At 60.4% G+C, this 57,671-nt stretch carries 52 protein-coding genes (1 of these 52 cut by a window edge); 17 read left to right on the top strand and 35 right to left on the bottom strand.

Annotation, left to right across the window (positions count from 1 at the left end; all coding sequences use genetic code 11):
- Positions 1-49, bottom strand: partial view of a response regulator gene (locus ACU688_RS09220; RefSeq protein WP_207039773.1) — the 5' end (the start) only. The gene continues 662 nt to the left of window position 1, outside the view; 49 of the gene's 711 nt are visible here — the first part of the coding sequence; its start codon is at positions 47-49; its stop codon lies beyond the left edge, outside the window.
- A 198-nt stretch (positions 50-247) separates the two neighbouring features.
- Between ACU688_RS09220 and ACU688_RS09215 the strand changes: the two genes are divergently transcribed.
- From ACU688_RS09215 to ACU688_RS09200, 4 genes are all read left to right on the top strand, one after another.
- Positions 248-2,629, top strand: coding sequence for a TonB-dependent receptor (locus ACU688_RS09215; protein ID WP_448184458.1), 2,382 nt, complete (start codon positions 248-250; stop codon positions 2,627-2,629).
- A 25-nt stretch (positions 2,630-2,654) separates the two neighbouring features.
- On the top strand, positions 2,655-3,782 hold the full coding sequence (locus ACU688_RS09210) for an ABC transporter substrate-binding protein (RefSeq protein WP_448184457.1): 1,128 nt from the start codon (positions 2,655-2,657) through the stop codon (positions 3,780-3,782).
- 68 nt (positions 3,783-3,850) lie between these two features.
- Positions 3,851-4,909: a FecCD family ABC transporter permease gene (locus ACU688_RS09205; RefSeq protein ID WP_448184456.1), complete on the top strand. Its 1,059-nt coding sequence runs from the start codon at positions 3,851-3,853 to the stop codon at positions 4,907-4,909.
- On the top strand, positions 4,906-5,694 hold the full coding sequence (locus ACU688_RS09200) for an ABC transporter ATP-binding protein (protein WP_448184455.1): 789 nt from the start codon (positions 4,906-4,908) through the stop codon (positions 5,692-5,694). Before ACU688_RS09205 ends, ACU688_RS09200 begins: the two co-directional genes overlap by 4 nt.
- Here the strand turns inward: ACU688_RS09200 and ACU688_RS09195 are convergent.
- Positions 5,691-6,242 carry a cysteine hydrolase family protein gene (locus ACU688_RS09195; RefSeq protein WP_448184454.1) on the bottom strand — a complete coding sequence of 184 codons (552 nt, stop codon included), beginning with the start codon at positions 6,240-6,242 and terminating at the stop codon, positions 5,691-5,693. The genes ACU688_RS09200 and ACU688_RS09195 overlap by 4 nt on opposite strands.
- 84 nt (positions 6,243-6,326) lie before the next feature.
- On the opposite strand from ACU688_RS09195, the gene ACU688_RS09190 reads away from it, so the two are divergent.
- The 9 genes from ACU688_RS09190 (at position 6,327) to pdeM (ending at position 17,428) form a co-directional block, all read left to right on the top strand.
- Positions 6,327-6,971: a glutathione S-transferase N-terminal domain-containing protein gene (locus tag ACU688_RS09190; RefSeq protein ID WP_448184453.1), complete on the top strand. Its 645-nt coding sequence runs from the start codon at positions 6,327-6,329 to the stop codon at positions 6,969-6,971.
- Positions 6,972-7,199: 228 nt separating this feature from the next.
- Positions 7,200-9,641 carry a penicillin acylase family protein gene (locus ACU688_RS09185; protein ID WP_448184452.1) on the top strand — a complete coding sequence of 814 codons (2,442 nt, stop codon included), beginning with the start codon at positions 7,200-7,202 and terminating at the stop codon, positions 9,639-9,641.
- Positions 9,642-9,973: 332 nt separating this feature from the next.
- Positions 9,974-10,753 (top strand): transporter substrate-binding domain-containing protein, encoded by a 780-nt coding sequence (locus ACU688_RS09180; protein ID WP_124526007.1) that lies wholly within the window; start codon positions 9,974-9,976, stop codon positions 10,751-10,753.
- A 58-nt stretch (positions 10,754-10,811) separates the two neighbouring features.
- Complete coding sequence (locus ACU688_RS09175) at positions 10,812-11,540, top strand: ABC transporter permease (protein ID WP_448184451.1); 729 nt, start codon at positions 10,812-10,814, stop codon at positions 11,538-11,540.
- Complete coding sequence (locus ACU688_RS09170) at positions 11,537-12,247, top strand: ABC transporter permease (RefSeq protein ID WP_017739084.1); 711 nt, start codon at positions 11,537-11,539, stop codon at positions 12,245-12,247. The genes ACU688_RS09175 and ACU688_RS09170 overlap by 4 nt, the downstream gene beginning before the upstream one ends.
- 9 nt (positions 12,248-12,256) lie before the next feature.
- Entirely contained in the window at positions 12,257-13,375 is a 1,119-nt protein-coding gene (locus ACU688_RS09165; RefSeq protein WP_448184450.1) for a succinylglutamate desuccinylase/aspartoacylase family protein, read from the top strand.
- Positions 13,376-13,388: 13 nt separating this feature from the next.
- Complete coding sequence (locus ACU688_RS09160) at positions 13,389-14,153, top strand: ABC transporter ATP-binding protein (RefSeq protein ID WP_448184449.1); 765 nt, start codon at positions 13,389-13,391, stop codon at positions 14,151-14,153.
- Between the two features lie 144 nt (positions 14,154-14,297).
- Positions 14,298-16,778 carry a ligase-associated DNA damage response DEXH box helicase gene (locus ACU688_RS09155; protein WP_448184448.1) on the top strand — a complete coding sequence of 827 codons (2,481 nt, stop codon included), beginning with the start codon at positions 14,298-14,300 and terminating at the stop codon, positions 16,776-16,778.
- On the top strand, positions 16,778-17,428 hold the full coding sequence (gene pdeM / locus ACU688_RS09150) for a ligase-associated DNA damage response endonuclease PdeM (protein ID WP_448184447.1): 651 nt from the start codon (positions 16,778-16,780) through the stop codon (positions 17,426-17,428). The genes ACU688_RS09155 and pdeM overlap by 1 nt, the downstream gene beginning before the upstream one ends.
- 15 nt (positions 17,429-17,443) lie before the next feature.
- Here pdeM and ACU688_RS09145 read toward each other — a convergent pair whose 3' ends face one another.
- Positions 17,444-17,644: a hypothetical protein gene (locus ACU688_RS09145; protein ID WP_017739094.1), complete on the bottom strand. Its 201-nt coding sequence runs from the start codon at positions 17,642-17,644 to the stop codon at positions 17,444-17,446.
- Between the two features lie 107 nt (positions 17,645-17,751).
- Entirely contained in the window at positions 17,752-18,318 is a 567-nt protein-coding gene (dcd, locus tag ACU688_RS09140) for a dCTP deaminase (protein ID WP_017739095.1), read from the bottom strand.
- 388 nt (positions 18,319-18,706) lie between these two features.
- Here dcd and ACU688_RS09135 point away from each other — a divergent pair, with 388 nt between their 5' ends.
- Positions 18,707-18,916: a cold-shock protein gene (locus tag ACU688_RS09135; protein WP_002554837.1), complete on the top strand. Its 210-nt coding sequence runs from the start codon at positions 18,707-18,709 to the stop codon at positions 18,914-18,916.
- Between the two features lie 249 nt (positions 18,917-19,165).
- Here the strand turns inward: ACU688_RS09135 and rpoS are convergent, their stop codons facing one another.
- The 8 genes from rpoS to ACU688_RS09095 form a co-directional block, all read right to left on the bottom strand.
- Positions 19,166-20,170, bottom strand: a complete 1,005-nt coding sequence (gene rpoS / locus ACU688_RS09130; RefSeq protein ID WP_017739096.1) for an RNA polymerase sigma factor RpoS — start codon at positions 20,168-20,170, stop codon at positions 19,166-19,168.
- Positions 20,171-20,275: 105 nt separating this feature from the next.
- Positions 20,276-21,112 (bottom strand): peptidoglycan DD-metalloendopeptidase family protein, encoded by an 837-nt coding sequence (locus ACU688_RS09125; RefSeq protein ID WP_448184446.1) that lies wholly within the window; start codon positions 21,110-21,112, stop codon positions 20,276-20,278.
- Positions 21,113-21,321: 209 nt separating this feature from the next.
- Complete coding sequence (locus ACU688_RS09120) at positions 21,322-21,957, bottom strand: protein-L-isoaspartate(D-aspartate) O-methyltransferase (protein WP_177325361.1); 636 nt, start codon at positions 21,955-21,957, stop codon at positions 21,322-21,324.
- Between the two features lie 41 nt (positions 21,958-21,998).
- Positions 21,999-22,748, bottom strand: coding sequence for a 5'/3'-nucleotidase SurE (surE, locus tag ACU688_RS09115; RefSeq protein ID WP_257781111.1), 750 nt, complete (start codon positions 22,746-22,748; stop codon positions 21,999-22,001).
- On the bottom strand, positions 22,736-23,794 hold the full coding sequence (gene truD, locus ACU688_RS09110; protein ID WP_448184445.1) for a tRNA pseudouridine(13) synthase TruD: 1,059 nt from the start codon (positions 23,792-23,794) through the stop codon (positions 22,736-22,738). Before truD ends, surE begins: the two co-directional genes overlap by 13 nt.
- Entirely contained in the window at positions 23,791-24,264 is a 474-nt protein-coding gene (gene ispF / locus ACU688_RS09105) for a 2-C-methyl-D-erythritol 2,4-cyclodiphosphate synthase (RefSeq protein ID WP_012722614.1), read from the bottom strand. The genes truD and ispF overlap by 4 nt, the downstream gene beginning before the upstream one ends.
- Before the next feature lie 54 nt (positions 24,265-24,318).
- Positions 24,319-25,164, bottom strand: coding sequence for an S-formylglutathione hydrolase (fghA, locus tag ACU688_RS09100; protein WP_124526018.1), 846 nt, complete (start codon positions 25,162-25,164; stop codon positions 24,319-24,321).
- 8 nt (positions 25,165-25,172) lie between these two features.
- Positions 25,173-26,285 (bottom strand): S-(hydroxymethyl)glutathione dehydrogenase/class III alcohol dehydrogenase, encoded by a 1,113-nt coding sequence (locus ACU688_RS09095; protein ID WP_017137160.1) that lies wholly within the window; start codon positions 26,283-26,285, stop codon positions 25,173-25,175.
- Positions 26,286-26,394: 109 nt separating this feature from the next.
- Here ACU688_RS09095 and ACU688_RS09090 point away from each other — a divergent pair, with 109 nt between their 5' ends.
- Positions 26,395-27,291: a LysR substrate-binding domain-containing protein gene (locus ACU688_RS09090; RefSeq protein ID WP_448184444.1), complete on the top strand. Its 897-nt coding sequence runs from the start codon at positions 26,395-26,397 to the stop codon at positions 27,289-27,291.
- A gap of 129 nt (positions 27,292-27,420) precedes the next feature.
- On the opposite strand, the gene ispD is transcribed toward ACU688_RS09090, so the two are convergent.
- The 23 genes from ispD to rpsB all read right to left on the bottom strand — a co-directional run bounded on the left by ispD (position 27,421) and on the right by rpsB (position 53,600).
- Positions 27,421-28,128: a 2-C-methyl-D-erythritol 4-phosphate cytidylyltransferase gene (gene ispD / locus ACU688_RS09085; protein ID WP_448184443.1), complete on the bottom strand. Its 708-nt coding sequence runs from the start codon at positions 28,126-28,128 to the stop codon at positions 27,421-27,423.
- Positions 28,125-28,403, bottom strand: a complete 279-nt coding sequence (ftsB, locus tag ACU688_RS09080; protein WP_003172294.1) for a cell division protein FtsB — start codon at positions 28,401-28,403, stop codon at positions 28,125-28,127. The genes ispD and ftsB overlap by 4 nt, the downstream gene beginning before the upstream one ends.
- Positions 28,404-28,574: 171 nt before the next feature.
- Positions 28,575-29,864, bottom strand: coding sequence for a phosphopyruvate hydratase (gene eno, locus ACU688_RS09075; RefSeq protein ID WP_017739105.1), 1,290 nt, complete (start codon positions 29,862-29,864; stop codon positions 28,575-28,577).
- A gap of 157 nt (positions 29,865-30,021) precedes the next feature.
- A complete protein-coding gene (gene kdsA / locus ACU688_RS09070) occupies positions 30,022-30,867 on the bottom strand; it encodes a 3-deoxy-8-phosphooctulonate synthase (RefSeq protein WP_010212442.1) in 846 nt (281 codons plus the stop codon).
- A 5-nt stretch (positions 30,868-30,872) separates the two neighbouring features.
- Positions 30,873-32,504: a CTP synthase gene (gene pyrG, locus ACU688_RS09065; protein WP_448184442.1), complete on the bottom strand. Its 1,632-nt coding sequence runs from the start codon at positions 32,502-32,504 to the stop codon at positions 30,873-30,875.
- A 273-nt stretch (positions 32,505-32,777) separates the two neighbouring features.
- On the bottom strand, positions 32,778-34,088 hold the full coding sequence (gene tilS / locus ACU688_RS09060; RefSeq protein ID WP_448184441.1) for a tRNA lysidine(34) synthetase TilS: 1,311 nt from the start codon (positions 34,086-34,088) through the stop codon (positions 32,778-32,780).
- Positions 34,089-34,279: 191 nt separating this feature from the next.
- Positions 34,280-35,227, bottom strand: coding sequence for an acetyl-CoA carboxylase carboxyltransferase subunit alpha (locus ACU688_RS09055; RefSeq protein WP_017137153.1), 948 nt, complete (start codon positions 35,225-35,227; stop codon positions 34,280-34,282).
- Positions 35,228-35,365: 138 nt separating this feature from the next.
- Entirely contained in the window at positions 35,366-38,887 is a 3,522-nt protein-coding gene (gene dnaE / locus ACU688_RS09050) for a DNA polymerase III subunit alpha (RefSeq protein WP_448184440.1), read from the bottom strand.
- A 77-nt stretch (positions 38,888-38,964) separates the two neighbouring features.
- On the bottom strand, positions 38,965-39,597 hold the full coding sequence (rnhB, locus tag ACU688_RS09045; protein WP_448184439.1) for a ribonuclease HII: 633 nt from the start codon (positions 39,595-39,597) through the stop codon (positions 38,965-38,967).
- The gene (gene lpxB, locus ACU688_RS09040; protein ID WP_448184438.1) at positions 39,594-40,733 is read right to left on the bottom strand and encodes a lipid-A-disaccharide synthase; all 1,140 of its coding nucleotides are present in this window, start codon (positions 40,731-40,733) and stop codon (positions 39,594-39,596) included. The genes rnhB and lpxB overlap by 4 nt, the downstream gene beginning before the upstream one ends.
- Positions 40,734-40,735: 2 nt before the next feature.
- Entirely contained in the window at positions 40,736-41,512 is a 777-nt protein-coding gene (lpxA, locus tag ACU688_RS09035; RefSeq protein ID WP_448184437.1) for an acyl-ACP--UDP-N-acetylglucosamine O-acyltransferase, read from the bottom strand.
- Complete coding sequence (gene fabZ, locus ACU688_RS09030) at positions 41,509-41,949, bottom strand: 3-hydroxyacyl-ACP dehydratase FabZ (RefSeq protein WP_003172281.1); 441 nt, start codon at positions 41,947-41,949, stop codon at positions 41,509-41,511. Before fabZ ends, lpxA begins: the two co-directional genes overlap by 4 nt.
- A gap of 108 nt (positions 41,950-42,057) precedes the next feature.
- Positions 42,058-43,113, bottom strand: coding sequence for a UDP-3-O-(3-hydroxymyristoyl)glucosamine N-acyltransferase (gene lpxD, locus ACU688_RS09025; protein WP_448184436.1), 1,056 nt, complete (start codon positions 43,111-43,113; stop codon positions 42,058-42,060).
- 3 nt (positions 43,114-43,116) lie between these two features.
- Entirely contained in the window at positions 43,117-43,620 is a 504-nt protein-coding gene (locus tag ACU688_RS09020; RefSeq protein WP_003172279.1) for an OmpH/Skp family outer membrane protein, read from the bottom strand.
- A gap of 45 nt (positions 43,621-43,665) precedes the next feature.
- Entirely contained in the window at positions 43,666-46,053 is a 2,388-nt protein-coding gene (gene bamA, locus ACU688_RS09015) for an outer membrane protein assembly factor BamA (RefSeq protein WP_448184435.1), read from the bottom strand.
- A gap of 74 nt (positions 46,054-46,127) precedes the next feature.
- The gene (gene rseP / locus ACU688_RS09010; RefSeq protein ID WP_448184434.1) at positions 46,128-47,480 is read right to left on the bottom strand and encodes a sigma E protease regulator RseP; all 1,353 of its coding nucleotides are present in this window, start codon (positions 47,478-47,480) and stop codon (positions 46,128-46,130) included.
- A 53-nt stretch (positions 47,481-47,533) separates the two neighbouring features.
- Positions 47,534-48,724, bottom strand: a complete 1,191-nt coding sequence (gene ispC / locus ACU688_RS09005) for a 1-deoxy-D-xylulose-5-phosphate reductoisomerase (RefSeq protein WP_448184433.1) — start codon at positions 48,722-48,724, stop codon at positions 47,534-47,536.
- Positions 48,721-49,527: a phosphatidate cytidylyltransferase gene (locus ACU688_RS09000; RefSeq protein WP_448184432.1), complete on the bottom strand. Its 807-nt coding sequence runs from the start codon at positions 49,525-49,527 to the stop codon at positions 48,721-48,723. The genes ispC and ACU688_RS09000 overlap by 4 nt, the downstream gene beginning before the upstream one ends.
- Positions 49,528-50,283 carry a polyprenyl diphosphate synthase gene (uppS, locus tag ACU688_RS08995; protein ID WP_016974405.1) on the bottom strand — a complete coding sequence of 252 codons (756 nt, stop codon included), beginning with the start codon at positions 50,281-50,283 and terminating at the stop codon, positions 49,528-49,530. It lies immediately after the preceding gene.
- Between the two features lie 17 nt (positions 50,284-50,300).
- Entirely contained in the window at positions 50,301-50,858 is a 558-nt protein-coding gene (gene frr, locus ACU688_RS08990) for a ribosome recycling factor (RefSeq protein ID WP_017529696.1), read from the bottom strand.
- Positions 50,855-51,598, bottom strand: coding sequence for a UMP kinase (pyrH, locus tag ACU688_RS08985; RefSeq protein WP_003189161.1), 744 nt, complete (start codon positions 51,596-51,598; stop codon positions 50,855-50,857). Before pyrH ends, frr begins: the two co-directional genes overlap by 4 nt.
- Positions 51,599-51,807: 209 nt before the next feature.
- Positions 51,808-52,671 carry a translation elongation factor Ts gene (gene tsf / locus ACU688_RS08980; protein ID WP_017739118.1) on the bottom strand — a complete coding sequence of 288 codons (864 nt, stop codon included), beginning with the start codon at positions 52,669-52,671 and terminating at the stop codon, positions 51,808-51,810.
- Between the two features lie 191 nt (positions 52,672-52,862).
- The gene (rpsB, locus tag ACU688_RS08975) at positions 52,863-53,600 is read right to left on the bottom strand and encodes a 30S ribosomal protein S2 (protein ID WP_003189158.1); all 738 of its coding nucleotides are present in this window, start codon (positions 53,598-53,600) and stop codon (positions 52,863-52,865) included.
- 387 nt (positions 53,601-53,987) lie between these two features.
- Here rpsB and map point away from each other — a divergent pair, with 387 nt between their 5' ends.
- Together map and ACU688_RS08965 are read left to right on the top strand one after the other, a co-directional pair.
- Positions 53,988-54,770 (top strand): type I methionyl aminopeptidase, encoded by a 783-nt coding sequence (map, locus tag ACU688_RS08970; RefSeq protein ID WP_012722594.1) that lies wholly within the window; start codon positions 53,988-53,990, stop codon positions 54,768-54,770.
- A gap of 65 nt (positions 54,771-54,835) precedes the next feature.
- Positions 54,836-57,538, top strand: coding sequence for a [protein-PII] uridylyltransferase (locus ACU688_RS08965; protein ID WP_448184431.1), 2,703 nt, complete (start codon positions 54,836-54,838; stop codon positions 57,536-57,538).
- The last annotated feature ends 133 nt before the right edge of the window (positions 57,539-57,671 follow it).

The raw sequence follows: 57,671 nt of genomic DNA, 5'->3' as shown, positions 1-57,671 counted from the left end.
GGATTTGCGGGTCGTCGTCAACGATCAGGAGGTGGTCTTGCTTGGCCATGGGCAGTCGATCCGAAAAACTATAAAACGCAGCAAATAGCCGAAAGTTCAGGCAACGGCGTACGCAAATGTAATGGAATGTTGTAGGAAACGATAATCAAGCATCAGCGATACAAACCCAGGGCAATGCAGGAGGAATCGCTCTTTAGACTACCGAACCTAAATGAGAGTAATTGTAATTTAGACTCGGAAGTAGCCCATGTCATTGCCCACCCCTTACCGCAACCCGCTGCACACCACCCTGGCACCGATGTTCGGCTTTCTCGCCGCCGGCAGCGTGGCCCCGACGGCCTGGGCGGATGCGCCCACCGCCAGCACCCAGGACTCAGTGCTGAGCCTGCCGGAAATCAAGGTCGATGGCGAAGCCACGTCCACCTTCAAGGTCGACCGGGTGACCTCGGCAAAAATCAGCCAGCCCCTGCTGGACGCGCCACAAAGCGTGACCATCGTGCCGCAGCAGGTGCTCAAGGAACAGAACGCCCAGACCTTGCAGGAAGTGTTGCGCAACGTGCCGGGCATTACTTTTATGTCCGGCGAAGGCAATCTGGGCTGGGGCGATCTGTTTTCGATCCGTGGGTTTTCCTCCGAACAAAGCCTGACCGTTGACGGCGTGCGCGATGCCGGCATGTCCACGCGCACCGACACCTTCAACCTGCAACAGGCCGAAGTGTTCAAGGGCACCGGTTCCATCGAGTCCGGGGTGTCCGCCGTGGGCGGCAGCGTCAACCTGGTGAGCAAGGAAGCGCACCTGGGTGACGCCAACCGTGTGTCCGCTGGGATCGGCACCGATGCCTACCGACGCCTGACCGCCGACGTCAATAAACAGCTGAACGACACCACCGCCGTACGCGTCAACCTGATGAAGCACTACAACCAAGTGTCCGAACGCGACGACGTGGACTACGACCGCTGGGGCATCGCCACCTCGTTCGGCTTCGGCCTGGGCACCGACACACGCTTTTTCATCGACACCTTCTACCAGAAAGACACCAATACCCCGGACGGCGGCGTACCGATCCAGCGCGGTACGAACGGCGACCGCATGCCCGGGGTAAAACGCTCCAACTGGTACGGCGATTCCAGCCTCTACACCCAAGAGAACAAAACCACCTCGCTGACCGCGCGCTTCGAACACGACTTCGCCTGGAACGACGCCAACCTGCGCAACCAGACGCGTTGGGAGCACAGCGACAACTTCGCCGTGCTGTCCCCGGCGCGCTTCTTCGCCGCCAGCGCCTCAGGCGGAAAAACCTGCACCGGCACCCGCTGTGCGACCTTGGGCTACACCGGTGTAGGTCCGATCAGCCAAGTGCCAGGCAGCACGGTCAATGCCTACACCGACTATGTGAACAACAGCAACACGTCCTACGGCATCCTGCGCGGCAGCGACTTCGGTTTGTCCAAGCGCTACACCATCCTCGATAACCAGACCGATTTCAGCTTCAAGTTCAACACCGGCAGCCTGCAACATGCGGTGGTCTCAGGCCTGGAGTTCTACCACGAGACCTACGGCGGCCTGAAACGCAACGCCGAAGTGCCCGATGGCAACATGCTTTTCGATATGGCCGACCCCAGCCATAGCTTCGCCAGCACCTACGTGACCAAAGGCGTCGGCGAGCCGCGCTCGGTGATCGACAACGCCGGCGTCTACCTGGGCGACACCGTCACCCTCAACGAGCAATGGCAAGTGCTGGGCTCGCTGCGCTACGACCACTGGCAGGCCGAAACCCGCCAGCGCGGCCAAGCCACCACCAGCAGCAGCGCCGGTGCGGTCAGCGGCCGTGTCGGCGTGGTATTCAAGCCGTTGCCCAACGGCAGCATCTACGTTTCCTACAGCGAGGCGGCACAACCGTCGGCACTCGGCGCGTCCACCAACAACCAGATCTACGGCGCGGCCAGCACCAGCAACTACAGCCCGGCCAAATCCAAGACCTACGAGCTGGGCACCAAGTGGGACATTGCCCACGACATGCTCAATGTCACGGCGGCGATCTTCCGCACCGAGCTGGAAAACTCCTGGGAATACCAGGACGGCGAATCCGCCCCGGTGCGCGCCCTGCCCGCCAAACGCGTGGACGGCATCGAACTGGGCCTGCAAGGCAACATCACCCCGCGCTGGACCGCCTACAGCGGTTTCTCGGCGCTCAAGAGCGTGCAGACCAAAGGCATCAACAAAGGCGCCGAAGCCAAGAACGTGCCCGACCTGACCGCCAACCTGTGGACCACCTACGCCGTCACCGACGCGCTGAGCCTGAGCTACGGCGAGCAATACGTGGGCCGGCGCCGCTACACCGACAACAAATACGTCGGTGGTTTGAACAACAACAGCAGCTATGCGAGTGGCGCCTCCGGGGTGTACGCGATCTACACCCGCGACCACGAAAAAGCCCCTGGCTACTGGCTGAGCAACCTGGCGGCGCAATACAAGGTGAACAAGGACACCACGGTCAACCTCAACCTCAACAACGTGTTTAACAAGTTCTATTACAGCCAGGTCGGCGCGTCCCTCGATGGCTTCCAGCTCTACGGCATCCCGGGCGCCGGGCGCACCCTCACCGCCAGTGTTGATTATGAGTTCTAAATCCCCCTTTCCAGGAGCCCTTGCCATGCGCAAACCCCGTCAACTGCTCAAGCTCGGCGTGCTGTGCGCCGCGCTGGTCCTCGGCCACGCCGAAACCGCCGCCGCCCAACAAGTCACCGATGTGCTGGGGCGCACGGTCGAGGTCAGCGATCACGTCAAGCGCGTGGTGCTGGGTGAAGGCCGGCTGATTTCGGCGTTCGCCCTGCTCGACAAGGACGCACCGTTCCAGCGCATTGTCGGCTGGCAGAACGATTTGAAGCTGCTGGACCAGCACACTTACAACGCCTACGTGGCGAAATTTCCGACGGTGAAAGACATCCCGCTGATCGGCCAGGCGTCGGAACAAAGCGTCAGCGCCGAGGAAATTCTCTCGCTCAAACCGGACCTGGCGGTGTTCAGCATTTCCGGCCACGGCCCGACCGAACACAGCGCGGTGGCTGACGTGCTGGCCAAGGCCGGCATCCCGGTGGTGTTTGTCGATTTTCGCGTCAACCCGGTGCAAGGCACCCACACCAGCATGACCGCGCTGGGCCAGGCCCTGGGCCGTGAAGCCCAGGCCAGGGCGTTCCTCGACCTCTATGACGCACACATCAAAGTCATCACCGACGCCGTCGCCACCCTGCCCGCCGGGCCACGCCCAAGCGTGTTCCTCGAACTGCTGGCCGGCGCCTGGCAAGCGCCGGGACACACCACCGGCAAGAGCGGCATGGGTGAAGTGATCAAGTTGGTGGGCGGACGTAATATCGCCGCCGATGTGGTGCCGGGGGCGTTGGGCGACATCAGCGTCGAGTACGCATTGAAGGCCGACCCGGATGTGTACGTCGCCACCGGCAATCACAAACCGGGGCTGATCCTCGGCGCGGGCGTGAGCACCGACGAAGCGCGCGAGGCGTTTGATCGTGTGTTGGCGCGGCCAGAGTTCGCCAACCTTCGTGCGATCCGCGAGGGCAATTCCCACGGCCTGTGGCATGACTTCTACAACTCGCCGTACAACGTGCTGGCGATTGAAGCGTTGGCCAAGTGGGTGCATCCGGAGTTGTTTGCCAAGCTGGACCCGCAGGTGACCATGGAGCAGATCAACCAACAGTTCCTGGGAATGCCGTTGCAGGGCGCCTACTGGATCGACACCAAAGCCCCTGCAAAAACGCAGTAAAAACTGGGAGCTGGCTTGCCTGCTCCCACATTTAGATCTCCATTGCATTTGAAATTGTGTGAGCACCCATGACCACTCAAACCCTCGACCTGGCCAGCGCCACCCACGGCTACCGCCGCCTGCTCGCACGGCGCGCCTGGCTGCTGGCCGCGCTGGGCACGGCGCTGGTCGGCGCCATCCTGGTGGACCTGGCCAGCGGCCCTTCCGGCATGGGCCTGCTGGCCTTGCTCGACGGCATCGTGCACCCCGCCCATCTCAGCGCCACCGACCAGGTAATCATTTGGAACGTACGCCTGCCCTACGCCCTGATGGCAGTGCTGGTGGGCTGCGCGCTGTCGCTGGCCGGGGCCGAGATGCAGGCGATCTTGAACAACCCGCTGGCCAGCCCGTTCACCTTGGGCGTGTCGTCGGCGGCGGCGTTGGGCGCGTCCCTGGTGATTGTGTTTCCGGTGACGACGCTGTGGGTGTCGGCCAACACCGCGATTTCTATCTCGGCGTTTATCTTCGCCGCCGCCTCGGTATTTTTGCTGCAAGCCATGTCGCGCCTGCGCGGCGCGGGGGTGGAAAGCCTGGTGTTGTTTGGCATTGCGCTGGTGTTCAGTTGCAACGCGGTGGTGGCCTTGCTGCAACTGGTCGCCACCGAAGACGTGCTGCAACAACTGGTGTTCTGGACCCTGGGCAGCGTGACCCGCGCCAACTGGGACAAGCTCGGCATCCTGGCCCTGGTGGTCGCGGTGGTGTTGCCGTTCTCGTTTGCCGCCGCGCCGCGCCTGACCCTGCTGCGCATGGGTGAAGACCGCGCGCAGAGCTTTGGCGTGGACGTGAAGCGCCTGCGGTTTTTCTCGTTGCTGCGCATCAGCCTGTTGTCGGCCACCGCCGTGGCTTTTGTAGGCACCATCGGATTTATCGGCCTGGTAGGTCCGCATATCGCGCGGATTCTGGTGGGCGAAGACCAACGCTTCCTGCTGCCCGCCAGCGCCTTGACCGGTGCGCTGCTGCTGGCGCTGTCGTCGATTGCCAGCAAGTTGATCATGCCCGGCGTGATCGTGCCGGTGGGCATCGTCACCGCGTTGGTGGGCGTGCCGATATTCGTGCTGTTGGTGTTCAAGCGTGGGAAACAGTTATGAGCGAAGGGTTGAGCGTACAGCACGCAAATGTCAGCTACGGCCGTCGGCAGATTGTCCACGACCTGAGCCTGCCCACTCTGCCCCACGGCAGCCTGACCGCGCTGATCGGCCCCAACGGCGCGGGCAAATCCACGTTACTGCGTGCCGTGGCCGGGCTGGAAAAGATGCAAGGCGTTGTGCGATTGGGCGACCTCGACTTGTCGGCCATGTCCGTAGCCGAACGTGCGCGGCGCGTCACCTACATGCCGCAGAACCTGCCACCCGGGCTGAGCCTCAGCGTGATGGAAAGTGTGATCGCCGCCTTGCGCGTGACCAATGTGGACGGCATTCCGTTGTCCAGCGATGCCTGCTTGCGTGAAGCCTTCGCGGCGCTGCAACGCATCGGCATCGCGCACCTGGCCGATCAACTGTTAAGCACATTGTCGGGCGGCCAACGCCAACTGGTCAGCCTTGCCCAACTCATCGCCCGGCGCCCCCAGGTGATGCTGCTGGACGAACCCACCAGCGCCCTCGACCTCAATTACCAATTGAAAGTCATGGACTGCGTGCGCGGCCTGGTGCGCGAGCACCAACTGATCGCCGTGGTGGTGCTGCACGACATCAACCTCGCGGCACGCTTCGCCGACCATATCGCCGTGCTGCGCCAGGGCCGTTTGTACGCCTGTGGCGCGGCGGATGAGGTGCTCGAGCCGGCGCTGTTCGCCGAGGTGTATGGCGTACAGGTACGCATCGAGCGGTGTTCGCAGCAGTCGTTGCAGGTGTTGGTGGATGGCGCGGTGGCTTAACGCAGCACGTCGCGGGAATGGATCACCGTGGCGTACTCACCGTGCAGGTTGCCCAGCGACATGGCGTGCACCAATTCGGCGGGGTGCAGTTCACCGAAGAAGTCCGGTTTGTCGAAGGTGTAGCACGCGTCTTCGATTACCCAGGTATCAAACCCAAGGTTACCGCCGGTGCGGGCGGTGGCCTCCACCGAGTTGTGGGTGGCCACGCCCACCAGCACTAATTGCGCAATGCCAGCCGCGCGCAACTGCGCTTCCAGCGGCGTGCCGCTGAATGCATCCGGCACGCGTTTTTGAATCAGTGACTCACCGGCCGCCGGCACGCAGGCGTCCTGGAACTCGACACCGGACTGCCCTGGCCAGAACACCGAATCCGGCAAGTGGGACAGATGCTGCACATGGATCACCGGCCGCCCCGTGTGGCGCCAATGCTGCAACAACGCCTGAATGCGCTCCTCGGCCTGTAGGTTGTTACGCCGCCCGAGCTTGGGGTGATGAATGCCTTTCTGCTGGTCAATCACAATCAGTGCTGCGTCCTGCCGAAATTCCATATCGATAGACCTAAATGTTTCATTGAATTTTCGCACTCCGAACATCACCTCTACCTACAGGCATTCGCGCCTTTGGAGAGCTTCATGATCGATTTGTACTACTGGACGACCCCCAACGGTCACAAAGTATCACTGTTCCTGGAAGAAGCCGGCCTACCTTACGAGGTGCATCCGATCAATATTGGCCAGGGCGATCAGTTCAAGCCCGACTTCCTGAAGATCGCGCCCAACAACCGCATTCCGGCCATCGTCGATCACAACCCTGGCGACGGTGGCGCGCCGATTTCGCTGTTTGAATCCGGCGCAATCCTGCTGTACCTCGCGGAAAAAACCGGCCAATTCATTGCCAAAGACCTGCGCGGCCGCCAGGAAACCCTGCAATGGCTGTTCTGGCAAATGGGCGGGTTGGGACCGATGGCCGGGCAGAATCATCACTTCAGCCAGTTCGCTCCCGAGAAGATCCCCTACGCGATCAAGCGCTATATAGACGAAACCGCACGGCTGTATGGTGTGTTGGACCGGCGCCTGGCGGATCGGGCGTTTGTTGCCGGCGAGGACTACGGCATTGCCGATATGGCCATCTACCCGTGGATTGTTTCCCACAAGTGGCAGAGCCAGCGGCTGGAAGATTTCCCCCATGTGCAGCGTTGGTTCAACAGCATCAAGGAGCGGCCGGCGACGGTGCGGGCGTATGAACTGGTGCAGAAGGTGAATCCGCCTAAGGCCTGATCTCAAGACGATAGAAAACAAAATGTGGGAGCGGGCTTGCCCGCGATAGCAGTGGTTCAGCCAACCTATCAGTGACTGACACACCGCAATCGCGGGCAAGCCCGCTCCCACATTAACCATCACTTGATTCAAGAAGTAATGCTTAACCCCAAACTCCCGCTTGCGTCGTTTCACCGCGCTCACTAACGTAGCGCCTTTACTGACGCTACCCCCTGCAGGAGCTTTGCCATGGCCTCGCCAGCCCTCTCACATTTTCTTCCCCGGTTCGGCGTTGCCGCGGCAGTGGCCAGTGCGTTAAGCCTGGCTGGTTGCCAGCTCCAGAGCACCCAAGACACCCTGCCGCCGGTCGCCGGTGTGCAACCGATCAAAGGCCTGGCACAGAATGTGTCGGTGCGCCGCAATGCCCAGGGCATGCCGCTGATCGAAAGCAACACCTTCCACGATGCGCTGTTCAGCCTCGGTTACGTACACGCCAGCGACCGCATCACCCAGATGGTCACCCTGCGCCTGCTGGCCCAGGGCCGTCTGGCGGAAATGTCCGGCCCTGATGTACTGGATGCCGACCGTTTCATGCGTGCGGTCAACCTGAAAAAAAGCGCCGGCGAGCTGTATAACGCCTCGTCGCCGCGCCTCAAGCGTTTCTTTGAGGTGTATGCCCGTGGCGTCAACGCCTACCTGTTCCGCTACCGCGACAAGCTGCCGCCGGACCTCGCCCAGACCGGCTACAAACCGGAATACTGGAAGCCGGAAGATTCGGCGCTGTTGTTCTGCCTGCTGAACTTCAGCGAGTCGGCCAACCTGCAAGAGGAAATCGCCTCCCTGGTGCTGGCGCAAAAGGTCGGTGTCGACAAACTGGCCTGGCTCACCCCGAGCGCGCCGGACGAAGCGATCCCGCTGGCCGAAGCGGAAAAACTCAAAGGCGTGAACCTGAGCCAGATCAGCGGCCTCGCCGGGCTGGACAGCGTCAGCCAGCAACTCAGTCGCCTCAACTCCCTGGCCGTGACCACGTCGAGCAACTGGGCCATCGGCCCGCAACGCAGCCGCAGCGGTAAAAGCCTGCTGGCCAACGACCTGGCCGCCCAGCCGCAAGCGCCGTCGCCGTGGAGCTACGTGCAGATCCGTGCGCCGAAATACCAGGCGGTCGGCGCCTCGATTGCCGGTTTGCCGACCCTGTTGTCGGGCTTCAACGGCAAAATCGCGTGGAGCATGAGCACGGTCAAGGGCGATACCCAGGACCTGTTCCTGGAGAAGGTCAAACGCCAAGGCAGCGCGTTGTACTACGAGAACAACGGTAAATGGCTACCGGCCGGTGTACGAAACGAAACCTTCTTCGTCAAAGGCCAACGCTCGATTCGCGAAGTCGTATACGAAACCCGCCACGGCGCCCTGCTCAATAGCAGCCAGGCGCTCACCAGCGGTTTTGGCCTGGCCCTGCAAACCGCCGACTTCAAGGACGACAAGAGCCTGGATGCGTTATTCGACCTGTCCCGCGCGCAAAACGCCGGCAAGGCCTCGGACGCCACCCGCGAAATCCGCGCCATCGCGTTGAACATGGTGTTCGCCGACGCCAGCAACATTGGCTGGCAAGTCACCGGGCGTTTCCCCAACCGCCGCGAAGGTGAAGGCCTACTGCCCTCGCCGGGCTGGGACACGCGCTTTGACTGGGACGGTTACGCCGACGCGATGCTGCACCCCTATGACCAGGACCCGGCCCAAGGCTGGATCGGCACCGCCAACCAGCGCACCGCACCACGCGGTTACGGCATGCAACTGTCCAACTCCTGGGACGCACCGGAACGCAGCGAACGCCTGGCGCAACTGGCCAACGCGGGCAAGCATGACAACCGCAGCATGATCGCCATGCAGTACGACCAGACCACCACCTTCGCCGCCAAGCTCAAGACCATGTTCCAGGCGCCGGGCATGGCCCAGCCGCTGAAACAGGCGATCGATGCCTTGCCGGCGGCCGAACAGGCCAAGGCGCGTGAAGCGTTGGGCCGCCTGATGGCGTTCGACGGTCGCCTCGTATCCACCTCTGCCGATGCGGCGATTTACGAGCTGTTCCTGCAGGAAAGCGCCAAACAGATCTTCCTCGACAAGCTCGGCCCGGAAACCAGCGCCAGCTGGAAGGCGTTTGTCAGCACGGCCAGCCTGTCCTACGCCGCCACGGCCGACCACCTGCTGGGCCGCGAAGACAGCCCGTTCTGGGATGACACGCGCACCCCGCAGAAAGAAGACAAACCGGCGATCCTGGCGCGCACCCTCGCCGCCGCGATCAGCGCCGGCGACAGCCAACTGGGCGCCGACCACAAGGCCTGGCAGTGGGGCAAGTTGCACAGCACCACCTGGAAAAACAGCCAGGGCCAGGTGATTCGCGGCCCGCTGGCGTCCGGTGGCGACCACAACACCTTGAACCCGGCGCCGTACAGCTGGGGGCAGGACTTCAACACCACGCAGGTGCCGGCGTTGCGCATGATCGTCGATTTCGGCCAAGTGGAGCCGATGACCGGCCAGGGTGGCATCGGCCAATCCGGCAACCCGGCCAGCCCGAACTATGCCAACGGCATCGACCCGTCGCTCAAGGCGCAATACCTGAGCTTCCCGATGCAGCCGCAGAACTTCGAGAAGGTGTATGGGAAGACGCGGTTGACGCTGACTCCCGGTAAATAAAATCTGAGTGGGGCTTTTGTGGGAGCGGGCTTGCCCGCGATTGCGGTGTGTCAGTCACTGATAGGTTGACTGAAGCACTGCCATCGCGGGCAAGCCCGCTCCCACATTTGCTTTCTTTCACCTCTATTCCTGCGCCAGCCCCGAAATGGTGCGCTGAATATTCCACGCCCATTTTCGGGCATCGCCTACCCGCCAAATCCCTTCGTCCTACCCTTGAAAACGACTATTCGGAACTATGGTTCAGAAATTGCTACCTACGTTGCGTCTGACACCGTTCAGTAACAGTCCTAATCGCGCCACAAGCGCTTATCTTGGTTTCAAGGGATTACATAATGAAAAAAGCATTGCTGACCCTTTCTGCACTGGCTCTGTGCATGGCCGCAGGTTCCGCGTTGGCCAAGGAATACAAGGAACTGCGTTTTGGTGTCGATCCGTCCTACGCGCCGTTCGAATCCAAAGCCGCCGACGGCAGCCTGGTGGGCTTCGATATCGACTTGGGCAATGCGATCTGCGCCGAGCTGAAAGTGAAGTGCAAGTGGGTCGAAAGTGATTTTGACGGCATGATTCCAGGCCTCAACGCCAACAAGTTCGACGGCGTGATTTCTTCGATGACCGTGACCACAGCCCGTGAAAAGGCCATCGACTTCTCCTCCGAGCTGTTCTCCGGCCCGACATCCCTGGTGTTCAAGAAAGGCGCCGGCTTCTCCACGCCGGAGTCCCTCAAGGGCAAATCCGTGGGTTATGAGCAAGGCACCATCCAGGAAGCCTACGCCAAGGCCGTGCTGGACAAAGCCGGTGTGACCACCAAGGCCTACGCCAACCAGGACCAGGTGTACGCGGACCTGACCTCCGGGCGTCTCGACGCTTCGGTACAGGACATGCTGCAAGCCGAACTGGGCTTTTTGAAGTCGCCAGCCGGTGCCGGCTATGAAGTCAGCGCGGCGATTGATGACCCATTGCTGCCGTCGAAAACAGCGGTCGGTATCAAAAAAGGTAACAAAGACCTCAAGGCATTGCTCGATAAAGGTATCAAAGCGTTACACGATGATGGCACCTACGCCACCATCCAGAAGAAACACTTCGGCGACCTGAACCTGTACAGCGGTAAATAACACCCTGGCGCCCACCGGTTCGGGTGGGCGCTTTTTTATCGCCATAGGTCCTGAATTCATGTTTGAAGATCTTTTGCAAACCCTGGGGCTGGGTGCCTTCAGCTTGAAGGGGTTCGGCCCGCTGTTGCTGCAAGGGACGTGGATGACCATAAAGCTGTCGGTCGCCTCCCTGGCTGTCAGTGTCCTGCTCGGCCTGCTCGGCGCCAGCGCCAAACTGTCCAGCCTGCGCCTGCTGCGCATCCCCGCCCAGCTCTACACCACCTTGATTCGCGGCGTGCCCGACCTGGTGCTGATGCTGCTGATTTTCTACAGCCTGCAAATCTGGCTGACCGGCTTTACCGACTTTATGGAATGGGACTACATCGAGATCGACCCATTCAGCGCCGGGGTTATCACCCTGGGCTTTATCTACGGTGCCTACTTCACCGAGACCTTTCGCGGCGCGATCCTCGCCGTGCCCCGCGGCCAACTGGAGGCGGCGACCGCCTACGGACTCAAGCGCGGGCAACGGTTCCGCTACGTGACCTTCCCGCAGATGATGCGCTTTGCCTTGCCGGGCATTGGCAACAACTGGATGGTGATGCTCAAGGCCACGGCGCTGGTGTCGATCATCGGCCTGGCGGACCTGGTCAAGGCGGCCCAGGACGCGGGCAAGAGCACCTATCAACTGTTCTATTTCCTGGTGGTCGCCGCGTTGATCTACCTGTTGATTACCAGCGCTTCCAACTTTGTGTTGCGCAGGCTTGAGCGGCGCTACTCCGCCGGGTCCCGGGAGGCGGTGCGATGATCGAGCTCTTGCAGCAATACTGGCGCCCGTTCCTGTACAGCGACGGCCAGCACATCACCGGGTTGGCCATGACCATGTGGTTGCTCAGTGCCTCGCTGGTGATTGGCTTTCTGGTGTCGATCCCGTTGTCCATCGCCCGTGTGTCGCGCAAGCGTTGGGTGCGTTGGCCGGTGCAGTTCTATACCTACCTGTTTCGCGGCACGCCGCTCTATATCCAGTTGCTGATCTGCTACACCGGCATCTACAGCATCGCGGCGGTGCGCGAGCAGCCGTTGCTGGATGCGTTCTTTCGCGACGCGATGAACTGCACCATCCTCGCCTTCGCCCTCAACACCTGCGCCTACACCACCGAGATCTTTGCCGGGGCGATCCGCAGCATGGCCCATGGCGAAGTCGAGGCGGCCAAGGCTTATGGTCTGAGTGGCTGGAAGCTGTATGCCTACGTGATCATGCCTTCGGCCCTACGCCGTTCGTTGCCGTACTACAGCAACGAGGTGATCCTGATGCTGCACTCGACCACGGTGGCATTTACCGCGACCGTGCCGGATATTCTCAAGGTGGCCCGGGACGCCAACTCGGCCACCTACATGACCTTTCAATCATTCGGCATCGCCGCGCTGATCTACCTGACCGTGACCTTTGCCCTGGTCGGTCTGTTTCGTCTGGCGGAGCGCCGCTGGCTGGCCTTTCTCGGGCCGAGCCACTAAGGAGTCTTCATGCGTCATCAGGTCCATGAACTGATTGCGCCGGTGCCAGGCACGGCGCGGCAGGTTCACAGTTTCCACTTCGGCCCCGAACAGGCCGGGGGCAAGATCTATATCCAGGCGTCGCTGCATGCCGATGAGCTGCCGGGCATGTTGGTGGCCTGGCACTTGAAGGTGCGCCTGGCTGAACTGGCCGCCGCCGGGCGCCTGCGCAGTGAAATCGTGCTGGTGCCGGTGGCCAATCCGGTGGGCCTGGAACAGGTGCTGATGGATATCCCGCTGGGCCGTTACGAGCTGGAGAGCGGGCAGAATTTCAATCGCCTGTTTATCGACCTCAGTGAAGCGGTGGGTAACCAGGTCGAGGAATTGCTCGGCGATGACCCGCAGCATAATGCACGGTTGATCCGCGCCGCACTGTCCGAGGCCCTGGCGGCGCAAACCGCGCAGACGCAATTGCAGTCCCTGCGCCTGGTGTTGCAACGCCTGGCGTGCGATGCCGATATGGTGCTGGACCTGCATTGCGACTTCGAAGCCGTGGCGCACCTGTACACCACACCCGAAGCCTGGCCACAGGTGGAGCCACTGGCGCGCTACATCGGCTCGGAAGCCAACTTACTCGCCACCGATTCGGGAGGCCAATCCTTCGATGAATGTTTCACCTTGGTCTGGTGGCAGTTGCAGCAACGCTTCGGCGAGCGCTTCCCGATCCCCCTGGGCAGCTTTTCGGTGACCGTCGAACTGCGCGGCCAGGGCGATGTGAACCACGGCCTGGCCAGCCTCGATTGCCAGGCGATCATCGATTACCTGATCCACTTCGGCGCCATCGCCGGCGACGTCGCGCCGCTGCCCGACCTGCCCTACCCGGCCACGCCGCTGGCCGGCGTCGAGCCGGTCGCCACGCCGGTCGGCGGCCTGCTGGTATTCAGCGCCCTGCCCGGCGAATACCTGGAAGCCGGGCAACTGATCGCCGAAATCATCGACCCCATTACCGACCGCGTAACGCCCGTGCACTGCCAGAAGGCCGGCCTGCTTTACGCCCGTTCGCTACGCCGCATGGCCACTGCCGGGATGGTCATTGGCCATGTCGCAGGTACCGAGGCCTACCGTAGCGGCTATCTACTTTCGCCTTGAGGATGCACGCCCCATGTACAAATTGACCGTTGAAGGCCTGCATAAACGCTATGGCGACAATGAGGTGCTCAAGGGCGTCTCGCTCAAGGCCAAGACCGGTGACGTGATCAGCCTGATCGGCGCCAGCGGCTCGGGCAAGAGCACCTTTTTGCGCTGCATCAACTTCCTGGAAACCCCCAACGACGGCGCCATGACCCTGGATGGCCAGCCGATCCGCATGGTCAGCGACCGCGACGGCATGCGCGTGGCCGACGATGCCGAGTTGCAGCGCCTGCGCACGCGGCTGGCCATGGTGTTCCAGCACTTCAACCTGTGGAGCCACATGAGCGTGCTCGAAAACATCACCATGGCCCCGCGCCGGGTGCTGGGTTGCAGCAAGAAGGACGCCGAGGACCGTGCCCGGCATTACCTGGACAAGGTCGGCCTGCCGGCGCGTGTGGCCGATCAGTACCCGGCGTTTCTCTCTGGCGGCCAGCAGCAACGGGTGGCCATCGCCCGCGCCCTGGCGATGGAGCCCGAGGTGATGCTGTTTGACGAACCGACCTCGGCCCTCGACCCGGAGCTGGTGGGCGAAGTGTTGAAAGTGATCCAGGGCCTGGCCGAGGAAGGTCGCACCATGATTATGGTCACCCACGAAATGAGCTTTGCGCGCAAGGTCTCGAGCCAGGTGTTGTTCCTGCACCAGGGCCTGGTGGAAGAGCAAGGCGCGCCAGAAGATGTGCTCGGCCATCCGAAGAGCGAGCGCTTGCAGCAGTTCCTCAGCGGCAATCTCAAGTGAGGCGCATGCACGCTCGGAAGGTTTAACGCTTGCAGAAAAAATCAATGGCTCGCAACTGTACTACTGCGCCGTGGCGCTTTAGTTAAACCTTTGGTGCAGCCGGTGGGTCTGTGGAATAAGCCCCTCCAGAGCGTCAGCTGTCCCATGCCCCGTCACGTCGACTTCGCCAGGCAATGGTTTGCCGCCCAAGGCTGGAAGCCGTTTGCATTCCAGAAAGACGTGTGGCGCGCGGTCAAGCAAGGCCGCTCGGGCTTGCTGCACGCCAGCACGGGGGCCGGCAAAACCTACGCCCTGTGGTTTGCCGCGCTGAACCGCTTCGCCATCACCCGTCCACCCGTGATGGGCAAACGCAAAGCGCCTGCCGAACCACTGACCGTACTGTGGATCACCCCCATGCGCGCCCTGGCCGCCGACACCGCGCGGGCACTTGAGGCGCCGCTGGCAGCCTTGGAGATTCCCTGGAGCGTTGGCCTGCGCACCGGCGATACCCCCAGCAGCGAACGCGCTCGGCAAACCCGGCGCCAACCCAGCGCGCTCGTCACCACCCCGGAAAGCCTGACGCTGATGCTGGCGCGGGCCGACAGCGAGACAAGCCTGGGGCACCTGCGCATGGTCATCGTGGATGAATGGCACGAACTGATCGGCAATAAACGTGGCGTGCAACTGCAACTGGCGCTGGCAAGGTTGCGGCGTTGGCATCCTGAGTTGGTGGTGTGGGGGATTTCGGCGACGTTGGGTAATCAGGCTCACGCCTTGGAGGTGTTGGTCCCACACGGCGAAGGAATCAACGTGCAGGGGCAGACCGCCAAACAGCTGATTGTCGACACCTTGCTGCCCGCCGTTACCGAACGTTTTCCGTGGGCCGGACATCTGGGCTTGAAGATGCTGCCGCAGGTGGTGGCTGAGGTGGCGTCCAGCCGCAGTTGCCTGGTGTTTACCAATACGCGGGCGCAAGCGGAAATCTGGTACCAGGCCCTGCTCGACGCCCGCCCTGATTGGGCCGGGGTGATTGCCCTGCACCACGGTTCGCTGTCCAGGGAAACCCGTGACTGGGTGGAACGGGCACTGAAAGACGGCCAACTCAAGGCCGTGGTGTGTACGTCGAGCCTGGACCTGGGGGTGGACTTTCTGCCGGTGGAGCGGGTGCTGCAGATCGGTTCAGCCAAAGGCGTGGCGCGCTTGATGCAACGCGCCGGGCGCTCCGGCCATGCACCGGGGCGGCCGTCGCGGGTGACACTGGTGCCGACCCATAGCCTGGAACTGATGGAAGCGGCAGCCGCCCAGGACGCGATCGCCCAGCGCCGAATCGAAGCCCGCGAGTCGCCCCACAAGCCTTTGGATGTGCTCGTACAGCATTTGGTGAGCATGGCACTGGGCGGCGGGTTTACCCCGGATGCGCTGCTTGCTGAAGTGCGCGGCGCGTGGGCCTACCGTAACCTCACCGAGGCTGAATGGGCCTGGGCCCTGGGGTTTGTGCGCCATGGCGGCCTGTCGCTGACGGCCTACCCGGATTACCGTCGCGTCGAACCCGATGAGCACGGCATTTGGCGCGTGCCGGATGCGCGTCTGGCACGTCGGCATCGCATGAGCGTGGGCACTATCGTCAGCGATGCCAGTATCCAGCTGAAATTCTGGAGCAAGGGCGGCGGCGGCAAAAACCTGGGCAGTGTCGAGGAAGGCTTTATTGCACGGCTCAAGCTGGGTGATGGTTTTCTGTTTACCGGGCGCTTGTTGGAGTTGGTTCGCGTCGAGAACATGACCGCCTATGTGCGCCGCAGCACCGCGAAAAAAGCCGCCGTGCCGCGCTGGAATGGCGGGCGCATGCCACTCTCCAACGAGCTGGCTCAAGCCCTGGTCGAGCGTTTTGACGCCGCCGCGCACGGGCATTTTGACGGCCCGGAGATGACGGCGGTACAACCGTTGCTACACACCCAGTTACGCTGGTCCGGTTTGCCGACCCGCAAGCGCTTGCTGGCTGAGGCGCTGAAGTCGCGGGAAGGCTGGCACCTGTTTCTCTACCCGTTCGCCGGGCGCCAGGTCCACCAGGGGTTGGCGAGCCTGCTGGCGTGGCGGGTCAGCCAGTTGCAGCCCGTGACCTTCTCGATTGCCGTCAACGACTATGGGCTGGAGCTGTTGAGCGCCACGCCCGTGGATTGGCCGGGTGTATTGAATGACGCACTGTTGAGCCCGGAGCAGTTGCTGACGGATGTTGCCGCCAGCCTGAACGCCGGCGAGCTGGCGCTGCGGCGCTTTCGTGAAATTGCCCGCATCGCCGGGCTGGTGTTTGCCGGCTATCCGGGCGCACCGAAAAGCACGCGGCAGGTGCAGGCCTCCAGCGGGTTGTTCTTCGAGGTGTTCAAACAGTACGACCCGCAGAACCTCTTGCTGGCCCAAGCCGGGGAAGAAGTCCTGCGCAATGAGTTGGATATTCGTCGATTGGAAGAGACGTTGCGCCACCTCTCGACCCTGGAATTGGACCTGTACGTCATCGAACGTCCTACCCCCCTGGCCTTCCCCCTGCTGGTAGAGCGTATGCGCGAAAGCCTCAGCTCGGAAAAACTATCGGAGCGCATTGCACGGATGGTCAAGGATCTGGAGCACGTCGCGGATCATGGGAAGCGCTGATGCATTATTCACTGACGCTGGAGGGCGAGGAGTTATGGCTGTTGGCGGACAAAGCGGTGTATTGGCCCGCGCGCCAATGCCTGTTGATTGCCGATGCGCATTTTGGCAAAGCGTCGGCGTATCGCAGCCTGGGACAGCCGGTGCCGCAGGGGACCACCACCGATAATCTGCGGCGGCTGGATCGGTTACTGTCAGTGCACCCCTGCACGCACATGATCTTCCTCGGCGACTTCCTGCACGGCCCCGGCTCTCACGCCAGCGGTACGCTGCGGGCGCTTGCGGCCTGGCGTACACGCAACAGGGCGCTGCACATCACCTTGGTTCGCGGCAATCACGACAAACGTGCAGGCGACCCGCCCTTGGGCCTGGGGATCGACGTGGTATCGGAGCCGCTGTTGATGGGCCCCTTTGCGCTACAGCACGAACCGCACGCGCATGCCGATTACCACGTGCTGGCGGGGCATGTGCATCCGGTCTACCGCCTGCGCGGCAAGGCTCGGCAAAGCTTACGCCTGCCATGCTTCCAGATCGGCAGGCGAATTAGCCTGCTGCCGGCGTTTGGTGCGTTCACCGGCGGGCATGAAGTGGCACAGGACGATGCCCGCCAAATCTTGGTGATCGGCGATCATAGGGTTTGGCCAATCGGTTGACTGGCCCGCTGGGGGTCAGGCAACTGGCGCGGGAGGCGGTTCATCGGGAACCGTAGGCGAACCAGGCTCCTCAATGGGCTGCGGGGAGTCTGGATCAGGCTGGCCTGGAATGCCGCCCGCGTATGCGGGATTGGCCATCAGTGACCAGGCCAGAACACCAATCTGGTTGGGTTCAAGCCGGGCAAGTTCGGCACTGATTCGCGGGTCGATCTTCATAGGGAACTCCTCAAGCGTGGCTCGGCGCGTTTTGCACGCACCGAGGCAGTACACCCAATAGAGTGCCTTCCCGCTGACAAATTCCCTTTGCGTGTAAGACCTTTCGATCAAGCGCGTGGAAGGGTTACGCCGCGCTGGCCCTGGTACTTGCCTGCACGGTCTTTATAGGACACTTCACAGGCCTCGTCGGACTGCAGGAACAGCATTTGCGCCACACCTTCGTTGGCATAAATCTTTGCCGGCAAGGTCGTGGTATTGGAGAACTCCAGGGTCACGTGGCCTTCCCACTCGGGCTCAAGTGGCGTCACGTTGACGATAATGCCGCAGCGCGCGTAGGTGCTCTTGCCCAGGCAGATGGTCAGCACGTCGCGGGGGATGCGGAAGAACTCCACGGTGCGCGCCAGGGCGAAGGAGTTTGGCGGAATGATGCACACGTCGCTCTTGACGTCGACGAAGCTCTTTTCGTCAAAGTTCTTCGGATCGACGATCGCCGAGTTGATGTTGGTGAACACCTTGAACTCATCGGCGCAGCGCACATCGTAGCCGTAGCTGGAAACACCGTACGAAATCACAGGGCTGTCGCCTTCGCCACGGATCTGGCGCTCAACGAAGGGTTCGATCATGCCGTGCTCTTGCGCCATGCGGCGAATCCACTTGTCCGATTTGATGCTCATGGCGGGTGTCCTGAATAGCGAGGTGGAAAATTCTGTTGGGCATCTTACCGGGGCCGGCGTTGGGGTTCAAAGGGCGTGGGGCTTTTCTTCACGACAGGCCTGCCGGCTATAAGCCGCAGCCAGCGGGGCCGGGGCCCGGCGTATGACGACCAGCGGGCGTAAATACCACCGCCAGTCACGAAAATAGAGAAACCTTCGGAAATACCATTGGCACGTCCCGGAAAAAGGGTTAAGGTGGCGCCACTGTGCTGCTTGTGTCACTGAGAATCTCTACACGATATGTTGAATTTCGATCCAACCATCTCCAAGAATTTTTCCTGCTCTTTGCACTCAGTCTCGGCCAGGGCTTTTCCTGAGTCGCAGTTAACTTTGTCCAAGGAGATACACCATGTCTAATCGCCAAACTGGTACCGTTAAGTGGTTCAACGATGAAAAAGGCTTCGGCTTCATCACTCCACAATCCGGTGACGACCTGTTCGTTCACTTCAAAGCTATCCAATCCGACGGCTTCAAAAGCCTGAAAGAAGGCCAACAGGTTTCTTTCATCGCTACCCGCGGTCAGAAAGGCATGCAAGCTGAAGAAGTTCAAGTTATCTAACTTGTACTGACTTAGTCGAAAAAACCCCGCCCTTAAAAGCGGGGTTTTTTTATGTCTATCGTTCCCACGCAGAGCGCGGGAACGATCGGTTGGTTATGCCGGGCATAAAAAATGTGGGAGCCGAACCTATGTGGGAGCTGGCATGCCTGCGATAGCAGCACCTCGGTTCGTCAGTGACACCAAGGTAATGCTATCGCAGGCAAGCCAGCCCCCACACAAGCCTAGCTCCCACACTTTCAGCGCGCGCCGTTATTGAAACAACGACTCACTCGACAAGCCATTCTTCTCCAGGATCTCACGCAAGCGCTTGAGCCCTTCCACCTGGATCTGCCGAACCCGCTCACGGGTCAGGCCGATCTCCAGGCCTACATCCTCCAGGGTGCTGCTCTCATGGCCACGCAGGCCGAAGCGGCGAATCACCACCTCACGCTGCTTGTCCGTAAGCTCAGATAACCACTGGTCAATGCTTTGGGACAGATCATCGTCCTGCAACAGCTCACAAGGATCTGTAGGTCGATCATCCGTCAGGGTGTCCAACAGGGTTTTATCCGAATCCGGACCCAGCGAGACGTCGACCGAAGACACGCGCTCGTTCAAGCCGAGCATGCGCTTGACCTCCCCTACCGGTTTCTCCAGCAGGTTGGCGATTTCTTCGGGCGAAGGTTCATGATCGAGTTTCTGGGTAAGCTCACGCGCCGCCCGCAGGTAGACGTTGAGCTCCTTAACCACATGGATCGGCAACCGGATCGTGCGGGTCTGATTCATGATCGCCCGTTCGATGGTCTGGCGAATCCACCACGTGGCGTAGGTCGAAAAGCGGAAGCCCCGCTCTGGGTCGAACTTCTCCACCGCTCGGATCAGGCCGAGGTTGCCCTCCTCGATCAGGTCCAACAGGGACAGCCCACGATTGACATACCGCCGGGCGATTTTCACCACCAGGCGCAGGTTGCTTTCAATCATGCGCTTGCGCCCGGCCGGATCGCCCTTTTGCGACAAGCGCGCAAAATGGACTTCTTCTTCGGGAGTGAGCAGAGGGGAAAAGCCGATTTCATTGAGGTACAGCTGGGTCGCATCAAGCGCCCGCGTGTAATCAATGTACTTGTGTTGCTTTAACGCGGTGGAGTTCTTGGATTTGGTGCGAACTGAAGGTACAGCAGGTCCCTCATTCGACATCGATTCCGTATCGGTGTGCTCTCCCATAAGGAGAAGCTCATCGTCGATGTCAAACTCCGGCGCTTCTTTACTGAGAGCCATTGTTATAGTCCTTTGGTGAGTTCGACCTCAAGCTCAAGCGTCGCCTTTATCCTTGGCAACACTGGAGCCTGTTCCTTCTACGTGAGGGAACAGGCTGACAACAAATCAACGACGGGGTAGGAATTGCAGCGGATCTACAGGTTTCCCTTGGCGGCGAATCTCAAAGTGCAGTTTCACCCGGTCTGTACCAGTTGACCCCATTTCGGCAATTGTCTGTCCGACTTTGACCTGCTGCCCCTCCCGAACCAACAGCCTGCGGTTATGACCGTAGGCACTGACGTAGGTATCGCTGTGTTTGATGATGACCAGCTCGCCGTAGCCCCGTAAACCACTCCCGGCGTACACCACTGTCCCATCAGACGCAGCTAAAACAGGCTGTCCCAAATCCCCGGCGATATCAATGCCTTTATTCAAACTACCGTTTGAAGAGAATTTTCCAATTAGCACTCCGTTTGAGGGCCATCCCCAACCCGTCGGTGCAGGTCCGGCCGGTGGCAGTGGCGCAGGTGCCGGCTTGCTCGCAACCGTAGGGGCGGCGGTGCCTGCAGGCCGGGTGATGATGGTGGTTTTGCTCGAAGACGACGGCGAAGACGTGCTGTTTGTGACCACTGCCGCAGGCGTTGAACCGGTGCGCCCGTCAAAGCGAATCGTCTGACCCGGATGTATCGTGTATGGCACAGGAATATTGTTACGGGCTGCGAGTGCCTTGTAATCCCAGCCATAACGGAAGGCGATCGAAAACATCGTGTCGCCCTTGCGCACCACATATTGCCCGGTGGTCACCGTCGGCTTTTGCGGTGCTGCGTTGTTGCGGTCAACCACCCGCGCGCCGCTGCCTGGCGAGCTGGAACACCCTACCAACAAGGAACTCAAGACAAGGCCAAGCACCAGTCGCTGAAAGCTTGTTTTACTCATACGCTGCGCAAGACCTGTGAGACTCACCCGCCGCTCCCTTTATGGTGGCTGAACATGAATGCCTGTATCAGGCTTGAAATATGACGCAAGTATAACTGGGCATTGGGTTTTTACCGGCACACGACTGAAACGAAAAATTCATCATGTTTAATCCCGGTTACCCATCATGTTGACTCTCAAGACCCCGGCGTAAGACACATCCTCGCCAGCAGAATTCACTGCTGGCGCACAAATGATCAGGCCAGCGGGCCATTGAGCAACGGGACGAAGCGCACAGCGCCTAGCACATGCCGTGAAAAACCTTCGTCTTCACGGATAATGAGCATCAATTGTTGCACTTCGCCGGAGCCTACCGGGATGACCAACCGCCCACCCGGGGCCAATTGATCGAGCAACGCCTGGGGCACATCAGTGGCCACGGCGGTGACGATAATGCCGTTGTAAGGCGCCAGCGCCGGCCATCCTTCCCAACCATCGCCCCAGCGAAACACCACGTTGCGCAGGTTCAACTCGGCCAGGCGTTCCTTGGCACGGTCCTGCAGGACCTTGATGCGCTCCACCGAAAACACCCGCTCCACCAACTGCGACAGCACCGCTGTCTGGTAGCCCGAGCCAGTGCCGATCTCCAGCACCTTGTCCAGTGGCCCCGCCGCCAGCAACAACTCGCTCATGCGCGCGACCATGTACGGTTGGGAGATGGTCTGGTTGTGGCCGATGGGCAGCGCGGTGTCTTCATAGGCGCGATGCGCCAAGGCCTCATCGACAAACAAGTGCCGAGGCGTACGCCGGATCACTTCCAACACCTGGGCATTGGACAGCCCTTCTTCGTACAGGCGCTGGATCAAACGTTCACGTGTACGCTGGGAAGTCATCCCGATGCCCCGACGCAGCAGGTCGTCTTGTTCGCGGCCCATCAGTTCAGCGCCTCCAGCCAGCCATCGAGGCTACTGAAGGCATCACTGAAGGTGCGATCAAGTTGCAACGGCGTAATCGACACATAACCTTGCATCAACGCATGAAAGTCAGTGCCCGGGCCGCCGTCTTCGGCATCACCGGCGGCGGCGATCCAATAACCTTCCTTGCCACGCGGGTCGACCACCTTCAACGGCGCCGCCGCACGGGCACGGTGGCCCAGCCGCGTCAGTTGGATGCCACGGATATGGTCGAGGGGCAAATTGGGGATATTGACGTTGAGCACCGTACGCGGCGGCAGGTCCAGGGAGCCGTGGGCCTCGACCAGCTTGCGCGCGAAATAGGCGGCGGTCGGCAGGTTGTCCAATTGGCGCGAAGCCAACGAGAAGGCGAACGACGTACGGCCGAGGAAGCGCCCCTCAAGGGCCGCCGCCACAGTACCGGAATACAGCACGTCGTCACCGAGGTTGGCGCCAAGGTTGATGCCCGACACCACCAGGTCCGGCTCGCGGTCCAACAGGCTATTGATCGCCAGATGGACGCAGTCGGTGGGGGTGCCGTTCACGCTGATAAAGCCGTTGGCCAGAACCTGCGGGTGCAGCGGACGGTCGAGCGTCAGCGAACTGCTGGCGCCGCTCTTGTCCTGGTCGGGGGCAACCACCACGCACTCGGCGTAATCTTCCAGCGCAGCATAGAGCGCGGCAAGACCGGGTGCGGTGGCACCGTCATCGTTTGATATCAGAATACGCATGGGCTGTCCGTCTGCCCCACCGGCACCAGATCCACAAGCTCGCGCACCAAGACAGTGGCGAAGCATCCAGCCGGCAGGACGAATTCCAATTGCAGAATGTCAGGCTCGGGATAATGCCACGTCAACCCGCCAATGGGCAGTCGCAGAATGCGCCGCTCCTGGCTCATGCCGGCATTCACCAACCAATCGCGCAGTTCGGCTTCGCTGGCGGCGACGGCCTGTTCCAGCGCATGGGTCGCACCGCTGGCAGGCGAATCGCCCTCACCCCACTGCGGCCCGGTCGGGTGCAGGTCGAGGATCGCCAGGCGCGGGTCGCTGCATTCAGCCTCGCCGGCCGGGAAAAAGCTGCGGCTGTCGGTAAACGCCAGCAGGTCACCGACTTGGGCGCGCTGCCAGGAACCGTCGGCAACACGCGCCGCCAACACCTTGTTGAAGAGGAAACTGCGCGCAGTGGACAACAGCCGCGAACGCACATTGCGCTGCTCCGGCAAGGCCTTGCGCGCCGCCCACTCACGGGCGTCAACCACATTGCCGCCGTTGTGGCCAAAACGCTGGGCGCCGAAGTAGTTGGGAATGCCGTGCTGGGCAATCAGTTGCAAGCGCGCGTCGATGGCAGCGGTATCACCGGCCAACTGGGTCAGGCGCAAGGTAAAGCCGTTCGCCGAATGCGCGCCACGTTGCAGCTTGCGTTTGTGGCGGGCCATCTTGAGGATCTTGAGCGTGTCGTTTTCCGCACCGCTCATGTCTGGGTCAGCCTTGCCCGGCAACTGCACGCTGAACCACTGGCGCGTCAGCGCCTGGCGATCCTTGAGCCCGGCATAGCTGACGGTACGCAACGGCACGCCAGCGGCCTTGGCGATACGCCGCGCGGCTTCTTCGGTATTGAGGCCGCGTTTCTCGACCCACAACCACAGGTGCTCGCCATCGCCGGTCAGCGGGATATCCAGCACTTCATCAACCTGGAAATCTTCAGCAGTGGCTTTCAGCACGGCACTGCCCAACGCCTCGCCATAGGCCCGTGGGCCCAACAGTTGCAGGTCGTTCATGCGCGCAGCAACAAGGCGACAGAGTGCACCGCAATGCCCTCTTCACGACCGGTAAACCCAAGCTTTTCGGTGGTGGTGGCTTTCACGTTCACTTGATCCAATTCTATTTGCAGATCCGCGGCAATCAGCGCGCGCATCGATTCGATATGGGGCGCCATTTTCGGTGCCTGGGCCACGATGGTGTTATCGACGTTGCCGACCTTCCAGCCCTTGGCGTGGATCAGGCCTACAACGTGGCGCAACAGGACGCGACTGTCCGCCCCCTTGAAGGTGGGATCGGTGTCTGGAAAATGTTTGCCGATATCACCCAACGCCGCAGCGCCGAGCAAGGCATCGCTCAAGGCATGCAACACAACGTCGCCGTCGGAATGAGCCAGCAACCCATGGTGGTGTGCAATGCGCACGCCGCCCAAGGTGATGAAATCGCCCTCAGCGAAACGGTGCACATCGTAGCCGTGGCCAATACGCATAAAAAAACGCCCCGATTTAATTCAGGGCGTGATTCTACCTACTTTTGCCACACATTAACCGAGCAAAGCACGGCCATGATGTCGCAAATGTTCTTCGATGAAGCTGGCGATAAAGAAGTAGCTGTGGTCGTAGCCGGGTTGCAGGCGCAGTTCCAGCGGATGGCCGGCCGCCTTCGCAGCTTGCTGCAAGGCTTCGGGCTTGAGCTGCACGGCGAGGAAGTCATCGCGGTCGCCCTGATCCACGAGCAATGGCAGCTTTTCCGAGGCTTCGCTGATCAGCACGCAAGCGTCCCACTCGCGCCACTTCGAACGCTCCTCCCCCAGGTAACGGGAAAAGGCTTTCTGGCCCCAAGGGCAATCCATCGGGTTGTTGATCGGCGAAAACGCCGACACCGACAGGTAACGCCCAGGATTGCGCAGCGCACAGACCAACGCGCCGTGGCCGCCCATGGAATGGCCACTGATGCCGCGTTTATCAGAAGCCGGGAAATGCGCTTCGACCAACGCCGGCAATTCCTGCACCACGTAGTCATGCATCCGATAGTGCTTGGCCCAAGGTTCCTGGGTAGCGTTCAGATAAAAGCCCGCGCCAAGACCAAAGTCCCATGCGTTGTCCGGATCACCCGGCACGCCGGGGCCGCGCGGGCTGGTGTCCGGTGCGACGATGATCAGCCCCAGCTCGGCAGCCATGCGCTGGGCGCCGGCCTTCTGCATGAAGTTCTCATCGGTGCAGGTCAGGCCCGACAGCCAGTACAGCACTGGCAACTTGCCGCCCTGCTCCGCTTGCGGCGGCAGGTAGACGGCAAAGGTCATGTCGCAACCGAGCACATCGGAGTGATGCTTGTAGCGTTTATGCCAGCCGCCGAAGCTTTTCTGGCACGACAGGTTTTCCAGACTCATGGCCGACCTCAGAAGTGGATGACGGTACGGATGCTCTTGCCTTCGTGCATCAGGTCAAACGCTTTATTGATGTCTTCCAGGCCCATGGTGTGGGTGATGAAGGTGTCCAGCGGGATCTCGCCGGTCTGGGCCATTTCCACGTAGCTTGGCAATTCGGTACGACCGCGCACACCACCGAAGGCCGAGCCGCGCCAGACGCGACCGGTCACCAACTGGAATGGGCGCGTGGAAATTTCCTGGCCAGCGCCCGCCACACCGATGATCACCGACTCGCCCCAGCCTTTATGGCAGCACTCAAGGGCGGCACGCATCAACTGCACGTTGCCGATGCACTCGAAGGAAAAGTCCACGCCGCCGTCGGTCAAATCGACAATCACATCCTGAATTGGGCGATCGTAGTCTTTCGGGTTGATGCAGTCGGTGGCGCCCAGTTGCTTGGCGATTTCGAACTTGGCTGGGTTGATGTCGATGGCGATGATGCGACCGGCCTTGGCCTTGACCGCACCGATCACCGCCGACAGGCCGATACCGCCGAGGCCGAAGATGGCCACGGTGTCGCCCGGCTTGACCTTGGCGGTGTTGATCACTGCACCGATACCGGTGGTGACGCCACAACCCAGCAGGCAGACTTTTTCCAGCGGTGCTTCTTTAGGAATCTTGGCCACGGAAATTTCCGGCAACACGGTGTACTCGGAGAAGGTCGAGGTGCCCATGTAGTGGAAAATCGGCTGACCTTTGTAGGAGAAACGCGTGGTGCCATCCGGCATCAGGCCTTTGCCCTGGGTGGAACGGATGGCCTGGCACAGGTTGGTCTTGCCCGACAGGCAGAATTTGCACTTGCCGCATTCCGGGGTGTACAGCGGGATCACGTGGTCGCCCACGGCTACCGAGGTCACGCCCTCGCCGATGGCTTCAACCACGGCACCGCCTTCGTGGCCGAGGATCGACGGGAAGATGCCTTCCGGGTCCGCGCCCGACAGGGTGTAGGCGTCGGTGTGGCACACGCCGGACGCGACCACGCGCAACAGCACTTCGCCAGCCTTGGGCATGGCGACATCCACTTCAACGATTTCAAGAGGCTTCTTGGCTTCGAAGGCTACGGCAGCGCGGGACTTGATCATCCGGGTTTCTCCATGGAGTTAAAAACTGAGGCGCAGAGTGTAAAACATGGCTGACTGATGAATAATCCAGCCGAAAGCAAAACTTTATTGCTGTACGGGGATAATCGCCATGCTGGAAAACCGCTGGGAAGGCATCGACGAGTTTGTCGCGGTCGCCGAATGCAGCCAGTTCACGGCGGCAGCGGAGCGGTTGGGCGTGTCGTCGTCCCATATCAGCCGGCAGGTCGCGCGCTTGGAAGAACGCTTGCAGACGCGCCTGCTCTATCGCAGTACCCGCAAGGTCACGCTGACTGAAGCCGGCCAGACCTTTCTGCAACATTGCCAACGTTTGCAGGATGGCCGCGAAGAGGCGCTGCGCGCGGTCGGCGACCTTACCAGTGAGCCCAAGGGCATGTTGCGCATGACCTGCGCCGTGGCCTACGGCGAGCGGTTTATCGTGCCGCTGGTGACGCGATTCATGGCGCTGTACCCGCAATTGCGCGTGGATATAGAGCTGAGCAATCGCCAACTGGACCTGGTGCACGAAGGCCTCGACCTGGCGATTCGCCTCGGGCGCTTGCAGGATTCGCGCATGGTCGCCAGCCGCCTGGCACCGCGACGCATGTATGTGTGTGCGTCACCGTCCTACTTGGCGCGGTATGGGCGGCCACATAGTTTGTCGGAGTTGGGTCGGCATAACTGCCTGATCGGTAGCTCGGATATCTGGCAACTGGCCCAGGACGGGCGGGAATTTTCCCAGCGGGTGCAGGGAAACTGGCGCTGCAACAGTGGGCAGGCGGTGCTGGATGCGGCGTTGCAAGGTGTCGGGTTGTGTCAGTTGCCGGATTATTACGTGCTGGAGCATTTGCACAGTGGCGCGCTGGTGTCGTTGCTGGAGGCGCATCAGCCGCCGAATACGGCGGTGTGGGCGTTGTATCCGCAGCAGCGGCATTTGTCGCCGAAGGTCAGGAAGTTGGTGGACTTTTTGAAGGCGGGGTTGGCTGAAAGGCCGGAGTACAGCCAGTGATTATTGGCTGTTTGTGCCGGCCTCTTCGCAGGCAAGCCAGCTCCCACATTTGACCGAGTTTATCCTGTAGGAACACGGTCCAATGTGGGAGCTGGCTTGCCTGCGATGAAGCCGACTCGGTACAACTGACTACCGCCGGTTAGCCCACCGCAACCGCAACCACTCCAAATCCTCTGGCCGGGTCACCTTGATATTGTCCGAGCGCCCCTCAATCAGGCGCGGCGCCTGGCCGGACCATTCCATCGCCGAGGCCTCATCGGTAATCACCGCATCCGCCACCAAACTGTCGGCCAACGCGCGGTGCAAGGCACCGAGGCGGAACATCTGCGGCGTGTAGGCTTGCCAGATCAAACTGCGATCAACGGTTTCCACCACCCGCCCGTGCTTATCGACGCGCTTGAGCGTATCGCGGGCCGGCACGGCCAACAGACCGCCGACGGGGTCATCCGCCAGTTCCATCAGCAACTTATCGAGATCATCGCGACTCAGGTTAGGTCGCGCCGCATCGTGTACCAACACCCAATCATCATTACTGGCGCCCAAGGCATTCAATTGCAGTAACGCATTGAGCACCGAACCCGAACGCTCGGTACCACCGTCGGCACGCTGAATGCGCGGGTCGGCAGCACAGGCCAGGTTGGGCCAGTAGGGATCATCAGCAGCAAGACTGACCACCAGGCCCTTGAGCGTTGGATGGTCGAGAAAACAGCCAAGGCTGTGTTCGAGAATTGTGCGCCCGCCCAGTTGCAAATATTGCTTGGGACGGTCTGCAGCCATACGGGCACCGACGCCCGCGGCAGGAATCACGGCCCAGAAGGCCGGCAAATCGGTACTCATTGGGCCAACTGGTAGAGGGTCTCGCCCTCCTTGACCATGCCCAACTCATGACGGGCCCGCTCTTCAACGGTCTCCGTGCCTTTTTTCAGCTCAAGCACCTCGGCATCGAGGACGCGGTTGCGCTCCAGCAGGCGTTCGTTTTCGGCGTGCTGGTCGGCAATTTGCTGGGTCAGGTCTTTTACCTGCGCAAAGCTGCCATTACCCACCCATAGGCGGTACTGCAGGCCAGCCAGCAACAAGAGCAAGACGAGGAACAACCAATTGGGACTGCGCATCGAAATCCGGGTATCCAGTGAAAAAAGACAGCCATGCAAAACTTTTGCAGCAACTGATAGCACGAAGCCTGGAAGAACCAGGCTTGTGCTAGATAGCCATGAGATTAGCGTCGAAATCTACACTGTCGTGTTTTTTCCGACGCAATCCGCCGACTTTTTACCATTTACAGCTCAGCCGCGAAACTCATCGCGACCGTTGTACTTGGCTTTACCAGCCAGTTGCTCTTCGATACGCAGCAATTGGTTGTACTTGGACACGCGATCGGAACGGCACAGGGAACCGGTCTTGATCTGGCCCGCCGAAGTGCCCACGGCCAGGTCGGCAATGGTCGAATCTTCGGTTTCGCCGGAGCGGTGGGAGATCACGGCGGTGTAGCCCGCAGCCTTGGCCATCTGGATGGCTTCCAGGGTTTCGGTCAGGGTGCCGATCTGGTTGAACTTGATCAGGATCGAGTTGGCGATCTTCTTGTCGATGCCTTCTTTCAGGATCTTGGTGTTGGTCACGAACAAGTCGTCGCCCACCAGCTGGATTTTCTCACCGATTTTGTCGGTGAGGATTTTCCAACCGTCCCAGTCGGACTCGTCCAGGCCGTCTTCGATCGAGATGATCGGGTAGCGCTGGGTCAGGCCCTTCAGGTATTCGGCGAAACCTTCGGAATTGAACACCTGGCCTTCGCCGGACAGGTTGTACTTGCCATCTTCGTAGAACTCGCTGGCCGCGCAGTCCAGGGCCAGGGTCACGTCGGTGCCCAGCTTGTAGCCAGCGTTGGCCACGGCTTCGGAGATCACTTTCAGTGCATCTTCGTTGGACGCCAGGTTCGGTGCGAAACCACCTTCGTCACCTACGGCAGTGCTCAGGCCACGGGCCTTCAGTACAGCCTTGAGGTGATGGAAAATCTCGGTGCCCATGCGCAGGCCTTCGGAGAAGGACTTGGCGCCAACCGGCTGCACCATGAATTCCTGGATGTCGACGTTGTTATCGGCGTGCTCGCCACCGTTGATGATGTTCATCATCGGAACCGGCATCGAGTAGACACCCGGGGTGCCGTTCAGGTTGGCGATGTGGGCGTACAGCGGCAGGTCCTGGTCCTGGGCAGCAGCCTTGGCCGCAGCCAGGGATACGGCGAGGATGGCGTTGGCGCCCAGGCTGCCTTTGTTTTCGGTGCCGTCGAGCTTGATCATCGCCAGGTCGAGGGCTTTCTGGTCAACCGGGTCTTTACCCAGCAGCAGGTCGCGGATCGGGCCGTTGATGTTGGCGACAGCCTTGAGTACACCTTTGCCCAGGTAACGGCTCTTGTCGCCATCACGCAGTTCCAGCGCTTCGCGCGAACCGGTAGACGCACCGGACGGCGCGCAGGCGCTGCCAGTGATGCCATTATCGAGAAGCACGTCGGCTTCGACGGTGGGGTTGCCACGGGAGTCGAGAACTTCACGACCTTTGATGTCGACGATTTTTGCCATTGTTGTAAACACTCCAAAGTTGACGAAAACGACGCAGCTGAAGGAAAACTTTTGACCGACCGCAAGGGTGGAACAACGGGGCAGGCTTGCAGGCGACAAGGCTCAGGCCCGGGGGCCTGAGCATTTAGCGTGGGATACTTTACCGGAGAAACGCGGCTTACGCGGTCTCTACCGTCGGAAAACTCTTGACCAGTTCGTCCAACTGCTTGAGCTGGGCCAGGAACGGCTCCAGCTTGTCCAGGCGCAGGGCGCAGGGGCCGTCGCACTTGGCGTTGTCCGGGTCCGGGTGGGCTTCGAGGAACAGGCCCGCCAGGGACTGGCTGATGCCGGCCTTGGCCAGGTCGAGCACCTGGGCACGGCGCCCGCCAGCGGAATCGGCACGACCACCGGGCATTTGCAGCGCGTGGGTCACGTCGAAGAACACCGGGTATTCGAACTGTTTCATGATGCCGAAACCGAGCATGTCCACCACGAGGTTGTTGTAGCCGAAGCTCGAACCACGCTCGCAGAGGATCAACTGGTCGTTACCCGCTTCCACACACTTGTTCAGGATGTGTTTCATCTCCTGGGGTGCGAGGAACTGGGCTTTCTTGATATTGATCACAGCGCCGGTCTTGGCCATCGCGACGACCAGGTCGGTCTGGCGCGACAGGAAGGCCGGCAACTGGATGATGTCGCACACCTCGGCGACCACGGCAGCCTGTTCAGGCTCGTGGACGTCGGTGATGATCGGCACGCCGAAGGCTTGCTTGATGTCCTGGAAGATCCGCATACCTTCTTCAAGGCCCGGGCCGCGATAGGAGGTCACGGACGAACGGTTGGCCTTGTCGAAGCTGGCCTTGAACACGTAAGGGATACCGAGTTTCTCGGTAACCTTGACGTACTCTTCACAGACCTGCATCGCCATGTCGCGGCTTTCCAGCACGTTCATGCCGCCGAACAGCACCATGGGCTTGTCGTTGGCAATCTCGATGTCGCCGACGCGAATGATCTTCTGGGCCATCAGGGTTACGCCTTCTTCTGGTGTTGCGTCAGTGCGGCCTTGACGAAACCGCTGAACAACGGGTGACCGTCGCGCGGCGTCGAGGTGAACTCCGGGTGGAACTGGCAAGCGACGAACCATGGATGATCCGGTGCTTCAACCACTTCAACCAACGCGCCATCACCGGAGCGACCGGAGATTTTCAGGCCGACCTCTTTGATTTGCGGCAGCAGGTTGTTGTTCACTTCGTAGCGGTGACGGTGACGCTCGACGATCACGTCCTTGCCGTAGCAATCGTGAACCAGCGAGCCCGGCTCCAGCAGGCAGTCTTGCGCGCCAAGGCGCATGGTGCCGCCCAGGTCGGAGGCTTCGGTACGGGTCTCGACGGCGCCGGTGGCATCTTCCCACTCGGTGATCAAGCCCACGACCGGGTGGCCGCTCTTGCTGTCGAACTCGGTGGAGTTGGCGTCTTTCCAGCCCAGCACGTTACGGGCGAACTCGATAACGGCCACTTGCATGCCCAGGCAGATACCCAGGTATGGCACCTTGTTTTCACGAGCGTACTGCACCGCGGTGATCTTGCCTTCCACGCCACGCAGGCCGAAACCGCCTGGAACGAGGATCGCGTCCACACCTTCGAGCAAGGCAGTACCTTGGTTCTCGATGTCTTCGGAGTCGATGTAGCGCAGGTTGACCTTGGTACGGTTGCTGATACCGGCGTGGCTCATCGCTTCGATCAGCGACTTGTACGCGTCCAGCAGCTCCATGTACTTGCCGACCATGGCGATGGTGACTTCGTGCTCAGGGTTGAGCTTGGCGTCCACCACGGCTTCCCACTCAGACAGGTCCGCGCCGTTGCATTGCAGGCCGAAACGCTCGACCACAAAATCGTCCAGGCCTTGCGAATGCAGGATGCCCGGGATCTTGTAGATGGTGTCGGCGTCTTCCAGCGCGATCACCGCACGTTCTTCAACGTTGGTGAATTGCGCGATCTTGCGACGCGAGGAAATGTCGATCGGGTGATCGGAGCGGCATACCAGCACGTCCGGCTGCAGGCCGATGGAACGCAGTTCCTTGACCGAGTGCTGGGTAGGCTTGGTTTTGGTTTCGCCGGCGGTAGCGATGTACGGGACCAGGGTCAGGTGCATCAGCATCGCGCGCTTGGCGCCGACTTCGAAACGCAACTGGCGGATGGCTTCGAGGAACGGTTGGGATTCGATGTCACCGACGGTGCCACCGATCTCGACCATCGCCACGTCGGCATCGCCTGCACCCTTGATGATGCGGCGCTTGATTTCGTCGGTGATGTGCGGGATCACCTGGATGGTTGCACCCAGGTAGTCACCACGGCGCTCCTTGCGCAGCACGTGCTCGTAGACACGGCCGGTGGTGAAGTTATTGTTCTGGGTCATGGTCGTGCGGATGAACCGCTCGTAGTGGCCCAGGTCCAGGTCGGTCTCGGCGCCGTCGTGGGTGACGAACACTTCACCGTGCTGGAACGGGCTCATGGTGCCCGGGTCAACGTTGATGTACGGGTCCAGCTTGAGCATGGTGACCTTAAGTCCCCGCGCCTCCAGGATGGCCGCCAATGAAGCCGATGCGATGCCTTTCCCCAATGAAGAAACAACACCGCCCGTGACGAATATGTAGCGCGTCATGAAAAACCCTAGAAGTCTGCGTTAAAGCGGTCCGAGCCGCCGGGGAAAGCGAAGAGAGGCCGAAGCCCCCGATCACCTGCATTAATCACAGTGCACCTTTCAAAAAAACCGCCGCGTTGTGACAGACCAGCAATGAAACACCGGTACGTTGATCGCTACACATTTTTTGGAATCGCCCAGCAAAGACTGCTTGGTAATCGGCAACTGCTGCGATTCAGGCGAATCCACAGAAGTTGTATCAAGAAGGGAGCGTAGTCTACCGGAAAGGCTCTATCAGCTCAAACCTTGATCGCACGTCTGTGGCATCCAATGTAATTGCCAGTCGCCCATCGAGTCGGGCCATAGCCCTGCGAGGGTTGGGACCGCCAGCAATTGCTCGCCCTGATACAGGAGCGGCAATCTGCCACGCATGAAGCGCGGCAAGCCACCTTCATTCAGCAAGCGCTTCAAGTCACGCCGGCCTCGGCCGGGCACTTCGACGATTTCGCCGCCTTGACGATAGCGGATTTCCAGCGAGCCTTTGGGTGGCCGGCCGATAAATTCCAAACGACCATTGCCGGGTAACTCTAGTGGGTTTTGCGGCTGGGGCCAGCTCACCGACGCGTCAGAAAATTCCGACCAAGCGGCAGGCACCCACCAGATGCGCTCGGCGCAACGGTGCAGTTCGCCGTCGGCAAGGTGCCATAGCGGCTGCGCGTCACGCTTGGCATCACGCAGGGAATACCAACTGGCCCAGTGGTCGCTGTCGGGCAGACGGGTCAGCGGGCTCAGCCAGTGACGCAGGACGTTGCGCTGACGGGCATCGGAAAGCTCGCGCAGTGGCGCTAGCGCCAACGACGGCAGAGGAAGCCAAGGAAACGGCGACGGCTGATCGGCGGCATGCAGGTCCATCTGCGCCAGCTCATCGAGCAGGCTTTGGGCTTCGCTCAGGTGTTCGGCGGTGCGTGCAAGACTGCTGACAGCTTGCGGCCAGCGCTCCGCCAGTATCGGGAACACCTGGTGACGCAAGTAGTTGCGCGAAAACCGAGGGTCGGCATTGGACGGATCTTCAATCCACGCGAGTTGATGTTCGTGGGCATAGGCTTCCAACTCTGCACGCGATACATCCAGCAACGGTCGCACCAAATGACCACTCGCCAAGGGGCGATGCATCGGCATTGCCGCCAACCCCCGCACCCCGGCCCCACGCAGCAGGCGAAACAACAGGGTCTCGGCCTGATCATCGCGATGCTGGCCGGTCAGCAGCACCTCACCCACCCCTGTCACCTCGGCAAACGCCTGGTAGCGCGCCTCACGGGCGGCACGTTCAACGCTGGCGCCGGGCTGGACCTGTACGCGCATAACGCGCAGGGGCACGCCCAAGCGGTCGCAGATCGATTGGCAATGGCTTGGCCAGGCATCAGCGGCGGCTTGCAGGCCGTGGTGGACATGGATGGCGTTGAGCGGGGGAAGGTGTTCGGTGCTGGCCAGGAGGTGCAGCAGCACAGTGGAATCAAGACCGCCGGAGAAAGCGATGTGCCAGGCGGGGGCGTCGCGCCAGGGGGCCAGGGCTTGCAGGAGTTTGGCGGGCAAAGTTGGTTTCATCACACATCATCGCCGCAAAGCTGGAATACAGTGGCCAAGCATACACAAAACAAATGTGGGAGCTGGCTTGTGTGGGAGCCGGGCTTGCCCGCGATGCGGACGACTCGGTGTTCTGTCGAACCGAGTTGATCCTATCGCAGGCAAGCCAGCTCCCACACAAGCCAGCTCCCACATTGAGTATTGCAGTGGTCTTAGAGACCGTAGCTCATCAGTCGCTCGTAACGACGCTTGAGCAGCGCTTCGTTATCCAGCTTCTTGAGCATCGCCAGTTGCGAGCCCAATTCAGCGCGGATGGTCGCAGCGGCAGCCGCCGGATCGCGGTGAGCGCCGCCCAATGGTTCGGCGATGACTTTGTCCACGATACCCAGGCCTTTGAGGCGATCAGCGGTGATGCCCATGGCTTCGGCAGCGTCCGGCGCCTTTTCTGCGGTTTTCCACAGGATCGAGGCGCAACCTTCCGGCGAGATCACCGCGTAGGTCGAGTACTGCAGCATGTTCAGTTGGTCACACACGCCGATGGCCAGTGCGCCGCCGGAACCACCTTCACCAATCACGGTGGCGATGATCGGGGTTTTCAGGCGGGACATGACGCGCAGATTCCAGGCAATGGCTTCGCTCTGGTTGCGCTCTTCGGCGTCGATACCTGGGTAGGCACCCGGGGTGTCGATGAAGGTCAGGATCGGCATCTTGAAGCGTTCGGCCATTTCCATCAGGCGGCAGGCCTTGCGGTAGCCTTCCGGGCGCGGCATGCCGAAGTTGCGGCGAACTTTCTCACGCACTTCACGGCCTTTCTGGTGACCGATGACCATAACCGGCTGGTCGTCCAGGCGAGCGATACCGCCCACGATGGCCGCGTCGTCGGAGAAGTGGCGGTCGCCATGCAGCTCGTCGAACTCGGTGAAGATGTGCTGAATGTAGTCCAGGGTGTACGGGCGGCGCGGGTGGCGAGCCAGGCGCGCGATCTGCCAGCTGGTCAGCTTGCCGAAGATGTCTTCGGTCAGGGTGCTGCTCTTGTCCTGCAGGCGAGCGATTTCATCGCCGATATTCAGCGAATTGTCATTGCCGACCAGGCGCAGTTCTTCAATCTTGGCTTGCAGGTCAGCGATCGGCTGTTCGAAATCAAGAAAATTCGGGTTCATAAGCGTCCGTCTTGGGTCGACGGCCAAGGAGTGCCTGGCCAGCCGGTGGTCTATTCGCGCCCTACCTTAAGGGAGAGGCGCGTTTAGGTCGAGATTAAATGTTCAGTCGAGATCAGGCTTTCTACTGCCACCTGGCCATCAACGGTATTGGAGGAAGACGTTGTCTCGCCCGAACTGGTCACGCAAAGCTTGAATCAAGCCATCTGCGGGATCAATTCGCCAGGTCTCGCCGAACTGCAACATCGCCTTGGCGTCGCTGCCGGTGTACTCCATGGTCACCGGGCACGCACCACGGTGGCGCTTGAGCAAGTCGCCCAACCAGCGTAGCTGATCGCCCTTGAGCGCTTCGGTTTTCACCTTCAGGCGCAGGCTTTCGGCCAGGTTGGTGCGCGCGTCTTCCATGCTCATGACCCGCTTGATCCGCAGGCGCAGGCCGCCGGAAAAGTCGTCGTTGCTGACCTCCCCTTCCACCACCACCATGGCATCGGTCTGCAACAACGACTGCGCCGAATGGAACGCGTCGGCAAACAGCGACGCTTCGATACGGCCGGAGCGGTCGTCGAGGGTGATGAAACCCATCTTGTCGCCCTTTTTATTCTTCATCACCCGCAGGGCGATGATCATGCCGGCAACGGTCTGGGTGTCGCGGGCCGGCTTTAGGTCGATGATGCGCTGGCGGGCAAAACGGCGGATTTCGCCTTCGTATTCGTCAATCGGGTGACCGGTCAGGTACAGGCCCAAGGTGTCTTTCTCACCCTTGAGGCGCTCCTTGAGGGTCAGTTCCTTGGCCTTGCGATGGTTGCCGTAGACGTCGGCGTCTTCTTCGACAAACAAGCCGCCAAACAGGTCGGCGTGGCCGCTGTCGTGGGTGCGCGCAGTCTGCTCGGCAGCCTTGATCGCCTCTTCCATGGCGGTCAGCAGCACCGCGCGGTTACGGTCGATATTTGCCTGGTAAGCCTTGGGCTCATCGTGGAAATACGGGCCGAGACGGTCGAGTGCGCCGCTGCGGATCAGGCCATCGAGGGTGCGTTTATTGATGCGCTTGAGGTCGACCCTCGCGCAGAAGTCGAACAGATCCGCGAACGGCCCACTCTGACGCGCTTCGACAATGGCCTCCACCGGGCTTTCGCCCACGCCTTTGATCGCGCCCAAGCCATAAATGATGCGGCCTTCGTCGTTCACCGTGAACTTGAACTCCGAGGCGTTCACGTCCGGCGCGTCGAGGCGCAGTTTCATGGTGCGCACTTCCTCGATCAAGGTCACGACCTTGTCGGTGTTGTGCATATCCGCCGAGAGTACCGCGGCCATGAACGGCGCCGGGTAGTGGGCTTTCAGCCAGGCGGTCTGGTACGACACCAGGCCGTAGGCGGCGGAGTGGGATTTGTTGAAACCGTAACCGGCGAATTTTTCCACCAGGTCAAAGATGTTACCCGCCAGGTCGGCGTCGATATTGTTGGTGGCGCAACCTTCAATGAAACCGCCGCGCTGCTTGGCCATTTCCTCGGGTTTTTTCTTACCCATGGCACGCCGCAGCATGTCCGCACCGCCGAGGGTGTAACCGGCCATGACCTGGGCGATCTGCATCACCTGTTCCTGATACAGGATAATGCCGTAGGTCGGCGCCAGGACAGGCTTGAGGCCTTCGTACTGGTAGTCGGAGTGCGGGTAAGCCAGCTCGGCGCGACCGTGCTTACGGTTGATGAAGTCGTCCACCATGCCCGATTGCAGCGGGCCCGGACGGAACAGGGCCACCAGTGCGATCAGGTCTTCCAGGCAGTCGGGCTTGAGCTTTTTGATCAGCTCTTTCATGCCCCGCGACTCAAGCTGGAACACCGCCGTGGTTTCGGCTTTTTGCAGCAACTGGTAGGTAGGCTTGTCGTCCAGCGGGATAAACGCGATATCCAGCGGCGCTTCGTCCACCTTGGCGCGCTCGCGGTTGATGGTCTTGAGCGCCCAGTCGATGATGGTCAGGGTACGCAGGCCGAGGAAGTCGAACTTCACCAGGCCGGCCGCCTCCACGTCATCCTTGTCGAACTGGGTTACCAGGCCGTCGCCGGCTTCGTCGCAATAGATCGGCGAAAAGTCGGTGAGCTTGGTAGGAGCAATTACCACACCACCGGCGTGTTTACCGACGTTCCGCACCACGCCTTCAAGCTTGCGGGCCATGTCCCAGATTTCGGCGGCTTCTTCATCGATCTTGATGAAGTCGCGCAGGATCTCTTCCTGCTCGTAGGCCTTTTCCAGGGTCATGCCGACTTCGAACGGGATCATCTTCGACAGACGATCCGCCAGGCCGTAGGACTTGCCCTGCACCCGCGCCACGTCACGGATTACAGCCTTGGCCGCCATGGAACCGAAGGTGATGATCTGGCTTACGGCGTTGCGGCCGTATTTCTCGGCCACGTATTCGATCACGCGGTCACGGCCGTCCATGCAGAAGTCGACGTCGAAGTCGGGCATGGAGACCCGTTCCGGGTTGAGGAACCGTTCGAACAGCAGGTCATATTCCAGCGGATCGAGGTCGGTAATCTTCTGTACGTAGGCCACCAACGAGCCGGCACCCGACCCCCGGCCCGGACCCACCGGTACGCCGTTGCTTTTGGCCCATTGGATAAAGTCCATTACGATCAGGAAGTAACCGGGGAACCCCATCTGGATGATGATATCCAGCTCGAAATTCAGCCGATCGACGTAGACCTGGCGCTTGGCCTCGTAGTCTTCGGTGGTGTCCTTGGGCAGCAGAACGGTGAGCCGTTCTTCCAGGCCGTCGAACGACACCTTGCGGAAATATTCGTCGATGGTCATGCCATCGGGAATCGGGAAGTTGGGCAGGAAGTGCTTGCCCAGCTTCACTTCGATATTGCAGCGCTTGGCGATTTCGACGGAGTTTTCCAGGGCCTCGGGCAGGTCGCTGAACAGCTCGGCCATCTCGTCGGCGCTTTTGAGGTACTGCTCTTCGCTATAGTTCTTCGAACGGCGCGGGTCATCCAGGGCCCGGCCTTCGCCGATGCACACGCGGGTTTCGTGAGCCTCGAAATCTTCTTTCTTGATGAAGCGCACATCGTTGGTCGCCACCAGCGGCGCGCCCAGCGTTTCAGCCAGAGCCACGGCGGCGTGCAGGTGCTCTTCGTCGTTGGGGCGGTTGGTGCGCTGCACTTCCAAGTAGAAACGGTCGGGGAAGACCTGCATCCACTCGCGGGCCAGCACTTCGGCTTCCTGCGGGTTGCCGCCCAGCAGCGCGAGACCGATCTCGCCCTCTTTGGCGGCCGACAGCATGATCAGGCCTTCGCTGGCCTCGGCCACCCATTCGCGCTCGATGATGATCGAGCCATTGCGCTGGCCGTCGATGAAACCACGGGAAATCAGCTCGGTGAGGTTGCGGTAACCAACACCGTTCATCGCCAGCAGGCTGATGCGGCTCAGGGCGTTGTCCGGGTCTTTGTTGGACAGCCACAGGTCGGCGCCGCAGATCGGCTTGATGCCGGCACCCATGGCGTTTTTGTAGAACTTGACCAGGGAACACATGTTGTTCTGATCGGTAACCGCTACCGCAGGCATGTTCATGCCCACCAGGGTTTTGACCAGCGGTTTGATCCGTACCAGGCCGTCGACCAGGGAGTATTCAGTGTGCAGGCGCAGGTGAACGAATGAAGCCGGCATAGTGATCCTGTCTAGAAACTTAGAAACAACAAGGCCCGGGATTGTACCGGGCCTTGAGCAAAACATCAGCCTCGCGACTACAGCTCGCCGAGAGCTTCCTGCGCCTCGTAAGCCAGGCGAACCGGGGCAAACGAACGGCGATGGATGGGCGTTGGGCCGAGGCGCGCCAGGGCTTCCAGATGAACGGGCGTCGGGTAGCCCTTATGGCCACCAATGCCGTAGCCGGGATAGATCCGTTCGAAGGCAGCCATTTCACGGTCGCGGCTGACTTTTGCCAGAATCGACGCGGCGGCGATCGCCGGCACTTTGCTATCGCCCTTGACCACCGCTTCAGACGGCATCGCCAGCTTGGGGCAGCGGTTGCCGTCGATCATCGCCATTTTCGGCGTGATGTGCAGGCCTTCGACCGCGCGCTGCATGGCGAGCATGGTGGCGTGGAGGATGTTCAACTCGTCGATTTCTTCGACTTCGGCCCGGGCGATGTGCCAGCTCAAGGCCTTTTCACAGATCTCATCGAAGAGCTTTTCGCGGCGGGCTTCGGTGAGTTTTTTCGAGTCATTGAGGCCGAGGATCGGGCGATTCGGATCAAGGATCACCGCCGCCGTCACCACCGCGCCGCACAGCGGGCCGCGGCCCACTTCGTCAACACCGGCCACCAGCTCGTGGGCTTCGGCAACCAGGCTGAAGTCCAGGCCCATTTGCGTCGTCATACTGTTTCCTGTTTTTGCCCGATCAAGGTCAGCACGGCATCCGCCGCCTGGTTCGACGCATCACGGCGCAAGACGCGATGAATGGCGTCAAAACCACGGGTCTGCTCTTCGCCGCCATCGATCAGGGGTAATACGGTTTGCGCCAGGGCTTCGGGCGTTGCATCGTCCTGCAACAACTCCGGCACCAGCAGACGCTGGGCCAGCAGGTTGGGCAAGGAGATGTAGGGGCTTTTGACCATGCGCTTGAGAATCCAGTACGTCAGCGGCGCCAGGCGATAGGCCACGACCATTGGGCGCTTGTACAACAACGCTTCCAGGGTCGCGGTACCCGAGGCGATCAACACCGCATCACAGGCCGCCAGGGCCAGGTGCGATTGGCCGTCGAGCAGGGTCAACGGCAAGGTGCGACCTTCAAGCAAGGTTTCGATTTGCGCACGCCGTTGCGGACTGGCACACGGCAGCACAAAACGCACGCCCGGTTTCAAGGCCATCAGCCGTTCGGCGGCATCGAAAAACAATGCGCCCAACCGGCCGACTTCGCCGCCGCGGCTGCCCGGCATCAACGCCACCAGCGGACCGTCGGGCAAACCCAGTTCAGCACGGGCCGCAGCGCGGTCGGCTTGCAGCGGAATGGCATCGGCCAGGGTGTGGCCGACAAAACGCACCGGCACGCCCTTCTCTTCGTAGAACTTGGCCTCGAACGGCAGCAGGGTCAGCATCAGGTCACAGCCTTCGCGGATCTTCAGCACGCGCTTCTGCCGCCAAGCCCACACGGACGGGCTGACGTAGTGCACGGTCTTGATCCCGGCCTGACGCAACTTGAGCTCGATATTGAGGGTGAAGTCCGGCGCGTCGATACCGATAAAGACGTCGGGTTTTTCTGCGATCAGGGTCTGAATCAGCAATTTGCGCCGAGCCAGCAGCTCGCGCAGACGGCCCAGCACCTCCACCAGGCCCATGACCGACAAGCGTTCCATGGGAAAGTAGGACGTGAGGCCTTCGGCCTGCATCAGCGGACCACCTACGCCGATAAATTCAACCGCAGGATGCTGGGCCTTAAGGGCCCGCATCAAGCCTGCGCCCAGAATGTCGCCGGAAGCTTCACCGGCCACCAGCGCAATACGCAGATTGGCCATGATCAGCGGGTGATGCCGCGGGTCGATACCTGGATCGAGTCACGGAATATCGCGACTTCCGGGAACAACGCCGACGGCTCGGCCAGTTCGGCCAGCGCCTGGTCAACCGTCAAGCCTTGGCGGTAAACCACCTTGTAGGCACGGCGCAGGGCGTGGATGGCTTCTTCGCTGAAACCACGACGGCGCATGCCTTCGAAGTTCATGCTGCGGGCTTCGGCCGGGTTGCCGAACACGGTGACGAACGCCGGGACGTCCTTGCCGATGGCGGTGCCCATGCCGGAAAAGCTGTGGGCGCCGATATGGCAGTACTGATGCACCAGGGTAAAACCGGACAAAATCGCCCAATCGTCAACATGCACATGACCGGCCAACGCGGTGTTGTTGACCAGGATGCAGTGGTTACCGATCACGCTGTCGTGGCCGATGTGGGCATAGGCCATGACCAGGTTGTGGTCGCCCAGCGTGGTCTCGGCACGATCCTGCACGGTGCCACGGTGAATGGTCACGCCTTCTCGGATGATGTTGTGGTCACCGATTACCAGGCGTGTTTCTTCACCCTTGTACTTCATGTCCGGGGTGTCTTCGCCTACCGAGGAAAACTGGTAGATGCGATTGTGTTTGCCAATGCGGGTCGGACCTTTGAGGATCACGTGTGGCCCGATGACAGTCCCCTCGCCGATTTCAACACCTGCGCCGATGATCGACCAAGGGCCGACCTCAACGTCGGCGGCCAGCACGGCCGACGGATCGATGATTGCGCGAGGGTCAATCAAACTCATAGTTTGCGTTCCGCACAGATGATCTCGGCAGAGCACACCGGCTTGCCATCCACCGAGGCCTGGCACTCAAACTTCCAGATCTGGCGTTTGCAGCTGATGAATTTGGCTTCCAGGATCAACTGGTCACCCGGGGTGACAGGATTGCGGAAACGCAACTTGTCGGAACCCACGAAATAGTAAAGCGTGCCATCGGCAGGCTTGAGGTCGAGCATTTTGAAACCAAGGATACCGGCAGCCTGGGCCATCGCCTCAATGATCAACACGCCCGGCATGATTGGATGCGCGGGAAAGTGACCGTTGAAGAACGGTTCGTTGATGCTGACATTCTTGTAGGCACGAATGCGCTTTTCCTCGACATTGAGGTCCACTACACGGTCCACCAGCAGGAACGGGTAACGGTGAGGCAGGTATTCGCGAATCTCGTTGATGTCCATCATTTCGGGGGGAAGCCTGTAATAAAGATTGGGGGCGGACTAAAAGCACGCCCCGCTAGCAAATCAAGGAGGCAAGTCTAGCGGCTGTGCACACTTGATATGGAAATGGTATCAGCCTTCTGATGAAGCATTACCGCCAGGGGTCACGTCACCAACACGCTTTTCCAGCTGTTTGAGACGTCGAGCCATGTCATCCAGATGCCTCAAGCGTGCTGCACTCTTGCGCCATTCAGCTGCGGGCTGCATGGCCGTACCGGAAGAATAGGCGCCTGGCTCGGTAATCGAGTGGGTCACCATGGTCATGCCGGTAATGAAGACGTTGTCGCAAATTTCGATGTGGCCCACCAGCCCAACGCCACCGGCGAGCATGCAATGCTTGCCGATCTTGGTGCTGCCGGAGATACCGACACAGGCGGCCATGGCGGTGTGATCGCCAATCTGTACGTTGTGGGCGATCTGGATCTGGTTGTCGAGCTTCACGCCATTACCGATCACGGTATCGGCCAAGGCCCCGCGATCGACAGCCGTGTTCACGCCAATTTCCACATCGTCGCCGATCAACACACCGCCGACCTGGGCGATCTTGTTCCAGATGCCCTTCGAGTTGGCAAAGCCAAAGCCTTCCCCACCGATCACGGCACCCGATTGAATCACCACGCGCTCGCCAATACGCACATCGTGGTACAGGGTCACACGAGGAGCCAGCCAACCGCCGGCGCCGATTTCACAACGTGCACCGATGAAGCAATGTGCACCGACCGTGACACCGGCAGCAATCCGCGCACCGCTCTCGATCACCGCAAAGGCGCCAATGCTGGCCGCAGGGTCAACCTGGGCATCATCGGCGATGACTGCAGACGGATGAATACCGGCAGCAGCCTTGGGTTTCGGGTCAAACAGGTGCGAAGCACGCGCGTAAGCCAGGTACGGGTCGGCCACCACCAGCGCATCCCCGGCAAACCCTTCGGCGTCAGCGGCTTTCAGCAACACGGCTGCAGCTTGGCTGTCGACGAGGTATTTACGGTACTGAGGATTTGCGAGGAAGCTCAACTGAGCTGGGCCAGCCTCCTGCAAGGTGGCTAGCCCAGTGATTTCTTTCTCCGGGGAGCCGCGCAAGTCGGCCCCCAGGAACTCGGCCAACTCGCCGAGTTTGATAGTCGCGGTCATGGCTTACTTCAGCTGGTTCATGCGCTCGATCACCTGACGGGTGATGTCGTATTGAGGCTTGACGTCGATCACGGCGCCGCGCTCGAACACCAGGTCAAAGGCACCTTTCTTGATGACTTCTTCCACGGCGCTGTCGAGTTTCGGCTTCAGCTGCTTGAGCATTTCACGGTCAGCAACAGCCTTGGCTTCGTTCAGTTCCTTGGACTGGAACTGGTAGTCACGGGCTTTTTGCTTGAATTCAAGCTCCAGACGCTCGCGCTCGCCTTGCTGCATCTTGTCGCCACCGGCAACCAGACGATCCTGGATACCCTTGGCGCTGCTTTCCAGGGTCTTGAGCTTGGTCAGTTGCGGACCGAATTTCTTCTCGGCATCCACGGCGTACTTCTTGGCCGCATCGGATTCCAGCAGGGCCATCTGATAGTTCAGGACGGCGATTTTCATTTCGGCGAAGGCCGGGGTGGTTACCAGCACGGTGGCCAGCAGAACCAATTGAGTCAACTTACGCACGATGTACTCCTACAGAATCCGTTGTCGTTATCTTGGGTCAGACGCTTAGAACGTCTGGCCGAGGGAGAATTGGAAAATCTGGGTTTCAGCGTTATCCGGTTTCTTGATCGGCATGGCCAGAGCAAAGCTCAACGGGCCAAGCGCGGTCACCCAGGTAACACCCACACCGACGGAGCTCGCCAGGTTGCTCAGGCTCACATCGTTGCACTGGGTCTTGGATTTCACACCGCTTGGGTTTGTGATCTGCTCGCACTTGGAGTCGAACACGTTACCCACGTCCCAGAATACCGAAGTACGCAGGGAGCGCTGATCCTTGACGAATGGCAGCGGGAACAGAATCTCCGCACCACCCTGGATCAACACGTTACCACCGAACGGCAGCGGGTCGTTGTCGGAGTCCGCCACGGTGCCCTGGTTACCGGTGATCGTCGCACCACGGCTTGGAGTACCACGTGGACCCAAGGTGCTGTCCTTGAAACCACGTACGGAGTTGAAGCCACCCGCATAGTAGTTCTCATAGAACGGCAGACCATTGGTCGAACCATAACCGTCGCCATAACCCAGCTCAGTGTGCAGGCGCATGGTGTAGTTGTCGCTCAACGGCTGGAACAGCTGGCCGCGGTAATCAAGCTTGAAGAACGACAGATCGCTGCCCGGCGTGGTGGCTTCCAGGGTCAGGCTCTGGGAATGACCACGGGTTGCCAGTACGCCTTTGTTCAAGGTGGACTCGGACCAGCCGGCCGACGCCTTGAAGTTCAGGAACTTGTCGCCTTCGGTACGCACGAAGTTGAAGATTTCGTCCACGGTGTAGACACCGGTCTTGATCTCATCCTGTTGCGCGGTCAGGCCGAAGGTCAGACGCGAGGTCTCACTGATCGGGTAACCAATGTTCACGCCAGCACCCAGGCTGTCGATCGCATAGCTTGCAACGTCAACGTCGAGGTCTTTGTAGTCGGTGGTGCGGTAGAAGGCGTTGTAGCCCAGGCTCACGCCATCAGCAGTCCAGTAGGGGTCGACATAACCGAAGTTATAGCGGCTCTGGTATTCGCTGCGGGTCAGGCCGATGGAAACCTTGTTACCGGTACCGAGGAAGTTGTTCTGGGTAATCGAGCCACCGAGGATCAGGCCGGCACTCTGTGCGAAGCCGACGCTCGCGGTGATCGAACCCGACGCTTGTTCTTCTACGGCGTAGTTCACGTCAACCTGGTCATCCACACCCGGTACCGCTGGGGTTTCGACGTTCACTTCCTTAAAGAAGCCCAGGCGCTCAAGACGGGTCTTGGACTGGTCGATCAGGTAGGTCGAAGCCCAGCCACCTTCCATCTGGCGCATTTCACGACGCAGCACTTCGTCCGCAGACTTGGTGTTGCCACGGAAGTTGATGCGGTTCACGTAGGCACGCTTGCCTGGATCGACGACAAAGGTGATATCCACAGTGTGGTCATCATCGTGCGGAGTCGGCACGCCGTTGACGTTGGCGAAGGTATAACCTTCGTTACCCAGGCGACGGGTGATCAGCTCAGAGGTAGTGGTCATCAGCTTGCGCGAGAACACCTGGTCCTTCTGCACCAGCAGCAGGGCCTTGACCTGGTCTTCAGGTACTTTCAGGTCGCCGCTCAGCTTAACGTCACGAACCTTGTACTTCTCGCCTTCGTTGACGTTGACGGTGATGTAGACGTGTTTCTTGTCCGGGGTGATGGACACCTGGGTGGAGGCGATATCCATGTTGATATAGCCACGGTCCAGGTAGTAGGAACGCAGGCGCTCCAGGTCACCGGAGAGTTTTTCACGAGCGTACTTGTCATCGTTCTTGAAGAACGACAACCAGTTGGTGGTCTTCAGCTCGAACAGATCGATCAGGTCGTCATCAGCGAACTTGGTGTTGCCCACCACGTTGATGTGCTGAATGGCCGCCACGGTGCCTTCGTTGATGTTGACCTTGAGGCCGACACGGTTACGAGGCTGTGGGATCACTTCGGTTTCCACGGACGCCGAATAGCGGCCCTGGGCAACGTACTGGCGTTGCAGTTCGTTACGCACACCTTCAAGGGTGGCGCGCTGGAAGATCTCGCCCTCGGCCAGGCCGGATTGCTTGAGACCCTTCATCAGGTCTTCAGTAGAGATCGCCTTGTTGCCTTCGATCTCGATACTGGCGACGGAAGGTCGCTCAACCACGGTGATGACCAGGACGTTGCCTTCGCGACCCAGTTGGATATCTTGAAAGAAACCGGTTTTGAACAGCGCACGAGTGGATTCCACCAGGCGACGATCATCAGCCTGTTCCCCGACGTTCAACGGCAGCGCACCAAAGACGCTACCCGCGGAAACCCGCTGGAGGCCGTTGACGCGAATATCGGAGATGGTGAAGGACTCGGCGTGAACTTCGGCGATCATCAATACGGTGAGAACCGCAGTTAGCAGCAGACGTTTCATGAAGTCCTTTCTTATTCCAACTGGCAATAAACAAACTGCCGCAAAATGCGGCAGATTCGCAATTCAGCGAAGCGTTACAGACGTCCCAGATCGTTGACCAGAGCTAACAACATCACCCCGACCACCAAACTGATACCGATCTGTATCCCCCAACCCTGCACCCGATCCGACAAGGGGCGACCACGCACCCACTCGACCAGATAAAACAACAGATGCCCCCCATCCAATACTGGAATGGGCAGCAAATTCAGAACACCCAGGCTAATACTCAGATAAGCCAGGAAATTCAGGAAATCTGCGACACCCGACTGGGCAGAAGCGCCCGCCACTTTAGCAATGGTTATCGGTCCACTCAAGTTTTTTACCGAGAGCTCGCCGAACAACATTTTCTTCAGGGATTCGAGGGTCAGTACACTCATGGTCCAGGTACGTTTCGCACCCTCGCCAATCGCCTCCAAAGGCCCGAAACTGACCTCGCGCAGCATGGAGGGCGGCCACTCCGGACTCTTCACCCCGGCACCGAGGTAACCCCCGGCCGCCTTGGCCTCCCCACGCAACGACAAGGTCACGGGGACGTCGATTTGAGCACCTTCGCGCTCGACTTTCAGCACAATCTTGGTATCAGGGCGTACACGCACCAGGTCGACCACTTGCTGCCAGTCGCCCAGCGCCTGGCCGTCCAGGGCCAACAGACGGTCACCGGTTTTCAGCCCGGCAGCCTGGGCCGGACCTTTCGGATCCAGCTCGGCGAGTACCGGCGGCAAGCTCGGACGCCAGATACGAATACCCAGCGACTTGATCGGATCGGGCTCATCGGCGCCCTGCAACCAGCGATGCAGCACCAGTTCACGCGGGGTCTCGGCGGTCGAGTCTTGCTCGCGCACCACTACCTTGACGGTACCGCTCTCGCCAAGGCGTCGCACCAGCTGCAAGTTGACCGCGCCCCAACCGGTGGTCGGCTCGCCATCAATCGCAACAATTTCCTGGCCTGCGGCCAAACCGGCCTTGGCGGCAATGCTGTCGGCTTCGACCGCGCCGATGACCGGGCGCACTTGCTCGCTGCCGAGCATGGCCAAGACCCAGAAAAAAAACATCGCCAACAGGAAGTTGGCGATCGGCCCGGCAGCAACGATGGCAATTCGCTGACGAACGGTCTTGCGATTGAAGGATTGGTCTAACTGATCGGCCGGCACTTCGCCTTCGCGCTCATCGAGCATCTTGACGTAGCCACCCAACGGGATCGCCGCGATCACGAATTCGGTGCCTTGGCGGTCGTGCCAGCGCAACAGCGGCATGCCGAAACCGACGGAAAAGCGCAATACCTTGACGCCGCAGCGACGCGCGACCCAGAAATGGCCGAATTCGTGGAAGGTAACCAGCACACCCAGAGCAACCAGGGTGCCGACAATCATGTAGAGCGCACTCATCTAATTTCTCCGCATTCCAATCCAGTGCCTGAAGGCTCAAACCCGGCCACAGGCTAACGCGCGTTGCGGTTCAACCATTGCTCGGCCAGGGCCCGGGCCTTTGTATCAGCCTCGAACACCGCCGCCAAATCATCGACCGCGACCACAGGCTCAAGGCCCAGGACGTCCTCGATGATACTCGCGATCTGCGGAAAGCGGATGCGTCCTTCGAGAAACGCCGCCACCGCCACTTCATTCGCCGCATTGAGCATCGCCGGCGCGCTGTTGCCCGCCTCTGCCGCTTGCCGCGCCAGGCGCAGGCAAGGAAAGCGCTGCTCGTCCGGCGCTTCAAAGTCCAGGCGGGCAATGGCAAACAAGTCCAATGGCGCCACGCCGGAATCAATCCGCTCAGGCCAGGCAAGGGCGTTGGCGATCGGCGTACGCATATCGGGGTTGCCCAATTGCGCCAAAACCGAACCATCCACGTAATCGACGAGGGAATGAATCACACTTTGAGGGTGAATCACCACCTCGACTTGATCAGGCCGTGCATCAAACAGCCAGCATGCCTCGATCAACTCCAGGCCTTTGTTCATCATGCTCGCCGAATCCACGGAGATCTTGCGCCCCATGGACCAGTTCGGGTGGGCACACGCCTGGTCAGGCGATACGTGCTCCAGCTCAGCCAATGGCGTCTGCCGAAACGGGCCACCGGAGGCCGTCAGAAGAATCCGACGCACGCCCACCTGGCTCAAGCCTCGGGCAAAATCACTGGGCATGCACTGGAAGATCGCATTGTGCTCGCTGTCGAGCGGCAGCAATACGGCGCCGCTCTTGCGCACCGCCTGCATAAAGAGGGTGCCGGACATCACCAGCGCCTCTTTATTGGCCAGCAAAATCTTCTTGCCCGCATCCACAGCCGCCAGGGTTGGGCGCAGGCCCGCAGCACCGACAATGGCCGCTACGACGGTATCCACCTCGGCATCCGCCGAAACCTGGCAAAGGCCCTCCTCGCCCACCAGCACCTGAGTCGCCAGGCCCGCAGCCCGCAGGTCATCCTGCAAGCCTCGGGCAACAGCGGCCTCAGGCACCACGGCAAAGCGTGGCGCATGGCGCACACACAGGGCCAGCAACTCGCTCAGGCGCGAGTAGCCGGTCAGGGCAAACACCTGATAGCGCTCAGGATGACGAGCAATCACATCCAGGGTGCTCAGGCCGACCGAGCCGGTAGCGCCCAGCACGGTCACTTGTTGCAAGCGGCTCACGACGCGATCATCCACAGCAGCACGGCAAAGATCGGAATCGCGGCCGTCAGGCTATCGATGCGGTCCAGTACACCGCCGTGACCCGGCAGCAGGTTACTGCTGTCCTTAATCCCGGCCTGGCGCTTGAACATGCTTTCGGTGAGGTCACCCACCACCGAGATAAATACGACGATGCCCGTGCCCAGCAAGCCGAGGAAAATCTCCTTCACCGACCAGTCGCGCACCACACCGACAGCCAGCGTGATCGCCAACGTCAACGCCAGGCCGCCGTACACACCTTCCCAGCTCTTGCCCGGGCTGACAGCCGGCGCGAGCTTGCGCTTGCCGAACGCCCGACCGGAGAAGTAGGCACCGATATCAGCACCCCACACCAACACCATCACGGCCAGGATCAACTCGTTACCGATGGGGTAACGCTTGATTTCCACCAGCCCTTGCCAAGCCGGCAACAGGATCAACAGACCAATCACCAGCTTGCAGGCGACGCTGGACCACTGGCTGCTGGTACGCGGAAACGTCAGCACCAGGAAGGTTGCCAACGCCCACCACAAGACTGCCGCCCCCAGCACCCAGGGCGCGATGTCCGGCAGGATGTACATCAGGAACAACAGCAGTGCCACGACAGCAGCGTACGCCACGCGCGGCAACTGGCTGGTGAAGCCCGCCAGGCGCGCCCACTCCCAAGCCCCGAGGGTCACAACCAGGCCGATAAACAGCGCAAAGCTGGAGCCGTCGAGCAGGAAAAACCCACACAGGGCAATCGGCAGCAGGATCAGTGCTGTGATGATTCGTTGTTTAAGCATTTAAACCCGGGCTCCAGCTTCGATCTGCTCGCTTGTTTTACCAAAGCGACGCTGACGGGAAGCGAAATCAGCCAGCGCATTGCGCATGGCATCGTGTTTGAAGTCCGGCCAGAACAGGTCGGAGAAGTACAGCTCGGTATAGGCCAACTGCCACAACAGGAAGTTGCTGATGCGGTGCTCGCCCCCGGTGCGGATGCACAAGTCGGGCAACGGCAGGTCGCCGGTCACCAGGCAGGTTTGCAACAATTCGGGCGTGATGTCGTCCGGGCGCAGATGACCGGCCTGCACTTCGCGGGCGAGCCGCTGTGCTGCCTGGGCAATGTCCCACTGGCCGCCGTAGTTGGCTGCAATTTGCAACACAAAACGGTTGGCACCGGCAGTAATGGCCTCAGCCTCGCGCATGGCCGCCTGCAGCTCTGGATGGAACCGTGAACGGTCACCGATGATACGCAGGCTGATATTGTTGTCATTGAGGCGCTTGGCCTCACGACGCAGGGCCTTGAAGAACAGATCCATCAAGGCACTGACTTCTTCGGCAGGGCGCTGCCAGTTTTCACTGGAGAAGGCAAAGAGGGTCAGAACCTCGACCTTGGCCTCGGCGCACACCTCAATCACAGCCCGCACCGCATCGACACCCGCTTTATGCCCGGCAACACCCGGCATAAAGCGTTTCTTCGCCCAGCGATTATTCCCATCCATGATGATCGCGACATGGCGCGGCACCACAGAGGGTACAGTCTGCTTGGTCTTTTCCATGAAGGCGTCCTGACCCCTTATACGGCCATCAGGTCCTTTTCTTTTTCTTCGGTGGCCTTGGTGATCTGGGCCTCGGCATCTTTGGTCAACTTGTCGATATCGGCGACGGCACGGCGCTCTTCGTCTTCGCTGATTTCCTTGTCCTTGACCAGTTTCTTCAGATCACCCAGTGCATCACGACGGATGTTGCGTACAGCAACACGTGCGTCTTCGGCGGCACTGCGCGCCTGCTTGGTGAAGCCCTTGCGGGTTTCTTCGGTCAGGGCTGGCATGGAGATCAGCAACAACTCGCCCAGGTTGGTCGGATTGAGGTTCAAACCGGCGCTCTGGATTGCCTTGTCGACCGCTGCGAGCATATTGCGCTCGAACGCCACCACTTGCAGGGTACGGGAGTCCTTCACGGTAACGTTGGCCACGCCGCTCAGCGGAGTGTCGGTGCCGTAGTAAGGCACCATCACGCTACCCAGGATGCTCGGGTGCGCCTTACCAGTGCGAATCTGGCCGAATGCGTGGCTCAGGGATTCCAGGGATTTCTGCATACGCGCCTGGGCGTCTTTCTTGATTTCGTTGATCATTGTTGGCCTTCCTCGATCAGAGTCCCTTCAGCGCCGCCGTGTACGATATTCAGCAGGGCGCCGGGCTTGTTCATGTTAAATACGCGCAGCGGCATCTTGTGGTCGCGGCACAGGCAGATTGCCGTCAGGTCCATCACACCCAGCTTGCGATCCAGCACTTCATCGTAGGTCAGATGATCGAACTTCTCGGCATGCGGGTCTTTGAATGGGTCAGCAGTGTATACACCATCAACCTTGGTTGCCTTGAGCACCACGTCGGCATCGATTTCGATCGCGCGCAGGCACGCAGCCGAATCGGTGGTGAAGAACGGGTTACCCGTGCCGGCAGCGAAGATCACCACTTCTTTCGAATTCAGGTGGCGCATGGCTTTGCGGCGATCATAGTGATCGGTCACGCCGACCATGGAAATAGCCGACATCACGATAGCCGAGATATTGGCACGCTCCAGGGCGTCACGCATGGCCAGGGCGTTCATCACAGTGGCCAGCATGCCCATATGGTCGCCAGTTACCCGATCCATACCGGCCGCACTCAGTGCCGCGCCGCGGAACAGGTTACCGCCACCAATCACCAGGCCGACCTGCACGCCGATGCCGACCAATTGGCCGACTTCCAGCGCCATGCGGTCGAGCACCTTGGGATCGATCCCGAACTCTTCCGAGCCCATCAGGGCCTCGCCGCTAAGCTTGAGTAGAATGCGTTTATAGCGAGCCTGATAACCACTGCCCTGCTGAGCCATTGCGAATCTCTCCTGCGGCGTATTTTAAAAATTCTTGGCGAGCCGTTTACGGCTTGCGTTCACTCTAGCTGGACGCTCTCACAGCGCCATCGGAACACGGCTTTGTAAGCCAGTTCCGGAGGGAAACCAAATAAAATTGGCCTTCCCATTTGAAAAGAGGCTGCGCGCGTGAGCGGGCAGCCTCTTTCGGGCGACAGTTGAAAACTGTCTTATTGCTTGGCGGCAGCCAGCTGGGCAGCAACTTCTTCAGCGAAGTTGTCGACCGGCTTCTCGATGCCTTCGCCTACTTTGAAGTAAGTGAAGGAAACGATTTCAGCACCGGCTTTCTTGGCCAGTTCGCCAACCTTGATTTCAGGGTTCTTGACGAACGCCTGCTCAACCAGGCTTGCTTCAGCCAGGAACTTGCTGATACGGCCTTTGACCATGTTCTCAACAATGTTTTCTGGCTTGCCTTTGATTTTTTCTTCGTTCAGCTGCAGGAACACAGCTTTTTCACGCTCGATCGCTTCGGCAGAAACTTCCGAAGGCAGCAGGAACTCAGGGTTGCTGGCCGCTACGTGCATAGCGATGTCTTTGGCCAGTTCAACGTTGCCGCCTTTCAGGACAACTGCAACACCGATCTTGTTGCCGTGCAGGTAACCACCAACAACATCACCTTCAACGCGAACCAGGCGACGGATGTTGACGTTTTCGCCAACCTTGCCGACCAGTACCAGGCGAGCAGCTTCTTGAGCTTCGATCAGAGGCTCAACGGTAGTCAGCTTGTCAGCGAATGCTTTTTCAACGCTAGCAGCTACGAACGCCTTGAAGTCGTCCTGCAGAGCCAGGAAGTCGGTCTGCGAGTTCACTTCCAGCAGAACAGCGGATTTGCCGTCTTCTTTCAGAGCGATCGCGCCTTCAGCAGCTACGTTGCCTGCTTTCTTGGCAGCCTTGATGGCGCCGGAAGCACGCATGTCATCAATGGCTTTTTCGATGTCGCCGTCAGCCTTTTCCAGGGCTTTCTTGCAATCCATCATGCCTTCGCCGGTACGCTCACGCAGTTCTTTAACCAACGCTGCAGTAATTGCTGCCATTTTCAAATTCCTCTTGGATAGGTTTTCAACCATTCCACCCGATCGAACGGGGGATCAATTCTTCCCGAATCACCCTTGTAGGCCGCTGCACGTTACAGATGTTGTAGCTGCGCTGCCGACAAATGGTTTTCGAGGTGGCAAAAAGGGGGCCAAGCCCCCTTTTTGCTTACTGAGTCAACGCCAGGGCGCTATTACTCAGCGGCAGCTACCGGAGCTTCTTCAACGAACTGCTCGGTACCGCCAGCAACGTGGTTGCGACCACGAATTACAGCGTCAGCCATCGAACCCATGTACAGCTGGATAGCGCGGATTGCGTCATCGTTGCCTGGGATGATGTAGTCAACGCCTTCTGGGCTGCTGTTGGTATCGACTACGCCGATAACAGGGATGCCCAGCTTGTTGGCTTCGGTGATCGCGATGCGCTCGTGATCAACGTCGATAACGAACAGTGCGTCAGGCAGACCGCCCATGTCCTTGATACCACCCAGGGAACGATCGAGCTTTTCCAGGTCACGGGAGCGCATCAGCGCTTCTTTCTTGGTCAGCTTGGCGAAAGTACCGTCTTCGGCTTGCACTTCAAGGTCACGCAGACGCTTGATGGAAGCACGGATGGTTTTGAAGTTGGTCAGCATGCCGCCCAACCAGCGGTGATCGACGTACGGCGAACCGCAACGTGCTGCTTCTTCAGCAACGATCTTGCCAGCGGAACGCTTGGTGCCGACGAACAGAATCTTGTTTTTGCCCTGGGCCAGGCGCTCTACGAAAGTCAGAGCTTCGTTGAACATTGGCAGGGTTTTTTCAAGGTTGATGATGTGGATCTTGTTACGTGCGCCGAAAATGTATTTACCCATTTTCGGGTTCCAGTAACGGGTCTGGTGACCGAAGTGCACACCGGCCTTCAGCATATCGCGCATGTTGACTTGGGACATGATAGTTCCTTAATAAGTCGGGTTTGGCCTCCACGTATCCCAATGACCAACCGGCGGCATCAAGGCCTCCGGCACCCAGGTCATCGTGTCGACACGTGTGTGGATTTAAGCTTCACGGGGTATCCCCGGAAAGCGGCGCATTTTATACCACAGCATCCGCCAAAACGAAACCCGCAATCGCATTTGCCGCCCACCGCGTTTACCCAACCCCTTGAATAGAGCCAACATCACCCTACCTTATAGAGAGAAGCGATCGTCAGGGGCTCATGATTTGCCGCCCACGTCTGCTAGAATCGCGTTTTTTGGGGCTTGTGCGAATTCTGTAACCTTTTGTCGCACGCCCGTGAACCGTATTGATTTCAGCGCGTCGCGCTAGAGAGAGCCTGTATGACCGTTAGTTTGAAAACCGCCGAAGACATTGCTGGCATGCGCATCGCCGGCAAACTGGCTGCCGACGTGCTGGAAATGATTGCCGAGCACGTCAAGCCCGGCGTCACCACCGAAACCCTGAACCAGATCTGCCATGACTACATCGTCAACGTGCAGGGCGCCATTCCTGCGCCGCTGAACTACAAGGGCTTCCCCAAGTCGATCTGCACCTCGGTCAACCACGTGGTCTGCCACGGCATTCCGGGCGACAAGCCGTTGAAGGACGGCGACACCCTGAACATCGACGTCACCGTGATCAAGGACCGCTACTTCGGCGACACCAGCCGCATGTTCCACGTCGGCACCGTACCGGTCTGGGCCGAGCGCCTGTCCCAGGTGACCCAGGAATGCATGTACAAGGCCATCGAAATCGTCAAGCCTGGCTGCCGCCTCGGCGACATCGGTGAAGTGATCCAGAAGCATGCGGAAAAGAACGGCTTCTCCGTCGTCCGCGAATTCTGCGGCCACGGTATCGGTACCGTGTTCCACGAAGAACCGCAGATCCTGCACTACGGCCGCGCCGGCACCGGCATGGAACTGAAAGCGGGCATGACCTTCACCATCGAGCCGATGATCAACCAGGGCAAGGCCGACACCAAGGTACTGGGCGACGGCTGGACCGCCATCACCAAGGACCGCAAGCTCTCGGCGCAGTGGGAACACACCCTGCTGGTCACCGAAACTGGCTACGAGATCTTCACCCTGCGCGCCGACGACACGATCCCACGCGTTTCGGCCTAAAGGTTGCTTTGGTTTTCCCACGTGGTGTTGTTGCTGACTGAATAGATAGAAAGGAAAACCGATCGATGCCCCAGGTGGATCCCGAACTCTTCGACCGTGGCCAGTTCCAGGCCGAACTGGCCCTGAAGGCGAGCCCCATCGCCGCCTTCAAGAAGGCGATCCGCCAGGCCCGCGAGGTGCTCGATGAGCGCTTTCGCAGCGGCCGGGACATCCGCCGGCTGATCGAGGACCGCGCCTGGTTCGTCGACAACATCCTGCAAAAGGCCTGGGAACAGTTCAACTGGAGTGAAGACGCCGATATCGCCCTGGTGGCCGTCGGCGGCTACGGCCGTGGCGAACTGCATCCCTACTCCGACATCGACCTGCTGATCCTGCTGGACAGCGCCGATCATGAGATCTTTCGCGATTCAATCGAGCGCTTTCTCACCTTGCTGTGGGACATCGGCCTGGAAGTCGGCCAGAGCGTTCGCTCGGTGGACGAATGCGCCGAAGAAGCCCGCGCCGACCTCACCGTCATCACCAACCTGATGGAAAGCCGCACCATTGCAGGCCCCGAGCGCCTGCGCCAGCGCATGCTCGAAGTCACCAGCACCGCGCACATGTGGCCGAGCAAGGACTTCTTCCTGGCCAAGCGTGCCGAGCAGAAGGCCCGGCATCACAAGTACAACGACACCGAATACAACCTGGAGCCCAACGTCAAAGGCTCGCCCGGCGGGCTGCGGGATATCCAGACAATCTTGTGGGTCGCCCGTCGCCAGTACGGCACCCTGAACCTGCGCGCCCTGGCCGGCGAAGGCTTCCTGGTAGAGAGCGAAAACGCCCTGCTGGCCTCGTCCCAGGAGTTCATCTGGAAAGTGCGCTACGCCCTGCACATGCTCGCAGGACGCGCCGAAGACCGCCTGCTGTTCGACCATCAACGCTCCATCGCCACCCTGCTGGGCTTTGAAGGCGAAGACGCGAAAACCAGCATCGAAAGTTTCATGCAGCAGTACTACCGGGTGGTCATGAGCATTGCCCAACTCAGCGACCTGATCATCCAGCACTTCGAAGAAGTGATCCTGGCCCCCGAAGACGAAGCGCCGCCGCAACCGATCAACGCGCGCTTCCAGCTGCACGACGGCTACATCGAGGCGCGCAACGACAACGTGTTCCGCCGCACGCCGTTCGCCATGCTGGAAATCTTCGTACTGATGGCCCAACAGCCGGAAATCAAAGGCGTGCGCGCCGACACCATCCGCCTGCTGCGCGAGCATCGTCACCTGATCGACGACGAATTCCGCAACGACATCCGCAACACCAGCCTGTTTATCGAGCTGTTCAAGTGCAAGATCGGCATCCACCGTAACCTGCGCCGGATGAACCGCTACGGCATCCTCGGGCGCTACCTGCCGGAGTTCGGTTTTATCGTCGGGCAGATGCAGCACGACCTGTTCCACATCTACACCGTGGACGCCCACACCCTGAACCTGATCAAGCACCTGCGTAAGTTGCAGTACACCCAGGTATCAGAGAAATTCCCGCTGGCCAGCAAGCTCATGGCCAAGCTGCCCAAGCCCGAACTGATCTACCTGGCCGGCCTGTACCACGACATCGGCAAGGGCCGCCATGGCGATCACTCGGAAGTCGGCGCCGTCGATGCCGAGGCGTTCTGCCAGCGCCACCAACTACCGCTGTGGGACAGCCGCCTGATCGTCTGGCTGGTGCAGAACCACCTGGTGATGTCCACCACCGCCCAGCGCAAGGACTTGTCCGACCCGCAGGTGATCCACGACTTCGCAGGCATAGTCGGCGACGAGACCCGTCTCGATTACTTGTACGTGCTGACCGTCTCCGACATCAACGCCACCAACCCGACGCTGTGGAACTCCTGGCGCGCCAGCCTGTTGCGCCAGCTCTACACCGAGACCAAGCGCGCCCTGCGCCGTGGCCTGGAAAACCCGGTGGACCGCGAAGAACAGATCCGCCGCACCCAAAGCGCCGCCCTGGATATCCTCGTGCGCGGCGGCAACGACCCGGACGACGTCGAACAACTGTGGTCGCAACTGGGTGACGATTATTTCCTGCGCCACACCGCTGGCGATGTGGCCTGGCACAGCGACGCGATCTTGCAACAACCGGCTGATGGCGGCCCGCTGGTACTGATCAAAGAGACCACCCAGCGCGAATTCGAAGGCGGCACGCAGATCTTCATCTATGCGCCCGACCAGCACGACTTCTTCGCCGTGACCGTGGCGGCCATGGACCAGCTCAACCTGAACATCCATGACGCGCGAGTGATCACCTCCAGCAGCCAGTTCACCCTCGACACCTATATCGTGCTCGACACCGAGGGCGAGTCCATCGGCGACAACCCGGCACGGGTGAAAAAGATCCGCGAGGGCCTGACCGAGGCCCTGCGCAACCCTGACGACTACCCGACCATCATCCAGCGCCGGGTACCGCGCCAGCTCAAGCATTTTGCGTTTGCGCCGCAGGTGACCATCTCCAACGACGCCCAGCGCCCGGTCACCGTACTGGAACTCAGCGCGCCGGATCGCCCCGGCCTGCTGGCGCGCATCGGCGGGATTTTCCTGGAATTCGACCTGTCGTTGCAGAACGCCAAGATTGCGACCCTCGGCGAGCGCGTGGAAGACGTGTTCTTCATCACCGACGCCGACAACCAGCCGCTGTCCGACCCTGAGCTGTGCCTGCGTTTGCAGGAAGCCATCGTCCAGCAGTTGAGCGTGACCCAGGAACCCGGCGTCGAACTGACACGCCTGACTATTTGAATTGTTAACTGTGTGAACACGACCTCTGTGGGAGCTGGCTTGCCTGCGATGGCATCGCCGCGGTCCAACAGCTACACCGCGTTGCCCGCATCGCAGGCAAGCCAGCTCCCACAAGGTCCGCGTACACCGTGAT

The organism is Pseudomonas acericola (SeqCode) (genome assembly GCF_053456465.1).
This window is presented reverse-complemented; position numbering and strand designations above follow the sequence as displayed.

Bases quoted from the DNA above. Each gene is read 5' to 3' on its own strand.
- ACU688_RS09215 (WP_448184458.1), top strand. From the start codon at position 248: ATGTCATTGCCCACCCCTTACCGCAACCCGCTGCACACCACCCTGGCA.
- ACU688_RS09210 (WP_448184457.1), top strand. From the start codon at position 2,655: ATGCGCAAACCCCGTCAACTGCTCAAGCTCGGCGTGCTGTGCGCCGCG.
- ACU688_RS09205 (WP_448184456.1), top strand. From the start codon at position 3,851: ATGACCACTCAAACCCTCGACCTGGCCAGCGCCACCCACGGCTACCGC.
- ACU688_RS09200 (WP_448184455.1), top strand. From the start codon at position 4,906: ATGAGCGAAGGGTTGAGCGTACAGCACGCAAATGTCAGCTACGGCCGT.
- ACU688_RS09195 (WP_448184454.1), bottom strand. From the start codon at position 6,242: ATGGAATTTCGGCAGGACGCAGCACTGATTGTGATTGACCAGCAGAAA.
- ACU688_RS09190 (WP_448184453.1), top strand. From the start codon at position 6,327: ATGATCGATTTGTACTACTGGACGACCCCCAACGGTCACAAAGTATCA.
- ACU688_RS09185 (WP_448184452.1), top strand. From the start codon at position 7,200: ATGGCCTCGCCAGCCCTCTCACATTTTCTTCCCCGGTTCGGCGTTGCC.
- ACU688_RS09180 (WP_124526007.1), top strand. From the start codon at position 9,974: ATGAAAAAAGCATTGCTGACCCTTTCTGCACTGGCTCTGTGCATGGCC.
- ACU688_RS09175 (WP_448184451.1), top strand. From the start codon at position 10,812: ATGTTTGAAGATCTTTTGCAAACCCTGGGGCTGGGTGCCTTCAGCTTG.
- ACU688_RS09170 (WP_017739084.1), top strand. From the start codon at position 11,537: ATGATCGAGCTCTTGCAGCAATACTGGCGCCCGTTCCTGTACAGCGAC.
- ACU688_RS09165 (WP_448184450.1), top strand. From the start codon at position 12,257: ATGCGTCATCAGGTCCATGAACTGATTGCGCCGGTGCCAGGCACGGCG.
- ACU688_RS09160 (WP_448184449.1), top strand. From the start codon at position 13,389: ATGTACAAATTGACCGTTGAAGGCCTGCATAAACGCTATGGCGACAAT.
- ACU688_RS09155 (WP_448184448.1), top strand. From the start codon at position 14,298: ATGCCCCGTCACGTCGACTTCGCCAGGCAATGGTTTGCCGCCCAAGGC.
- pdeM (WP_448184447.1), top strand. From the start codon at position 16,778: ATGCATTATTCACTGACGCTGGAGGGCGAGGAGTTATGGCTGTTGGCG.
- ACU688_RS09145 (WP_017739094.1), bottom strand. From the start codon at position 17,644: ATGAAGATCGACCCGCGAATCAGTGCCGAACTTGCCCGGCTTGAACCC.
- dcd (WP_017739095.1), bottom strand. From the start codon at position 18,318: ATGAGCATCAAATCGGACAAGTGGATTCGCCGCATGGCGCAAGAGCAC.
- ACU688_RS09135 (WP_002554837.1), top strand. From the start codon at position 18,707: ATGTCTAATCGCCAAACTGGTACCGTTAAGTGGTTCAACGATGAAAAA.
- rpoS (WP_017739096.1), bottom strand. From the start codon at position 20,170: ATGGCTCTCAGTAAAGAAGCGCCGGAGTTTGACATCGACGATGAGCTT.
- ACU688_RS09120 (WP_177325361.1), bottom strand. From the start codon at position 21,957: ATGACTTCCCAGCGTACACGTGAACGTTTGATCCAGCGCCTGTACGAA.
- surE (WP_257781111.1), bottom strand. From the start codon at position 22,748: ATGCGTATTCTGATATCAAACGATGACGGTGCCACCGCACCCGGTCTT.
- truD (WP_448184445.1), bottom strand. From the start codon at position 23,794: ATGAACGACCTGCAACTGTTGGGCCCACGGGCCTATGGCGAGGCGTTG.
- ispF (WP_012722614.1), bottom strand. From the start codon at position 24,264: ATGCGTATTGGCCACGGCTACGATGTGCACCGTTTCGCTGAGGGCGAT.
- fghA (WP_124526018.1), bottom strand. From the start codon at position 25,164: ATGAGTCTGGAAAACCTGTCGTGCCAGAAAAGCTTCGGCGGCTGGCAT.
- ACU688_RS09095 (WP_017137160.1), bottom strand. From the start codon at position 26,285: ATGATCAAGTCCCGCGCTGCCGTAGCCTTCGAAGCCAAGAAGCCTCTT.
- ACU688_RS09090 (WP_448184444.1), top strand. From the start codon at position 26,395: ATGCTGGAAAACCGCTGGGAAGGCATCGACGAGTTTGTCGCGGTCGCC.
- ispD (WP_448184443.1), bottom strand. From the start codon at position 28,128: ATGAGTACCGATTTGCCGGCCTTCTGGGCCGTGATTCCTGCCGCGGGC.
- ftsB (WP_003172294.1), bottom strand. From the start codon at position 28,403: ATGCGCAGTCCCAATTGGTTGTTCCTCGTCTTGCTCTTGTTGCTGGCT.
- eno (WP_017739105.1), bottom strand. From the start codon at position 29,864: ATGGCAAAAATCGTCGACATCAAAGGTCGTGAAGTTCTCGACTCCCGT.
- kdsA (WP_010212442.1), bottom strand. From the start codon at position 30,867: ATGGCCCAGAAGATCATTCGCGTCGGCGACATCGAGATTGCCAACGAC.
- pyrG (WP_448184442.1), bottom strand. From the start codon at position 32,504: ATGACGCGCTACATATTCGTCACGGGCGGTGTTGTTTCTTCATTGGGG.
- tilS (WP_448184441.1), bottom strand. From the start codon at position 34,088: ATGAAACCAACTTTGCCCGCCAAACTCCTGCAAGCCCTGGCCCCCTGG.
- ACU688_RS09055 (WP_017137153.1), bottom strand. From the start codon at position 35,227: ATGAACCCGAATTTTCTTGATTTCGAACAGCCGATCGCTGACCTGCAA.
- dnaE (WP_448184440.1), bottom strand. From the start codon at position 38,887: ATGCCGGCTTCATTCGTTCACCTGCGCCTGCACACTGAATACTCCCTG.
- rnhB (WP_448184439.1), bottom strand. From the start codon at position 39,597: ATGACGACGCAAATGGGCCTGGACTTCAGCCTGGTTGCCGAAGCCCAC.
- lpxB (WP_448184438.1), bottom strand. From the start codon at position 40,733: ATGGCCAATCTGCGTATTGCGCTGGTGGCCGGTGAAGCTTCCGGCGAC.
- lpxA (WP_448184437.1), bottom strand. From the start codon at position 41,512: ATGAGTTTGATTGACCCTCGCGCAATCATCGATCCGTCGGCCGTGCTG.
- fabZ (WP_003172281.1), bottom strand. From the start codon at position 41,949: ATGATGGACATCAACGAGATTCGCGAATACCTGCCTCACCGTTACCCG.
- lpxD (WP_448184436.1), bottom strand. From the start codon at position 43,113: ATGACCGCGACTATCAAACTCGGCGAGTTGGCCGAGTTCCTGGGGGCC.
- bamA (WP_448184435.1), bottom strand. From the start codon at position 46,053: ATGAAACGTCTGCTGCTAACTGCGGTTCTCACCGTATTGATGATCGCC.
- rseP (WP_448184434.1), bottom strand. From the start codon at position 47,480: ATGAGTGCGCTCTACATGATTGTCGGCACCCTGGTTGCTCTGGGTGTG.
- ACU688_RS09000 (WP_448184432.1), bottom strand. From the start codon at position 49,527: ATGCTTAAACAACGAATCATCACAGCACTGATCCTGCTGCCGATTGCC.
- uppS (WP_016974405.1), bottom strand. From the start codon at position 50,283: ATGGAAAAGACCAAGCAGACTGTACCCTCTGTGGTGCCGCGCCATGTC.
- frr (WP_017529696.1), bottom strand. From the start codon at position 50,858: ATGATCAACGAAATCAAGAAAGACGCCCAGGCGCGTATGCAGAAATCC.
- pyrH (WP_003189161.1), bottom strand. From the start codon at position 51,598: ATGGCTCAGCAGGGCAGTGGTTATCAGGCTCGCTATAAACGCATTCTA.
- tsf (WP_017739118.1), bottom strand. From the start codon at position 52,671: ATGGCAGCAATTACTGCAGCGTTGGTTAAAGAACTGCGTGAGCGTACC.
- rpsB (WP_003189158.1), bottom strand. From the start codon at position 53,600: ATGTCCCAAGTCAACATGCGCGATATGCTGAAGGCCGGTGTGCACTTC.
- map (WP_012722594.1), top strand. From the start codon at position 53,988: ATGACCGTTAGTTTGAAAACCGCCGAAGACATTGCTGGCATGCGCATC.
- ACU688_RS08965 (WP_448184431.1), top strand. From the start codon at position 54,836: ATGCCCCAGGTGGATCCCGAACTCTTCGACCGTGGCCAGTTCCAGGCC.